Below are 57,671 nucleotides of genomic sequence, written 5' to 3'. Positions count from 1 at the left end.
GGGCCTGGCTTACCTGGCGTACCACTTGCAATCATGAATCCAGATTGTGACTTTGTCTTATTAGACAGTTTAGGTAAGCGAATTCGTTTTATTAAACAGGCTACCCACGAATTAGGCATCAAAAATGTGACGCCTATTCAAAGTCGCGTAGAAGAGTATCAACCTGAAGATAAATTTGATGGTGTACTCAGCCGTGCATTTGCTTCAATGACGGATATGGTGGAATGGTGTCATCACTTACCAAAAGATAATACTGGTGTATTTATGGCGCTAAAAGGTCAATTATCTGAAAACGAAATTGAGCATATTCCAGAATGGTGTACCGTGACAGATGTCAAAGCTTTACAGGTTCCAGAGCTTGAAGGTGAGCGTCATCTGGTAATCTTATCGCGTAAGGGATAACAGCGAGGCAATCGTGGGAAAAATCGTAGCAATAGCTAATCAGAAAGGCGGAGTGGGGAAAACCACAACCTGTGTCAACCTAGCCGCTTCAATGGCAGCCACTAAGCGTAAGATATTAGTGATAGATCTTGATCCTCAAGGCAATGCCACAATGGCGAGTGGGATCGATAAATATCAAGTTGATGCCACTGCTTATGATTTATTGGTCGAAGATACTGCATTTAGTGAAGTGGTACAGCGCAGCACGAATGGCAACTATGACCTCATTGCTGCAAACGGAGATGTAACCGCGGCTGAAATTAAACTAATGGAAGTCTTTGCGCGTGAAGTTCGGTTAAAAAATGCGCTATCTATGGTTCGTGATAACTATGATTTCATCTTTATTGATTGTCCTCCCTCTTTAAATCTTCTTACAATCAACGCAATGGCAGCAGCGGATTCTGTATTAGTGCCAATGCAATGTGAGTATTTTGCGTTAGAAGGTTTAACTGCGTTAATGGATACCATCAGCAAACTGGCTGCAGTCGTGAATGAAAATCTAAAGATAGAAGGTTTATTGCGTACTATGTACGATCCGAGAAACCGACTCTCCAACGAAGTCTCCGACCAGCTTAAGAAGCACTTTGGTAGCAAGGTGTATCGCACAGTGATTCCACGTAACGTTCGCTTAGCTGAAGCTCCAAGTCATGGAAAACCAGCTATGTATTACGACAAGTATTCTGCCGGGGCTAAAGCATACTTAGCTTTGGCTGGTGAAATGCTTCGTCGTGAAGAAGTCCCAGTATAAACTTTAATCCAAGGAATTCACTCAATGTCTAAGCGTGGTTTAGGAAAAGGATTGGATGCTTTACTTGCAACCAGTTCATTAGCTCGTGAGAAACAGCAAGTGGCCTCACATAGTCAATCGCTCTCTTCTGAAGGTGAGTTAAAAGATTTATCGACTAATAGCTTAAGAGCTGGTGTGTATCAACCTCGTAAAGATATGGAACCAGAAGCGTTGCAAGAGCTTGCGGCTTCTATTCAGTCACAAGGCATTATTCAACCGATCATTGTCCGTCAGATTGAGCAAGGTCAGTTTGAAATTATCGCGGGTGAAAGACGTTGGAGAGCAGCTAAGCAAGCAGGGCTAAAACAAGTCCCATGTTTGGTGAAAAATGTAAAAGATCGAGCTGCGATTGCAATGGCGTTGATTGAAAATATACAGCGTGAAGATCTTAACGTTATGGAAGAAGCTCAAGCTTTAGAGCGGTTACAGAATGAGTTTTCTTTAACACATCAACAAGTTGCTGAAGTTATTGGCAAGTCTAGAACGACAGTCAGTAACTTATTACGTCTAAATCAGCTCCATGATGACGTAAAAGGTTTAGTTTTAACTAAACAGCTAGAAATGGGGCATGCTAGAGCGCTTCTTGCTTTAGAAGGTGAACAGCAAGTTGAGGTTGCGCAGAATGTAGCAGCGAAACAATTAACCGTTCGCCAGACAGAGCAATTGGTTAAAAAATGTTTATCTCCAAAGGTTGAAGGTAAAAACCAACCTGAAGATGAAGATGCTAAGCAAATGTCACAGAGCTTAAGTGATATTCTTGGCTCAAAAGTGTCGGTAGTTCGCTCTGTCAACGGTAAGTCAAAAATAACGATTAGTATTGATGAACCTCACAAATTAGAGCAACTTATTGCCAAGCTACATAGCTAAATGAGATAATTGATTTAGGTCAATTATGTAAAAAATGAAATTTCATTCGAAAGTTGTCGGTTTGTAAACAAAAGTGTAACTTTTTGCTGCGTTTTTATTGCAATCAGTTTGACTCACCGTATAATTTTCGGAAAATTCCCTGCACTGAGCAGTATGAGGTGCATAGTGGATATTATTAGAGGTACGAATACATGGTAGCTGCGTTAGCGAGACCAGGACGAGAGCTTGCAAAGCAATTGTTAATGATCGAGTTTGGCGCGGTTATGTTAGTGGCAGCAGGGATGGCTATAGCCGTAAATGCTGATTGGGGCCTTTCAGCGCTTGTTGGTGGTGGTATTTTTGTCATTGCTAACGCGGTTTTCGCGTTGTGTGCTTTCATGTTTAGTGGGGCTCGTGCTGCCAAGCGCATCGCGGCCTCTTTCTATACAGGACAAGCCTTAAAAATCCTAATCACGGTTGTACTATTTTCTGTTGCTTACGTGTATATGCAGGTGGAACTTGTTCCCCTCAAACTAACCTATTTGCTGGCATTAGGGATTAACATCTTTGCGCCAGTGCTATTCATTAACAACAAAAAATAGGATGAGTTATGGCTGCGCCAGGTGAAGCGCTAACACAATCCGGATATATTGCCCACCACTTATCAAACCTATCGCTTGCGAAATTGGGTTTGGTAGCGGATGAAGCAAGCTTCTGGAACGTACATATCGATAGCCTGTTTTTTTCTGTGTTTACAGGACTGATTTTCCTTTGGATTTTCCATTCTGTCGCTAAGAAAGCAACAGTAGGTGTACCAGGTAAGCTACAGTGTGCCGTTGAAATGGTAATAGAGTTCGTTGACCAAAACGTCAAAGATACTTTCCATGGACGCAACCCACTTATAGCTCCGCTGGCACTGACTATCTTTTGTTGGGTATTATTAATGAACATCATGGATTTAGTTCCAATTGATTTCTTACCTTACCCAGCACAACATTGGCTAGGCATCCCTTACTTAAAAGTGGTTCCTTCTGCTGATGTAAATATCACCATGGCTATGGCTCTGGGTGTTTTTGCTCTGATGATCTACTACAGCATCAAAGTGAAAGGCCTGGGTGGCTTCGCAAAAGAATTAGCGTTACATCCATTTAATCACTGGTCTATGATTCCGTTTAACCTTCTAATTGAAGTGGTATCGCTTTTAGCTAAACCTCTTTCTCTTGGTATGCGTTTATTCGGTAACATGTTCGCTGGTGAGGTTGTATTTATTCTTTGTGCAGCAATGCTACCATGGTGGCTACAATGGATGGGTTCACTTCCGTGGGCAATCTTCCATATTTTGGTAATCCTGATTCAGGCATTCGTATTCATGATGTTGACAATTGTTTATCTGTCAATGGCACACGAAGACCACGATCATTAATTTTTTAAGCTTTTATTTAGGCATTAAGCCAACAACTATAAATTGGAGATAGTAATGGAAACTTTACTGAGCTTTTCAGCAATCGCCGTGGGTATCATCGTCGGTCTTGCTTCTCTTGGTACTGCGATTGGTTTCGCACTTCTAGGTGGTAAATTCCTTGAAGGTGCTGCTCGTCAACCAGAAATGGCTCCTATGCTGCAAGTTAAGATGTTCATCATCGCTGGTCTGCTTGATGCGGTTCCAATGATCGGTATCGTAATCGCTCTACTATTCACGTTTGCTAACCCATTTGTTGGTCAACTAGCAGGCTAATTAACGATTTACGTTAATTAAATTTTTGTAGTTGATACTTAACGAGGGGTAGCTGTTGTGAATATAAACGCAACTCTGCTAGGTCAAGCAATTGCTTTTGCAATGTTTGTAGCGTTCTGCATGAAATATGTATGGCCGCCAATCATGCAAGCAATTGAAGAACGTCAGAAAAAAATTGCTGACGGTCTTGTAGCTGCTGAACGCGCTGCAAAAGACTTAGATTTAGCACAAGCCAACGCTTCTGACCAAATGAAAGAAGCGAAACGCACTGCAACTGAAGTAATCGATCAAGCGAATAAGCGTAAAGCTCAAATTGTTGACGAAGCACGCGAGGAAGCTCAGGCAGAACGCCAGAAAATCCTAGCACTAGCTGAAGCAGAACTTGAAGCTGAACGTAACCGCGCTCGTGATGAGCTTCGTAAACAAGTTGCAACTCTGGCTGTAGCTGGTGCTGAGAAAATCCTTGAGCGTACAATCGATAAAGATGCGCACAAAGATATTCTTGACAACATTACTGCAAAACTTTAAAGCGAGGGGCAGGATATGTCTGATTTGACTACAATCGCACGCCCCTATGCTAAAGCAGCGTTTGATTTTGCGGTTGAGAAAGGTGAGCTAGACCAATGGGGTCAAATGCTAGCCTTTGCTGCCGAAGTAGCAAAAAACGATAGTATTGCTGATTTGCTAAGTGGATCTGTATCTGCTGAGCAACTGTCTGAAATATTTATCGCAATTTGCGGCGAACAGTTTGATGAATTTGGTCAAAACCTAATTAAGGTAATGGCTGAAAATGGCCGACTAAAGGCCATGCCTGAAGTTTGTGAAGAGTTCCTCGTGCTTAAACAAGAGCATGAGAAGGAGATCGACGTTGAAGTACTTTCAGCCGTAGAACTTTCTGAAGAACAACGCACAGATATCAGCAGCAAACTTGAGCAGCGTCTTGAACGCAAAGTTCAGCTGAATTGCAGTGTAGATGAGACCCTACTTGGTGGGGTTATTATTCGAGCCGGAGACCTAGTCATCGATAACTCAGCGCGTGGTCGTTTGAACCGCCTGAGCGATGCCTTGCAGTCTTAATGGGGATTGGAGCATGCAACTTAATTCCACTGAAATAAGCGATCTAATCAAACAACGTATTGAATCTTTCAACGTTGTTAGTGAAGCTCGCAATGAAGGTACAATCATATCGGTAAGTGACGGTATCATCCGTATTCACGGCCTAGCGGACGTGATGCAAGGTGAAATGATTGAACTACCAAGTGGGCGCTATGCACTCGCACTTAACCTTGAGCGTGACTCGGTTGGTGCGGTTGTTATGGGTCCATATGCTGACTTACAAGAAGGCATGAAAGTTACAGGTACTGGTCGTATTCTTGAAGTACCAGTTGGTCCTGAAATGCTTGGTCGTGTTGTAAACACACTGGGTGAGCCAATTGATGGTAAAGGTCCAATCGAAGCAAAATTGTCTTCGCCTGTAGAAGTTATCGCACCTGGTGTAATCGACCGTAAATCGGTAGATCAACCAGTACAAACTGGCTACAAGTCAGTTGACTCAATGATTCCAATCGGCCGTGGTCAGCGTGAGCTAATCATCGGTGACCGTCAAACTGGTAAAACAGCGATGGCGATCGATGCAATCATTAACCAGAAAGATTCTGGTATTTTCTCAATCTACGTAGCAATCGGTCAGAAAGCATCGACTATTGCCAACGTAGTTCGCAAATTAGAAGAGCACGGCGCATTGGCGAATACCGTTGTTGTTGTTGCTTCTGCTTCTGAATCTGCTGCGCTGCAATATCTTGCACCGTATTCAGGTTGTGCGATGGGTGAATACTTCCGTGACCGTGGCGAAGATGCATTGATCATTTATGATGATCTATCTAAGCAAGCGGTAGCGTATCGTCAGATCTCTCTACTACTAAAACGTCCACCGGGTCGTGAAGCGTTCCCTGGTGATGTTTTCTATCTTCACTCTCGTCTTCTAGAGCGTGCAGCTCGTGTAAGCGAAGTATACGTAGAAAATTTCACTAACGGTGAAGTGAAAGGTAAGACTGGTTCTTTAACTGCTCTTCCTATCATTGAAACGCAAGCTGGTGACGTATCTGCATTCGTACCGACTAACGTAATCTCGATTACTGATGGTCAGATCTTCCTACAAACTGAGCTATTCAACGCGGGTGTTCGTCCTGCTGTTGACCCAGGTATCTCAGTTTCTCGTGTAGGTGGTTCAGCGCAAACGAAAATCATCAAGAAGCTATCTGGCGGTATCCGTACTGCACTAGCTCAATACCGTGAACTTGCGGCATTCGCACAGTTCTCGTCTGATCTTGATGATGCGACTAAGAAGCAGCTAGACCATGGTCAAAAAGTTACAGAACTAATGAAGCAGAAGCAGTACGCTCCAATGTCTGTATTTGATCAAGCCCTAGTTATCTTCGCGGCGGAACGTGGTTACTTGAACGATGTAGAACTGAATAAAGTTCTAGATTTTGAAGCATCACTACTGTCGTACGCTCATGGTCAATACGCTGATTTCGCAACAGAGATCAACGCTACGGGTGCTTATAATAGCGACATCGAAGCTAAGCTGAAAAAGCTTGCTGATGATTTCAAAGCAACCCAGACCTGGTAATTGGTTGGTGGCCTTCGGGTCACCCACTAACGGAGAGTAACGATGGCCGGCGCAAAAGAGATTCGTAATAAGATCGGGAGTGTTAAAAGCACTCAAAAGATCACGAAAGCAATGGAAATGGTAGCAGCTTCAAAAATGCGTCGCTCGCAAGATGCGATGGAAGCTTCTCGTCCGTATGCTGAAACAATGCGTAAGGTGATCGGTCATTTGGCTAATGCAAGTCTTGAGTACAGACATCCGTACTTAGATGAGCGTGAAGCCAAGCGTGTTGGTTATATCATTATTTCTACTGACCGTGGTTTGTGTGGTGGCTTGAACATTAACTTGTTCAAAAAAGCTATGAATGACATGCAAGCTTGGTCTGAGAAAGGTGCTGAAATTGAACTGGCCGTTGTTGGTTCAAAAGCAACAGCATTTTTCAATAACAGTGGCGCTAAAGTAGCTGCGCAGGTTTCAGGTTTAGGTGATAGCCCAAGCCTTGAAGACCTAATCGGTTCTGTTGGCGTAATGCTGAAGAAATATGATGAAGGCGAATTAGATCGTCTATACCTAGTGTTTAACAAATTTGAAAACACTATGGTTCAAGAACCAACGATCGATCAATTACTACCTTTGCCGAAATCAGACAGCGAAGCAGTTAAGCGCGATCATTCTTGGGATTATATTTATGAGCCCGAGCCAAAACCATTACTTGATACATTGTTGGTTCGCTATGTCGAATCTCAAGTATACCAAGGTGTGGTAGAGAACCTTGCTTCAGAGCAAGCGGCTCGAATGATTGCAATGAAAGCAGCAACTGATAACGCTGGTGACATTATTGATGATTTAGAACTTGTGTATAACAAAGCCCGTCAATCGGCGATTACACAAGAACTATCTGAAATTGTTTCTGGTGCCGCTGCGGTTTAACGCTTATTCGGTTTAAAGCTTAGGTAAAACTAATTAGTTTAGAGGATTAACGATGGCTACAGGTAAGATCGTACAGATCATCGGTGCGGTAGTCGACGTAGAGTTCCCACAGGGCGAAGTACCACGTGTATACGATGCTCTGAATGTTACTGATGCTAAAGAACGTCTAGTTCTTGAAGTTCAGCAACAACTTGGCGGTGGCGTGATTCGCGCAATCGTAATGGGTAGCTCTGATGGTTTACGTCGTGGTTTGACAGTAGTAAATACTGGCGCTCCAATTACAGTTCCAGTGGGCACTAAAACTCTTGGCCGTATCATGAATGTACTTGGTGATGCGATTGATGAGTGTGGCGACATTGGTGCTGAAGAGCATTATGCAATTCACCGTGAAGCTCCAAGCTACGAAGAGCAGTCTAACGAGACAGCGCTTCTAGAGACTGGTGTTAAAGTAATCGACTTGATTTGCCCATTCGCTAAGGGTGGTAAAATCGGTCTATTCGGTGGTGCGGGTGTAGGTAAGACCGTTAACATGATGGAACTTATCAACAACATCGCACTACAACACTCAGGCTTATCCGTATTTGCGGGTGTAGGTGAGCGTACACGTGAAGGTAACGATTTCTACTTTGAGATGCAGGAAGCAGGTGTTGTTAACATCGAAAAACCTGAAGAATCAAAAGTAGCAATGGTTTACGGTCAGATGAACGAGCCACCAGGAAACCGTTTACGTGTTGCCTTGACTGGTCTTACAATGGCAGAACGTTTCCGTGACGAAGGTCGTGACGTACTACTGTTCATTGATAACATCTACCGTTACACACTTGCAGGTACTGAGGTTTCGGCTCTACTAGGTCGTATGCCATCTGCGGTAGGTTACCAGCCAACACTAGCTGAAGAAATGGGTGTTCTTCAGGAACGTATTACATCGACTAGACAGGGTTCTATTACTTCTGTTCAGGCGGTATACGTACCTGCGGATGACTTAACGGATCCATCTCCAGCAACAACGTTTGCTCACTTGGATGCAACGGTTGTACTTAACCGTAACATCGCAGCAATGGGTTTATACCCTGCGATTGACCCGCTAGATTCAACATCTCGTATGCTTGATCCTCTAGTAGTTGGTCAAGAGCACTATGATATCGCTCAAGGTGTTCAAACAACACTTCAGCGCTATAAAGAGCTGAAAGATATCATCGCTATCCTAGGTATGGACGAGCTATCTGAAACAGATAAGCAAGTTGTATCTCGTGCTCGTAAGATTGAGAAGTTCCTTACTCAGCCTTACCACGTAGCGGAAGTATTTACAGGTGACCCAGGTGTTTACGTAGCTCTTAAAGAGACTCTACGTGGCTTTAAAGGTCTACTAGCTGGTGAATACGATGACATTCCAGAGCAAGCGTTCATGTACTGCGGTACTATTGACGAAGCTATTGAGAATGCCAAGAAGCTATAAGGCTAAATAGGAGGCGATATGGCAGCAATAACCTTTCATCTAGATGTAGTAAGCGCAGAGAAAAAACTTTTCTCAGGTCGTGTTGAAACATTTCAGGTGACCGGAAGCGAAGGTGAACTTGGTATTTTCCATGGTCACACCCCGCTGCTGACCGCTATTAAGCCTGGCATGGTGCGTATCGTGAAACAGCACGGCCACGAAGAAATTATTTATGTTTCTGGTGGTATGATTGAAGTTCAACCGGGTACAGCGACTGTACTGGCTGATACGGCAATCCGTGGTGAAGAACTAGACGCAGCTAAGGCGGAAGAAGCCAAGCGCAAAGCTGAGGAACATATCCAGAATCAGCATGGCGACATGGACTTCGCACAAGCGGCAAGCGAACTCGCTAAAGCCATTGCTCAGTTACGAGTTATCGAACTGACGAAGAAACGTCGTTAATTAAGCAATTAAGTAGCAACGTTGAGACAAAGGCGGCCAATTGGTCGCCTTTTTGCTTATTTGATATCAATAATTTGTAATACAGATTTAACAGCTCAGTGAATTCCGGCTAAAATAGCCGCATTAAAAAAACGTCATAGGTTAGAACATGAAATTTAGCTCAGTTATCCTGGCTGCGGGTAAAGGCACCCGTATGTACTCCAATATGCCAAAGGTACTTCACACGTTAGCGGGTAAACCAATGGTTAAGCATGTGATTGATACTTGCAGCGATCTTGGGGCGCATAACATTCACCTTGTATATGGTCACGGTGGTGATCAAATGAAGAGTGTACTAGCAGAAGAACCTGTTAACTGGATCCTTCAAGCGGATCAGTTAGGAACGGGTCATGCGGTTGATCAAGCTTCGCCAAAGTTTGAAGATGATGAAAAGATCTTAGTGCTTTATGGGGATGTTCCATTGATCTCTTCTGAGACCATTGAAAACTTACTGGAAGCACAGCCTACTGGCGGTATCGCACTGCTTACTGTTGTGCTTGATAACCCAATGGGCTATGGCCGTATTGTGCGTAAAAATGGTCCTGTTGTGGCGATCGTTGAGCAGAAAGATGCGACTGACGAACAAAAATTGATTAAAGAGATCAACACTGGTGTCATGGTAGCAACCGGTGGTGATCTGAAGCGTTGGTTATCTGGCTTAAATAACCAAAACGCACAAGGTGAATACTACCTTACTGATGTTATCGCAGCTGCGCATAATGAAGGACGTGCGGTTGAAGCGGTTCACCCTGCTAACCCTATCGAAGTGGAAGGGGTGAATGACCGTGCTCAGTTAGCTCGATTAGAGCGTGCCTATCAGCAAATGCAAGCTCAGTACTTATTAGAGCAAGGCGTTATGCTACGCGATCCTGCTCGTTTTGACCTACGTGGTTCAATTCAATATGGTATGGATGTCGAGATCGATGTGAATGTGATTATCGAAGGTGCTGTTACCCTTGGTGATAATGTCAAAATTGGCGCTGGCTGTGTACTAAAAGACTGCGAGATTGATGATAACACTATCGTTCGTCCATACAGTGTCATTGAAGGTGCAACTGTTGGTGAAGACTGTACTGTGGGTCCATTTACTCGCTTACGCCCTGGTGCCGATATGCGTAATAACTCGCATGTAGGTAACTTTGTGGAAGTGAAAAATACGTGTTTAGGCGAAGGTTCTAAAGCTAATCACCTAACGTACTTGGGTGATGCTGAAATTGGCCAACGTGTGAATGTTGGTGCTGGTGCAATCACTTGTAATTATGATGGTGCTAATAAATTTAAAACCATTATTGGTGATGATGTTTTTGTTGGTTCAGATAGCCAATTAATTGCTCCTATCACTATTGCAGACGGTGCAACGATTGGTGCTGGTTCGACTGTTACCAGAGATGTCGCGGAAAGCGAATTGGTTATTAGCAGAGCGAAAGAGCGTAAAATCGCAAACTGGCAGAGACCTGCGAAAATTAAGAAGTAATTCAAGAGTTAAACGAAAAAGCCGCACTGTTTGCGGCTTTTTTACTTTTTGTGTCTTATGTTCAAATCGTGTGAATCAATTACCCACTTATGACTGATTAGTGGCTCGGTACCGCAATTCGTTTTTCCAACATTCTTACTCCTTGTGAAACCACTAGGATAAGCACTAAATATTCAAGTACCAAGAATGTGTATATCTCTAGAGGTAAGTACTCATTAACCACCAGCTCGTTAGCTCGTCGAGTTAAATCACTTAAGCCGATTACACTCACCAGCGAAGACATTTTGAGAATGTAGACAAATTGATTACCTAGCGGTGGCAGAATTTGTCTTAATGCTTGAGGAAGAATAATAAAGCGCATCTTCTGCCAATAATTCAATCCAAGTGATTCTGCGGCCTCGTGCTGGCCTTTATGAATCGCTTGAATGCCACCACGAAATACTTCGGCCATAAAGGCACTTTCTGCGATGGTTAATGCGATCACCCCAGCCCAAAAGTGGTTGAGTGAGATATCCATCAGTGTCGGCATACCGTAATAAACCCACAATAAAAGCACCAGAACCGGAATAGAGCGGATCGTCTCTACATAAACACGGTTGATTAGATTGAGCCATTTCTTATCTGAAAGAGCGGGTAGTGCGATCATTAGTCCAATCGACATAGCAAAGAGCATACTCAGGAGGGATACTGCTATCGTATCTTCAAAACCACCTAAGAGAAAACCGATGTTTGTCCGACCTTGCTCGGTGGAAGGATCAAGCACATACCATCCCCACTCATAACTAGAGCAACCAGTGATAAGTAAGGGAGTAAAAAGGAAGAAAAAGTGTCGGTAATTCACAATAAGTTACTATCCTAACTAATAAAATTTCGATGTTACTGCTATGTTATCAAGACTATGAGAAAAAAAGTTAATAATATTAAGGAATAGACAATGAAGAGATTCATTATAGCACTAGGAATGTGTTTGCTCGCGGTTGGACAAGTTTCGGCGGATAGCCGTTTAAAAGAGATTTTAGACACTGGCGTAATGCGAGTGGGAACCACGGGAGACTGGAACCCGATGACCATGAAAGATCCAGCAACCAATAGTTATCGCGGTTTTGATATTGATGTCACGACGGAATTGGCGAAAGATCTTGGAGTAAAGGTTGAATATATCGCAACCGATTGGAAAACCTTAGTTAATGGCATTACCGCGAATAAATATGACATTACCGGAAGTGCGTCGCTGAATATGTCGCGTGCTAAGGTGGCGGGTTATAGTCAGCCTTATTTTTATTTAGCTTTTGTTCCAGTTGTACAGAAAAAAGACCTGACTAAATTTTCCAGTTGGGAGGACTTTAATGATTCGAACATCAAAGTTGCGGCAACATTGGGTACTGTGCAAGAGAAGATGGTTAAAGAGTTTTTCCCTGAAGCAAAACACATTGTTATAGAAGCGCCTGCTCGTGATTTTCAGGAATTACTGGCTCGCCGTGCTGATGTATCAGTGACGTCCAATGTTGAAGCCGCGACGCTGGTGGAGAAGTTTAAACAGTTAGCGATTGTACCTGTCGAAGATCCGCGTCGACCAACACCCATTTCGATGTTACTTCCTCAAGATGACCAAGTGTGGATCAATTATGTGAACCACTGGGTTGAGCTGAAAAAGACGCAAGGTTTTTTCAAAGCGACCGCTGAAAAGTGGGGCTTGAAAAGTTTATAGTGATGTCTCATATAAAAAAGCCGCGAATTTCGCGGCTTTTTTGTTTTCTAGCTAACCGAGTTGTCTATTAATCAATTTTTAATTATTCGTCGCTGACCACTCGAGCGTTGTCTGGTGCTCTGAAGTGTTTAGATAGCTCTCTGTTCGACACGATATAACCTACCCATAAACCGCCTAGGCAAATGATTATCGCAATACCAGTCACCATCTGAGCTTGGCTTGCGAAGACCGCTACAAGTGCGCTTGCAAAACCACTGACACAGATTTGCAGGCTATTTTGTAGGCCCGCAGCGGTTGCTGGGCTGTTTTTTGCGCTAGATAGTGCGCGGTTTACGACGATTGGGTATAACGCACCATTTGCTACCGCAATTAAGCAGAAGGGGGCTAAAATTGGCCAAATGGATGATAGCGTCCACTGAGATGCGATGAAAATAAGCAGAGTCGCGACACTGAAAAGACCAATTAATTGCTTCAGAACTTTTTCATCACCAAATTTTTTCACACCAACTTTGCCCATGTAACCACCGACCATAAAAGCGATGGTTTGCGGGATAAAGCTTAAACCGATGTCTTTTGGTTCATAGCCTAGTTGGCTCATGATTTCAGGCATCCCCGTTAAGTAAGCGAAGAATGCAGCGGACGCCATTGCAAACATCATGACATTGCCCACATAGGTTTTAGAGTGCAGTAACGCTTTGATATCTGTTTTGATTGAGCTTTGCTTACTTTCAACCTTCTCTTGAGGTTGGCTCATGGTTGCTAATACCAGCATGACACCCATTAGCGTTAATGTGATAAAAATACTGTGCCAGCCAAAGTTGTCCGCAAGTAACACACCTAACTGAGGTGCTAGGGCTGGTGATAGCGCGACTAAGGGCATAATTGTCGCAAAAATTTGTTGGCTACCACTTGCTGGATAACGTTTTATGACCATCGCCTGCCAAATAACCGCAGGTGCACATACGCCGATCGCTTGAATGAAGCGCAAGCTTAATAGTTGCCAAACTTCAGTGCTAAAGGCTAAACCAAATGAAGCGAGAGTGAACACGCCTAGGCCGACAACCAAGGTGTTTCTATGGCCAAATTTATCAGAAGCTAAGCCCCATAGCAGTTGCCCTATCGCCATACCCGCAAGAAATACGGTGAGAGAAAGAGCGATTTGTTCTGGGCCTGTGGCGAAGTCTGTCTCCATAATTTTAAACGCAGGGAGATACATATCTGTGGCTATAAAACCTAACATCGAAAGCGCAGCTAAGTAGATGAGTTGTAACTTGGAGATTTTCATACGATTTCCATTCAAAATATTTGTTTGTTTATGAACTGTTTAGGTTGGCGCCAGCCCTTGTTTATTTACGCTTTCATTCTATTCCGTCGACCTAGATAAAATAAAACGTTAAAATTAGTGGTTATCAATCAAAAAATTTGAAGGCTTATGTTCTCTAAATCATCATTAGAAATGCTCGATACGGTGGCTCGACTCGGTAGCTTTACCGCCGCTGCTGAGGTGTTGCATAAAGTTCCTTCCGCGATCAGTTATGGAGTTAGACAGGTTGAGCAAGATTTGGATGTCATCTTGTTTCGGCGATTACCAAGAAAGGTCGAGTTAACACCGGCTGGTGAGTTGTTTATTGAAGAAGCTCGCGTGCTACTTAGGCAGATGTCAGAAGTAAAAGCGCAAACCAAACGAGCGGCTCATGGCTGGCAGAAAACGCTAAAGTTAACCCTAGATAACGTGGTTAAGCTCGATAAAATGAAACCCATGATTGAAGATTTTTACCAGACATTTGAGTTTGCTGAACTGCAGATCAATATGGAGGTTTTTAATGGCTCTTGGGAAGCGATCGCACAAGGCAGGGCGGATATTGTTATTGGTGCGACCTCTGCTATTCCAGTGGGCGGCGATTTTGAGGTAAAAGAGATGGGTCTCTTGGATTGGGCTCTAGTGATGTCACCAAGTCATCCATGTGTGAAAGAACAAAACCTGACAGAATCGTTCGTTAGCCAGTTTCCTGCCATATGTTTAGATGATACATCCAGTGTGCTACCCAAGCGTCATACTGGGCATTATCCGCAGCAAAGACGCCTGCTATTGCCTAATTGGTATAGTGCGATTGAGTGTTTGAAGAATGGGGTTGGTGTGGGTTATATGCCGCGCCATATCGCCGCGCCATTGATCGCCGATGGTCAGTTGGTTGAAAAAGTCATGCCTGATGATAAACCATTGAGTCAGTGTTGTTTAGTTTGGCGAAAAGACGATAACCACAAGCTGATTAAATGGATGGTGGACTATTTAGGGTCGAGTGAACAGTTGTATCATGATTGGTTGGATGAGCGTCGATTAGGTGATATCGGGTAATAAAAAACAAGCATCAGCTGCACAAATAAAACAAGCGAGATATGAGTATCTCGCTTGTTTATCTAACGACCGTTTTTAAGAAGAAATGACCTTCTTAACACTCTATTTTATGAAAGAAAAAACTTATACGATGGGTTATCACTTTCATCTTTGCACTGGTAGCCAAGTTCGCGTAAATGCGTCGAAAACTGAGCTAAATCTTGCTCATCAAGCTCAAAACCACAAAGAACTCGCCCATAATCAGCTCCGTGATTTCGGTAATTAAACAGGCTTATATTCCAATGCGTTCCTAGAGTGCTGAGGAACTTAAGTAGCGCCCCCGGATATTCCGGAAATTCGAAGCTGTATAATCGCTCTTTGAGTTGCTTTGAGGGTTTTCCGCCTATCATGTAGCGAACATGGAGTTTTGCCATCTCATCATCAGAAAGATCGGCGACGGGATAGCCACCTTCACGCAAATCATCAATAATGCTGAGAAGCTCATCTTGACCGCCTTGCAAACGGACGCCAACAAAGATATTCGCTAAGCGATCATCGTTATAACGATAGTTAAACTCAGTAACCGCACGACCACCAATAATATTGCAGAACTCTAAGAATGCACCTTGGCGTTCAGGGATAGTCACCGCGAGTAACCCTTCGCGTTTTTCACCGAGTTCACAACGTTCGGAAACATAGCGCAAACCGTGGAAGTTGGTGTTAGCACCCGATAAAACCGTGCCAAGTTGTTTATCTTTGAGTTGATTGGCTTCTGCGTATTTTTTTAATCCAGCCAGTGCCAGCGCACCGGAAGGTTCCGCAATGGCGCGAGTATCTTCAAAAATATCTTTAACGGCAGCACAGATTTCATCGCTGGAAACCGTAATATGGCCATCGATATATTGCTGGCAAAGTCGGAAAGTCTCTTCACCAATACGTTTCACCGCAACACCATCGGCAAACATGCTGACCTGATCAAGAACGACAGGTTCTCCGGCATCTAAGGCGGCTTTTAGGCAGGCAGAATCTTCAGGTTCAACTGCAATGATCTTGATTTCCGGCATCAACTGTTTGATTAATACCGCAACACCTGCTGCTAAACCACCGCCGCCAACAGGAACAAAAATATAATCTAAATGACCATTTTGCTGCAGCATTTCCATGCCAATCGTGCCTTGCCCTGCGATCACTAATGGGTGATCAAACGGAGGAACAAACGTATAGCCATACTCAGCGGATAAACGTTCTGCTTCTGCTTTGGCTTCATCAAAATTGCTGCCGTGTAAAATGACCTTACCACCAAATCCACGTACCGCTTCTACCTTGATATCGGGCGTTGTTTTGGGCATCACAATGGTGGTTTGGATAGCCAATTTAGTTCCTGATAGCGCCATGCCTTGTGCGTGGTTGCCTGCTGATGCTGCAATGACTCCCGCCTGTTTTTGCTCTTCAGACAAACTGGAAACCATGTTATAGGCACCACGAAGTTTGAAGGAGTGCACCGGTTGGCGATCTTCACGTTTGAGCTGAATCTGGTTGCCCATACGCTCAGATAAGCGCGGCATCGCTTGCAATGGGGTGACCGTTGCTACTTCATAGACGGGAGCACGTAAGATCTGACGCAGATAGTCTGCGCCAGTTTGTTGAGTTGTCGTCATAAGAACAGTAATCCTTTTCTCTGTGGCCGAACTAATCGTCCAATTTCGACTTATCACGAACCGCGCCTTTATCGGCACTGGTTGCCATGCTGGCATACGCTTTCAAAGCAAACGAAACTTCACGTTGGCGGTTAACTGGTTTCCAGCCTTGTTGATCTTGAGCGCTGCGACGAGCGGCCAATTCAGTTTCAGCAACGTCTAATGTTATCGAGCGGCTTGGGATATCAATGGTGATGATATCGCCCTGTTGAACCAAACCAATGGTTCCGCCACTTGCCGCTTCAGGGGATACGTGGCCAATTGAGAGGCCGGATGTTCCGCCTGAGAATCGACCGTCGGTTAATAATGCACACGCTTTACCTAGCCCCATCGATTTTAGATAGGTGGTTGGGTAGAGCATTTCTTGCATTCCTGGGCCACCTTTTGGTCCTTCGTAGCGGATCACCACAACATCACCAGCTTTAACTTGGCCACCTAAAATACCGTCAACCGCAGTATCTTGGCTCTCAAATACGACCGCTGGGCCTTGGAATTTAAGGTTTTCTTCATCAACGCCTGCGGTTTTGACAATACAGCCATCAACCGCGATGTTGCCAGATAGTACCGCAAGCCCACCTTCTTGGCTAAAAGCGTTCTCTTTGGTGCGAATACAGCCATTCTCACGATCATCGTCTAATCGATCCCAGCGGCAATCTTGTGAGAAAGCTTTCGTGGTGCGAATGCCTGCTGGGCCCGCGCGGAAAAACTTAAGTACCGCTTCATCTTCAGTCTGCATGATATCGTATTGAGCTAATTGCTCTTTCATGGTTAAACCCAATACGGTATTGGTTTCACCATTTAATAGACCTGCACGATCTAGCTCACCCAGAATCGCCATTACGCCACCAGCACGGTGTACATCTTCCATGTGGTACTTCGGTGTAGAAGGGGCAACTTTACATAAATGTGGAACACGGCGAGACATTGCGTCGATATCTTCCATATCAAAGTCAATATCCCCCTCTTGAGCTGAGGCGATTAGGTGAAGCACAGTATTACTCGATCCGCCCATCGCAATATCAAGTGCCATAGCATTTTCAAACGCAGCTTTATTGGCAATGTTACGTGGCAGAGCGGAGTCATCACCTTGTTCGTAATAGCGCTTAGTTAATTCAACCACGCGTTTACCCGCATTGATAAACAACTGCTCACGGTCTGCATGAGTGGCGAGCATTGAACCATTGCCCGGTTGAGATAACCCTAGCGCTTCGGTTAAACAGTTCATTGAGTTAGCGGTAAACATACCTGAACATGAGCCACAAGTTGGGCACGCAGATCGTTCCACTTGCTCACTCTGTTCATCCGAAATCGTTGGATCGGCACCTTGGATCATGGCATCGACAAGGTCGAGTTTGATGATCTGATCGGAAAGCTTGGTCTTACCCGCTTCCATCGGGCCGCCTGATACAAAGATCACTGGGATATTAAGGCGCATGGCGGCCATCATCATTCCCGGAGTAATTTTGTCACAGTTAGAGATACAAACCATCGCATCGGCGCAGTGTGCGTTGACCATGTACTCGACTGAATCAGCAATCAACTCACGTGATGGTAGTGAGTACAACATACCTCCATGACCCATTGCGATGCCATCGTCGACCGCGATGGTGTTGAACTCTTTGGCTATGCCGCCTGCTTTCTCAATTTCACCCGCCACCAGTTGACCCATGTCTTTAAGATGAACGTGGCCAGGTACAAATTGAGTGAAAGAGTTGACGACGGCAATAATCGGTTTACCGAAATCTTCTTCTTTTACACCAGTTGCGCGCCATAAGGCACGAGCACCAGCCATGTTACGTCCGTGAGTGGTGGTAGCACTGCGATATTTATTCTTAGGAGCCGTTGGCATTTGTATTTCCTTATTCAATATTTTGCTAATTAAGCGTTATTTGGGGTGGCACTTTCTATGGTTAAACGTCTTGTGGGTAAACGTAGTCTAGCCAGCCCCATTTATCTTCTGTTTTGCCGTTGAACAGCCCAAAGTAAGCCGCTTGAACTTGTTGTGTTATCGGGCCTCGCTTGCCTTCTCCGATCGTTATTTTATCGACGGTACGAACCGGTACGATTTCAGCCGCGGTGCCTGTCATGAAAATTTCATCAGCAAGGTATAACGCTTCGCGGGCAATGTTTTCTTCGCGAATTTCGTAACCCATTTCTTTGGCAAGCACCATGATTGAATCACGAGTGATCCCTGGCAAAATGGCACTGGTCGCTGGTGGTGTAGAGAGAATACCATCACGAATCACAAAGATATTTTCGCCAGCCCCTTCAGATAGGTAACCATCGACACTGAGTGCGATACCTTCAGCGTAACCATTGCGGCGAGCTTCCCCACCAACAAGAAGGGATGATAAGTAGTTACCGCCGGCTTTTGCTGCGGTTGGGATGGTATTAGGTGCCGCGCGATTCCAACTTGAGATCATCGCATCAACGCCATTTTCAAGCGCTTCTTCGCCCAAGTACGAACCCCAAGGGAAGGCCGCGATAATTAAATCCATCTCAGTATTTTCTGGTGGACAGACGCCAAGCCCTACATTGCCAACAAAGCCTAGTGGGCGAATGTAAGCGGATTGCAGTTTGTTTTGACGGAGAGTTTCGCGTGTTGCCTCCATGATCTCTTCTTCAGTGTAAGGGATCGGAAAGCGGTAAATCTTGGCTGAATTTTTAAGACGTTTGGCATGTTCAGGGTGACGGAAAATCACTGGGCCTTTTGGCGTGTTATAGCAACGAACGCCTTCAAAAACGGAAGTACCGTAGTGCATCGCATGAGTAAGAACATGAACATTTGCCTCTGCCCAAGGAACCATTTCACCGTTAAACCAAATGTAGTCGGCTGTTTTTGCAGTCATTTTGATGTCCTTATGCATTAATGCTCTGTTGTAAATTATTGTTTGGCAATTCGTTCTTACTAATCGTGATCACATCAACATTTTTGATGTCCCATAGCTTCTCGATTTGATTCACTAAGAAAGAGATAGGGCGGTCACTGTCGACAATAATTTCGATGCTAGCCACTTTGCTTTCATGGTTTTGTGTCGCAGCAACTTGTTTGATGATGAAACCACGGTGGCGGATCACACGTAATACACGCTCAAGCAATACGGGCTTATCATCGGCTTTGATATCTAATAAGTACCTTTCCATTAGGTGTTCTCCAACATGTCACTGTTTGATGCGCCCGGTGGAACCAGCGGCCATACATTTTCTTCTTCAGAAATAAGAACATGCAGCATGTAAGCTGTCTTACTTTCTAGCATCTCTTTTAGCGCGGGCTCGACTTCTTCTTTACGAGTAATGGTTTTTCCTGGGATATCAAAAGCCTTGGCAAGCATAACGAAATCAGGGTTGTCATCTAAGATCGTTTCGCTATGGCGGCCATCAAAAAAGAGTGATTGCCATTGGCGTACCATGCCTAATCGTTGGTTGTTGATCAGTACGATTTTTACGGGGATCTGGCGGCGTTTCAGCGTACCTAACTCCTGCACATTCATCATGAACGAGCCATCACCAGAGATGAGAATGGATTGGTCATCTGGTCGAGCAACACTTGCGCCCATCGCTGCAGGTAGGCCAAAGCCCATGGTGCCAAGACCTGCGGATGTAATGAAATTTTGTGGTTCACGAGGTTGAGTATGTTGCGCTGCCCACATTTGGTGCTGTCCAACATCGGTCGAGATGATTGAATTTTCCGGCATCATATCCGATAGCTGTTTAAGCATTAATGGAGCAAAAATCAGATCGCCAGGATGGTCATAACGCCACTTAAAGCCTGAACGTAAGCTTTCTGAGTGATGTACCCAAGGGCTAATATCTTGTGATAGCTCTAACTGTGGAAGGATCAAGTTGATATCGCCGCGCAATGACGCATTGGCAACACGCAATTTATTGAACTCTGCGGCATCAATATCGATATGGATGACTTTTGCATGTGGCGCAAAAGTATCAAGTTTGCCTGTCACACGGTCATCAAACCTTGCGCCGACGACGATCAGCAGATCAGACTCTTGAACCACTAAGTTTGCCGCTTTGGTTCCATGCATCCCTAGCATGCCTAAAAAGTGCGGGTCATGACGCTCAACCGTACCTAATCCTTTCAGTGTGCTGACCGATGGCATTGGGTTTAAGCGTAAAAACTCGCGCACTGATTCAGTGGCTTTGCCAAGTTGAACACCGCCACCGACATACAGTACAGGGCGCGTGCTGGCGGCTAACAGTGCTTGAGCTTGTTGAAGTGAGGCTTCGCTTGCAACGGGCATTGCTGGTGGCACAAATGGAGGAATGACAGAAACAGGAGCTTCGGCAAGCTGTACATCTTTTGCGATATCGACAATAACAGGGCCAGGGCGGCCTGTTTTTGCGACTTCAAACGCTTCAGAGAGTGTCGGTGCGAGATCGTCAATATGAGTCACAAGGTAGCTATGTTTGGTACAAGCTAAAGACATTCCAATGACGTCCATCTCTTGGAATGCATCGGTGCCAATATGAGAGCTAGCAACTTGTCCGGTAATAGCGACAAGAGGAATTGAATCAAGGAAAGCATCGGCGAGGCCGGTGACGAGGTTCGTTGCACCCGGGCCAGAGGTCGCCATGCATACCGCGACATCTTGTGTGGCACGAGCCATACCGATAGCCGCCATTGCTGCGCCTTGTTCGTGACGACAAAGGATATGCTCCACGCCGCCATCATAGAGTGCATCATAAATGGGCATAATGGCCCCACCGGGGTAACCGAAAATGGTTTTAATGCCCTGTTGTTTTAATGCGGATACGACTAAATCTGCACCTCTCATCGTAATCCTCCTGTGCTACTTTTTGGTTGGTAGCTTAATCCATTTTGACTGCACATCTTGTGCTCCCATTCTTCCTGTCATCGATCTGTCTGAATATCGTATTGAGTGATATTTTCTTGAGTTATAAAGTGTAATTTTAGGTCTATAAATTAGAAAAAACCCCCGGACTTTTCAGTGCGAGGGTTTGTAAAATCTTGTGGTTATTTTCTGCCCACTCGCCCCCGCGCGGTCTTAATAATGACCACGATAATCAGGTTAATCAGTGCGTAAGTGCGGGCGTTAAATTTCATACATCTCTTATTTTTGTTACGTAATGTCTTACGAAATGGTTTGCGTCTCTAGTGTTATCATACAAATCTGCTACGTGACAAGAAAAAACTCATACTTTTTTCACATTTCCTACTAATACAAACACGCTATATAACATCTTATTGAAGTGAGTTTACGCTCTTTATTGAGGATAAATTCTTGTAACTCCGCCACTTAGGAATGCTCATGGGATTAGCGATTATTCATAGTCGGGCCAGCGTTGGGGTGGAAGCACCCGAAGTCACGATAGAAGTACATATTAGTAATGGGATGCCCGGTTTTGCTTTGGTTGGGTTACCTGAAACCACGGTTAAAGAGTCTCGGGATCGGGTACGCAGTGCGATCATTAACTCTAAATTTGAGTTTCCAGCCAAGCGGATCACCGTTAACTTGGCTCCAGCGGACTTGCCTAAAGAGGGAGGGCGATTTGATCTGCCTATTGCGCTTGGGATATTGGCTGCATCTCAGCAAATAGCACTAACGAAATTAGAAGGGTGTGAGTTTATTGGAGAGTTGGCATTATCTGGTGAATTACGCGCGGTAAAAGGTGTTCTACCTGCCGCGTTAGCCGCAAACCGGCAACAACGGTGTTTGGTGGTTCCGCATGAAAATGGCGATCAAGCGGCTTTGGTTGGCAAGGATAACCATAAATCCGCACAGAGTTTACTCGAAGTATGTGCTGACTTATGCGGGCAACAGACTCTTAGTCTATTTCAAACGCCATCGATTCATGTTCACAAGCCTTTAGAGCGGGATTTACAGGATATTATTGGTCAGCAACAGGGGAAAAGAGCGTTAGAGATCGCGGCGGCTGGCAATCATAATTTGCTTTTTCTTGGGCCTCCCGGTACAGGAAAAACTATGCTCGCCTCTCGGTTATGTGATTTGTTACCTGAGATGAGTGAGGCTGAGGCTATGGATACCGCTTCGGTCGCGTCGTTGACTCAGCAGGAGATCAATCAACATAACTGGAAACAGCGGCCTTTTCGTTCACCGCACCATTCGAGTTCGATGGCGGCGCTGGTGGGAGGGGGATCGATACCACGGCCAGGTGAAATATCATTAGCACATAATGGTTTGCTGTTTTTGGATGAAATGCCGGAATTTGAACGTAAGGTGCTGGATTCGTTACGGGAACCGCTTGAATCTGGAGAGATCATCATCTCTCGTGCTGCGGGGAAAACTCGATTTCCAGCCCGTTTTCAATTAGTCGGTGCATTGAACCCGAGTCCAACAGGGTATTACGAAGGTGAGCAATCACGAACGAATCCACAGATTATTTTGCGCTATTTAAATCGGTTATCAGGGCCACTGTTGGATCGTTTTGATATGTCACTTGAAATCCCTTTATTACCGAAAGGAATGCTATCTGAAGGTGGCGATCGAGGTGAAGCCACACAAGTTGTAAAAGAGAGAGTTTTGATTGCAAGAGAACGAATGCAGGCCCGAAATGGAAAGGTTAACTCATTATTAGGCAGTCGTGAAATTGAGCAGTTTTGCCCTTTAATGAAACAAGATTCTGAGTTTTTGGAGAATGCACTGCATCGGTTAGGTTTATCGATTCGTGCTTACCATAAAATCATTAAAGTGGCGCGGACGATTGCGGATCTTGAAGGCGTTGAAAGTATTGAGAAGAAGCATTTAGCGGAAGCGTTAGGTTATCGCTCTATGGATAGGTTATTGAAACAATTGACAGCACAGGCGGTATAACGTTTTTACGGAGTAGGTTTGTAAAAAGGGAGCCGATAACGAGGCTCCCTTTTATCATGAATTACTTTTTCAGTAAGAAGTTCACCAGTTCAAAGTACTCATCAAGGCTCTGAATGCTTTGTGCTTCCACAAGGTAACGGTTATTCACAATGACTGCTGGAACGCCTGTAAGTCCACTGTCTTTAAAGGCTTTGTCTGAACGACGAACCATTGAATCGACAGCAAAGCCGTTGAACGCTGCGTCATATTTTGCTGCATCAATGCCTTCATCAAGGAAAATTTGACGTAATTCAGCGTCGTCTTTCGGTGCTTTACGCATGTTGTGGATTCGATTGAATAAAATCGGAACCATCTTATCTTCGACTTTTAGAGCGATCATGGTTGAGTAAGCTTTACTCATTGATTTACCCATCGGGCCACCCATGAAAGATACGTGATTTTTATTCAGTTTCACGCCTTCTGGAAGTTTGGTTTTCAATTGCTCAATAATAGGTTCAAAGCTATTGCAGTGTGGGCAGTAAAAAGAGAAAAACTCATTTACGACAGGCTTTTTGGAAGCTTCAAGATCCAATACTTTGTAATGTTCGCCTTCACTAAATTGAGCAGCATGAGCGGATAGGCTCAGTAGTAGAGTTGCTGCAAGTGCGAGTAGCTTCTTCATTGTTGTTCTCCATTATAGTAAGTCCCTTTAAGTGAGGGATCGAATGTATTACCACTGCGGCATAAGTGAAAGAGGAGCTTCGTTGAGCGCCGCAATTTGTTCTTTAAATCCTAACACTTGGCTTTCCCAATATTTAGGATCGTTAAACCAAGGGAAGGCGAGTGGGAAAGCAGGATCATGCCATCTTTTTGCTAACCATGCCATGTAGTGCACCATTCGTAGACCACGTAATGGTTCAATAAGTTTCAATTCTGTAGGGTTAAAGTCACAAAACTCTTGATAGCCTTCTAAGATGATATCCAGTTGAACGAGTTTATCTTGGCGCTCGCCATTCATTAACATCCATAAATCTTGTACTGCTGGGCCATTTCTCGCGTCATCTAAATCGACAAACATGGGGCCATCACGCCATAGAATGTTGCCGGGATGACAGTCGCCATGCAGGCGAATGATTTGTGAATCGTCGCTCCAATGTTGTTCGAGTAAATTAATCAGCAGATCAAGATCATTAAAAAAAGCCGACTCTAGATGAGAGGGGATAAAGGTCGATTGCTGTAGAAGTTTTCTTGGCTGGTATAAGTACTCTTCAAGGCTAATGGTTGGTCGGTGTTGAAATAGTTTTTGTGAACTTACTTTATGAATGCGACCCAAAAATCGGCCCACACCTTCAAGTTGATCTAAGTTATCGACCTCATACTGACGCCCGCCAACACTAGAAAACAGTGCGAATGTGTAGCCTTTATAAAAATGTAGCGTCTGTCCATTGATACGTAATGGCGCAGCGACAGGGATCTCTTGTTCAACCAATTCTAGGGTGAAGTCATGCTCTTCTTGAATTTGTAGTGAACTCCAACGCTCAGGTCGATAAAACTTTACGACGTAGCGTTTTTTGTCTTCATCAACAAATTGGTAGACTCTATTTTCATAGCTATTTAAAGCCAGCAAGCCTGATTCTGCGCGGACGCCGATACTCTCTAGTGCGTACCACATGAAGTCAGGCGTTAGGGCATTGAAGTTAAAATTTTGCTCAGTCATAAATAAAAAAGGCTCATTACTGAGCCTTTTTCCATTAAAAATTAAGGGTTACAGTTTTTTTATAAAGCGGCTTTCCACTTCAACTGTAAACTGGTCACTGTCTGTGAGTATAAACTGAATCTTTGAAACTGGAGAGCTGATTTTTTCAGGATCAATCCCTAAGCTCATCGGTAAGTTCAGTACTTCCCCTGGCTCAACGGTGACAGTTTGGTTGCCATACCAAATAGCACCTGGCAATCCTGTTACCTCTAAATCATAGCTTTGGGTCTGCTGAGTTTTATTAATGACTTTTAAGGTATAAGTGTTTTCAAAGAAACCTTGGCTATTGACTCTGACTAACTGGTTTCTATCTTTCAGTACACTTAAGCCAACCGGTGCAACACTGGCGACTTGAACAAAGAAGAGGCCAATCATTAATACTAAAATGCCGCCATAACCTAATAGTTTCGGTCGCATGACCTTAGTATGATTACCAGATAAGCGGTGTTCAGTGGTGTAATTAATCAGACCTTGTTGGTAACCCATTCGATCCATGGTTTTATTACATGCATCAATACAAGCACCACAGTTGATGCATTCATATTGCAGACCATCACGAATATCAATACCTGTCGGACATACCTGAACACATAAATCACAATCAATACAGTCGCCCAATCCTAATGCTTTCGGATCGGCTTTGCGTGAGCGAGGGCCACGGTTTTCACCACGTTTAGTGTCGTAACCGACGATAAACGTATCTTTATCAAACATAGCTGATTGGAAACGAGCGTATGGACACATGTGAAGGCAAACAATGGATCGCATCCAACCTGCGTTGCCATAAGTACATGCCGCAAAAAAGATGACCCAGAATGCAGGCCAAAAGCTGGCGTTAAAGGTAAAGAAATCAATCACCAAATCTTTGACTGGTACAAAATAGCCGACAAAGGTTAAGCCTGTTAGTAACGCGATACCTATCCAAGCTAAGTGCTTAACGGCTTTTCGCATAATGAGGTTTGAAGTGGGTTTATTGGAATCTTGTTTGCGCCGTTTATTCGCCGAACCTTCCAATTTTTCTTCAAACCAAATGTACATGAATGTCCAAACAGTTTGAGGACATAAATAGCCACACCATACTCGGCCTAAAAAGGTGGTTAAAAAGAATAGGCCAAACGCTGCTATCATAAATAGCAGAGCTAACAGAGTAAGATCTTGCGGATAAAGAGTGGTGCCAAAGAAATTAAATTGCTGGTTACCTATATCGAGTAAAATTGCTTGGCGTTCACCAAACGGGATCCATGGTGTTAGTGCAAAAAGCAGCAATAGAAACCAGCCACCATAGCGGCGTAGTTGTTGGAAGAAACCTTTACTTTCTCGAACATAGATGCGATTACTTGGGTTAAACCTATCGCCATTCCCTTTATGGGTTTTTGGGTTGAAGGTTTTGGGAGTCACATCTTTGATATCGATCTTATCCTGACTCATTGGAGCTATCCTTATTGGGCTTTAGGTGTGATTTATTTAATTCACACTCTTAGACATTGCATTTTATTATGTGGCGTTTCATTGAGCTTTTTCGTTGGCGATTATAGCGCCAATGTTGGTGACTTTTTTTTAAGGCTATCAACCTTTAACAATCTTTGTTACTACAGATCAGTAGAAAAAGAGTAGAACAGAAAAAAAGCGACCATCTGGCCGCTTTGAATAAAGTCATTAATTACTGTTAGATGATTTATTTGATGATACCGCGAGCTTTGAGGATTGCGGTTTTAAAGTCATCTTCTTGGTCTTTTTTGAGACCTGGGATCATTTCGTCTTTTTCACTGTTACGCATTTTAAGATGGTAGATCAGTACGTCATCGGTTAGATCTTCGATTTTGTCTTCGTATCCTGCCTCTTGAGCTAATTTTACAATGAACTGTAGTAGGTTCATTTCTGAATCTTTTTGCCATTCAGGTTCGATTAATTCAATCAGCTCTTCTATACGATGGCACTTCATTGGGCTTTCTCCATAATAGTTATAATGATTTTGAGTAAAGGTATCAAAATGCACCGCATAAGATAAGGAAAAAGCGCAGTATTAAACTGCGCTTTTTATTAAGCAGCTTGAATGACTTTTACTGAAGTAGAAGCATGAAGTGCCGTCTTTTCCACTAAAGTCATTGTTGGTGCTACTTTTTTTGCCGAAGGCACAGCGACAAAGCTGCAACGACGACGAGACGCACCACGATTTGAGTGCGAAAACCTGACAGGAGTTGGGCGCATTAATATACCTAACAGCCAGGCATTTCCATTGCCAATTTAATGGCCCGATTATCTATGAGTCGCTCCCCTTTGCTTGTTAGTCATAAGTGCAAGGCACCATTCGTAATCATGTTCAAAAAAGAGTGACTCTTCTGGCGTAAGCCTATCCTATAAATAATCAGGAATAATGATATGTATGCATATCATTATTCAGAATATCACCTTACTCGTTCTGGATCGACAGCTGAGTAAAAAACAGCCACCTTGAACCCTCATCATCAAGTAAAATGAATTGAGTTGCAGTCAGTTTCATGAGTACTATTAAGGTAAGCGAAAGGAGAGTGCTGATGTCATTTTTGAAGAAAACCTTAGCAAGTTTTGGTATTGGATCTGCAAAAGTGGATTCTGTTCTACAGCAAGAAGTCTTGTTCCCTGGGCAAAAAGTGAATGTCGTGATCCATGTTTATGGTGGTTCGACACCTCAGGAGATAGATAACATTGACCTGAAACTTTGTTGTCAATATATCGATGAAGTCGAAGTGGGTGGTGGCGACAATCGCGAGCAACGCACCAAGCGAGTGAAGCAGAGTTATGCGCTTGCGAGTTGGGCGTTACCTTACTCTTTTACTATTGGTGCAGGTGAGCAACGAGATTTTGAGATTGAACTTGATATCCCATGGAATACGCCTGTGACCATTGGTGATGCGAAAGTTTGGTTAGAGACAGGGTTAGATATCGCGCTGGCGATTGATCCTACGGATAAAGATATTTTGACAGTGAGACCCGATCCTATCATGGATGGTATTTTCACTGAGTTGGAAGAGCAAGGGTTACGAATTCGACAAGTTGAGTGTGAAGCTGCTAAAGGTTTCGCCATGCCTTTTGTCCAAGAGTTTGAATTTGTACCAACAACGGGCCCTTACCACGGTCGTTGGCGTGAATTAGAGATTGTGGCTTATCGAGACGCTGAGCAATTGCAACTTTGGTTCGAGATAGACAGAAACCGAAAAGGATTTGGTGGCATGTTATCTAGCTTGCTGGGTTTAGGTGAACTTAAACGTAAACTCGTGATCCCAGCAGACACACCCGTTAGCGAGGCTGGAAAGATCGTTTTAGAGTATCTAGAACAGGTCAGTTAGTCAGATATTATTCAATTTAGACGTTTTCTGGCAAACAGTCTTTTGACTGGTAAAATATTGAGCTTACACGTGTAAGCTTAATATGGCATACTGGTAGAATCAAATAATGGTCCTACCATGGAAAACTTATGAATCAACCAACGAATACGGCCTACAGTACAACTGAAGAGTTAGCCAATGCGATCACCCATGGTATTGGTTGCCTTTTTGGTATTGTGGGTTCAGTTTTACTGCTCAATAACGCCATCGAGCATGGCGCTGACATCATGACTTTAACCAGCATGGCAGTTTACGGTAGTAGCATCATTTTACTCTTCCTTGCCTCTACACTGTATCACTCCATTTCAAACCCTAATACGAAACGCCTTTTCAAAACGTTAGATCACTGCGCGATATATCTACTGATCGCAGGCAGTTATACCCCATTCCTGTTAGTGGGATTAAGAACACCGCTAGCGATAGGATTAATGGGCGTGATTTGGGCGATTGCGCTGATTGGCGTTGTTATGAAAATCGCATTTGTTTACCGATTTAAACGCGCATCGTTGATCACCTACTTGATCATGGGTTGGCTTTCTATGATTGTTATCTACCAGTTGGCGCTAAATATTGCTGTGGGAGGTTTAGTTTTACTGGCGGCAGGCGGCGTGATTTACTCTTTGGGTGTGATTTTCTATGTAACAAAACGCATCCCTTACAACCATGCCATCTGGCATTTGTTTGTGCTAGGTGGATGCGTATGTCACTTCTTTGCTATCTATCTTTATGTGCCAATTGTTTAAGCCTTGATGTGTTTATCGAGACTCGACATTCAGCACGTTAACATTGATTTGATAGTCGGTATGTTGAGGTACTTCGAATACTAAATTACGACCAGACTCAGATGATTGTGGTCTTAGATAAGTGTCAGCAATACGCTTGATTGATTTCCAGATAGCCACTTCCGTTTTAAGCAGAGAAACACCTTGTGAGTCTAATATTTCAACTTCTAGATCAATCAATACAATCGATTGAGAGCTTTGATTGGTGATAGAGGTTGGAATAATCAGCGTGCCGGACTCATAACTGGCAGACTGAAGTAAAATATCTATACCAGAATCAGAAAGTTGAAGAATGTGCTTATTTGCTCCAACCTTGAATTGAGTACCTGCTTTTTTCGAAGCCAGTGGGATCGCGACAACATCCGTGGTTTCCTCACTTTTTGCAGATAAGTACTCCCAAGTAAAATCATCATTCAGCTGAATTTGTTGTCCGTTTTCCAGTGTGACGATTTGATTGGCTAGCACATTACCGCTCAGAAATATGCTTAATAACATTATCCATTTGTTCATTGTAAACCTCTTTAACGGCGCCAAAAGGCAGGAAAAAATAGTACTAAAATAGTCAGTATTTCAAGTCTTCCCATCAGCATACCAAAGCTGAGTATCCACTTTGCAGCATCAGGGAGAGGAGAAAAGTTACCCGTTGGACCAATAACCGACCCCATTCCTGGGCCAACATTCGCGACCGCAGTAATTGAGCCTGAAATACTGGTGATAGGATCGAGCCCCATAGAGCTTAGAGCTGCAGCAATAAAAATAATGGTAATGAAGAACATTAAACCGAAAGCGACCACGGAACGAACAATATCGTCATTTACTGGCCTTTGGTTATAACGTTGAACAAAGACACCAGATGGGTGAATCAGTTTCATTATCTGCTTATTCAGGAGTGTCATCGCAATTTGGAAGCGGAATATTTTAATGCCCCCAGATGTCGAACCTGAACAAGCCCCTGCCATCATTAAGAACGCAAATAACACGCTAGGCAGAGCGCCCCATGCGGTGAAATCCTCTAAACCAAAACCTGTAGTGGTCACGACCGATACAATGTTAAACATGGATACTCTTAGCGCGTCTAAAACCGCATAGCCATCTCGAATGATTAACCAAGCGGCGACAATGAAGCTTGAGCCTAAGAACAGATAAGTGAAGCCTCGTACTTGTGCATCTTTATACAGAGCTTGTGGCTTTCTTTTGCTGAGCACAGTCACAAAGAGCAAGAAAGGAAGTCCACCCAGATACATAAATAGAGTCGCAACCCAATGAGCTCCGTTTGAGAAGTGATTCATTGAGCCATCAGATGTTGAATAACCACCGGTTGAAAGGGTAGTAAAAGAGTGATTGATCGCATCAAACAAGTTCATGCCTGTTGCTAAGTAACCCAGTAGGCACAACACTGTCAATACGAGGTAGACCAGAACTATATTTTTGGCGACAGTTTTCGCGCGAGGGCTACTTTTATCGGACCAATCTGATGATTCCGTTTGGAATAGCTTCATCCCCCCAACGTTCAGCATTGGCAGAACGGCAACCGCCATTACGATAAACCCTATACCTCCCAACCATTGTAGGATTGAGCGCCACAATAAAATGCTGGGAGCCATACTGTCTAAGCCACTTAAAACGGTGGAACCCGTGGTGGTAATGCCTGACATAGTTTCAAAGTAAGCGTCAGTAAAACTGATGTGGTTGATGAACACGAAGGGCAGAGCAGCAAAGGCACTGGCGATAGTCCAAACCAAAGAGGTGATTAGAAACATATCTCGAACACTTAATTTAAAGTGTGCGGTGCGACCAATGGTTAAACAGATAAACGCCATTAAATGGGTGATCAGAACCGATTGACCAAACTCTAAAAAGCCACCCGTACCGGTAAAAAACGCGACAAGTGTTGGGATATACATAAATAGGGCTAGCTTGGATAACACTAACCCTATAACAAAAATAATCGGACGCAGATTGACCATTTTTAGTGACCTAAAGGAAGAACGGACTCGGCTGGAACAGTGACTCTACATCTGCAACATACTTTTTATCGACTAAGAACATAACGACGTGATCATCTTGTTCGATCATCGTTCTGTCATGAGCGATGAGCACTTCTTCGCCACGAACAATGGCACCAATGGTTGTACCTGGAGGAAGTTTAATATCACCGACGGCGCGGCCGACAACTTTAGAGGTGGTTTCATCACCGTGGGCAATCGCTTCAATCGCTTCTGCGGCTCCGCGACGCAGTGATGATACATTCACAATATCGGCTCGACGCACGTGGGTAAGTAGTGCGGAAATCGTCGCTTGCTGGGGTGAGATCGCAACATCGATAACGCCACCTTGAACCAAGTCTACGTACGCTCCACGTTGAATCAGCACCATTACTTTTTTCGCCCCCATGCGCTTAGCGAGCATGGCAGACATAATGTTGGTCTCATCTTCGTTGGTTAAGGCAATGAAAACGTCAACTTGGTCGATGTTTTCTTCCGTAAGTAACTCTTGGTCTGCCGCATCACCACAGAACACAATCGTATTCTCTAGCTCTTCAGAAAGCTTTTCAGCCCGTTTATGGTTGCGCTCAATCAACTTAACGCTGTAGCTGTGTTCAAGACGCTTAGCGAGACTGGCACCGATATTACCACCACCGACAATCATGATTCTGCGGTAAGGCTTTTCTAAACGTTGAAGTTCACTCATAACGGAACGAATATGGTTACTTGCTGCAACGAAGAAAACTTCATCATCGGCTTCAATAACGGTGGTTCCTTGAGGTCGAATCGCACGTCCTTGACGGAAAATCGCGGCAACACGAGTATCAATATGAGGCATGTGACCACGTAAAGCAGACAGAGCGTTCCCCACCAAAGGGCCACCATAATAAGCTTTTACCGCAACCAAGCTGACTTTCTGTTCAGCAAAACTCACCACTTGAAGGGCGCCAGGGTATTGGATGAGACGCTCAATATAACTGGTTACGAGTTCTTCTGGAGCTATAAGGTGATCGACCGGGATTGCGCCTGATTTAAACAGCGCTTCTTTTTCTGCCAAGTATTCCGGAGAGCGAATACGGGCAATACGGTTCGGTGTGTTAAACAGAGAGAAGGCAACCTGACACGCAGCCATGTTGGTTTCATCCATATTGGTTACAGCCACCAACATGTCAGCATCTTGTGCTCCGGCTTCCCGCAAAGTTGTTGGGTGGCTGGCGTAACCATTCACCACTCGTAAATCATATTTATCTTGCAGTTCACGAAGGCGATCACCATTGCGGTCGACAATGGTGATGTCATTGTTTTCGCCAACGAGATTTTCTGCCAGTGTGCCACCGACTTGGCCAGCACCAAGAATGATGATTTTCATACTTTGCTTCTCTTGTTTTACTCAGTTATGCGCCGGTCTTTTCTATTATCAGAAAGCTGCGCAATTAAGGTGCTCATTCATAATGAATACGAGCAGTGCTTCAAGTTATAAGCGCTGCTCGAATCAATGTTATACGCTTAAGCGAGCGATTTAACCAATACGGCGTAGTAGAAACCATCCATATCGTCTTCACCAGGAAGAATTTGGCGTCCTGGGTTTTCAACTTCAGAACCCACCAGTTGTGCGTTGTCGGTTCTCGCTAAGAAGTCTTTTACTTGTTGGCTGTTCTCTTGTGGAGTGATTGAACACGTCGCGTACACCATAGTGCCGCCCGGTTTAAGTTCACGCCACATCGCATCCATGATTTCACTTTGAAGCAGTGCGAGAGCCTCAATATCAGACGCTCTGCGTAGCCACTTAATATCAGGGTGGCGACGGATCACGCCAGTCGCTGAACAAGGTGCATCTAACAAAATACGGTCGAATTGATCACCTTGCCACCACTCTTCAGGGTAGCGAGCATCTCCGCAGATAACATCAGCACGCAGTTGTAAACGCTGTAGGTTGTCATACACGCGATCCAAACGGCGGTCATCGCAGTCAATGGCAACCACTTCAGTGTTCTTTGTGCGCTCTAAAATATGCGCAGTTTTGCCGCCAGGTGCAGCGCAGCAATCTAAAATTAACTCACCGTCTTGTGGTGCTAAGTAATCGACAGATAATTGAGCCGCAGCATCTTGAACCGATACCCAACCTTTAGTGAAACCTGGTAGTAAAGTGACATCACAAGGAGACGTTAATTTTAATGCATCTTCCGCTTGAGGGTGCGGTGTGCATTCAATGTTTTCGCTATTTAACAGTGCTAAGTATTCATCACGAGTGTGGTGCTGACGATTCACTCGTAGCCACATTGGTGCTTTACTGTTATTCGCTTCAACGATGGATTCCCATTGTTCTGGGTAACTCTCTTGAAGCATTTTTAAAATCCAGCTTGGGTGGCAATATTTGCCTGCGTTATGACTAACGGCCAGTTCGTCCAAGCGGTCTTGTTCGCGTAAATAGCTACGAAGTACGGCATTAATTAAGCCACGTAAGCTCGGACCTCGTAGGGTTACTGTTCCTTCTACGGTTTCACCAACGGCAGCGTGAGCAGGAATGCGCATAAAACTTAATTGGTAGATACCCACTAAAATTAAGTGGTGGAATACTCGCTTTTTACCTTTAAGCGAATTATCCATCAGCTCGTTCGCAATGGTTTCTAAACGTGGTAAATAACGTAATGCTCCGTAACAGATCTCTTGAAGAAGAGCGTGGTCACGAGGTTTAATCGTTTTCTGAGCTGCTGGTAAAGCATGTGAAAGTGAATGGCCTTTATCGACCACTTGAAACAGGACATTTGCAGCTGCAGCGCGAACATTCATGATGGATACCCGATTGTTGAATCAAAAAAATAAAGGCCAGTAACGACTGGCCGAACTTGCTTGCCGAATTAGTTGAGTTGGCTTCCCACTTCAAACCAAGCAGCACGCGAGTTTAAGATGTCTTGTACCGACATGGCTTTTTTCCCCGGTACTTGTAGCTGCTCTAAAACAAGCACACCACTGCCAGTTGCCACATAAATACCCGTTTTATCGGCTTTAAGTATGGTTCCCGCCGGTTTATCAGTTGTTTGAGGTTCCACACGGCTTTGCCATACTTTGATGCTATTTTCTGCAACAGAGAAGTGACTCATCGGCCAAGGATTAAAGGCTCGAACGCAACGTTCAATGGCTTGAGCATCCATCGTCCAATCAATCTTAGCTTCTTCTTTGCTAAGTTTTTTCGCGTAGTTGGCAAGCTCATCATCTTGTTTGACAGGTTTAGCATTACCGGAAGCGATGTCCGCTAAGCAATGAACAAGTGCATCTGGACCTAAATCCGCGAGCTTGTCATACATAGAGGCACTGGTGTCTGTCGTTTCAATCGGTAGAGTGGCAATGCTGAGCATGTCACCAGTATCTAAACCAATATCCATTTGCATGATGGTCACACCGGTTTCTTTATCACCCGCCCAGATTGAGCGTTGAATCGGTGCGGCACCACGCCAGCGAGGTAAAATTGAGCCATGCACGTTGATACAACCTAGACGCGGGGTATCAAGCACAACTTGTGGCAATAGTAGACCGTAAGCCACGACAACCATGAGATCGGCGTTGAGCTCCGCAAGCTGCTGTTTTGCTTCATCGGCTTTGAAGTTTTCTGGTTGGTATACCGGAATATTATGTTCAAGGGCGATATTTTTTACTGGGCTTGCGGTCAGCTTTTTGCCACGACCTGCTGGGCGGTCAGGTTGGGTATATACCGCAAGAACTTCATGCTCCGAAGACAACAACGCCGCCAAATGACGGGCGGCGAAGTCCGGAGTACCTGCAAACACAATACGTAATGACTGGCTCAAGGTAACCTCACTTAATTTATTTTTGTTTTTCGTTAAAGCGTTTAATTTTCTCTAACTTTTCTTTGATGCGCTTGCGTTTAAGAGGCGAAAGGTAATCAACAAACAGTTTGCCTTTTAAATGGTCCAATTCGTGTTGTACACAAATCGCCAGTAAGTCATCAGCGTCGAAGGTGAACTCTTCGCCATCACGATTGAGAGCTTTTACGCTCACTTCAGCCGCACGAGGAACTAAACCTCTTGCGCCCGGAACCGAAAGGCAACCTTCTTCGATGCCATCTTCTCCGCGTTTTTCGGTGATTTCAGGGTTGATCAGAACCATTGGTTCATCACGAGTTTCTGAAATATCAATCACAACAATACGTTGGTGGAAATCAACTTGCGTCGCCGCTAAGCCGATACCTTCTTCGTCGTACATGGTTTCAATCATGTCATCGACGAGCTTTTGGATCTCAGGGGTAACTTTCTCTACCGGTTTCGCCACGGTACGTAGGCGGTCATCCGGGAATGTTAATACTTGTAATACAGACATATACACTCTAAATGTTGAACTGTGCCGAAACAGCATAAACCTTGTTGGCTCAATTCTAGACATTTTAGAGGGCAAATGACAGCATCCTAAGACCAATTATTCGATTCTCTATTACTCATTACTCTAAAGGAGCGGGAGTTATGCCTTCATTTCTTCGCTGTATTACAGGCGCATTACTGTCAATGTCGTTCTCTATTTCTAATATTGCGAGTGCAAGTGAATCAATACCAGCACCTTTGACGATTCGAGATAATGCACCACAAACTTATATCGTTGTGAAAGGTGACACGCTGTGGGATATATCAGCTTTATATTTAGATAATCCATGGTTATGGCCTCGCTTGTGGCAGATAAACCCTGACATTGAAAATCCACATCTAATTTATCCAGGAGATAGGTTAACGTTAACGTGGAGAGATGGTCAGCCAGTGTTAAGTCTTAAACCTATGGTCACTCTGAGCCCTAAGGTTCGCTTGATTGAAAAGAAAGCGGTACCGACTATTGCGGAAGAGTTGGTGCTTCCTTACCTTCAATCGGATCGGTTGGTAGAAAAAGATCTCATTGATAATGCTCATAGGGTGCTAGGAACAAGTGATGGTCGTAAGTTTTTAACCGCTAATGATCGTTTATTTATTGATGGTCAGCACAGTCATACTGAGTGGGGGATTTACCGTCAGGTTGAAGAGTATAAGCGTGAAAGCCCAGAGGTAAGTATCACATCTTTACGTTTAGTGGCAGCGGCTACTTTGGTGGACAGTGATGAAGAGTTTAGTAGTTTACAGGTGACCTCTCAACGACAAGAAATATTGATTAATGATGTGGTGTTACCTGAAGTTGGCATTGAAACCATGACGTTATCCACCACCTTTCACCCTCAACCTGCTCCTCAAGGTGCATTCGCCAATATTTTAGGAGCGATAGCGGGAAGCCAGTATGCTGCAAACAACCAAGTGATCATTCTGGATCAAGGTACGGAAGATAATTTACGTCAAGGAAGTATGTTTGAGTTAATTAAACCCGGAGCGATGGTACATAGCAAAGAAGGTAAGTTTAGTTATGAGGGCGAAAAGAGTGATGCTATTCAATTGCCTGATATCACCGTTGGTCGCTTGATTGTTATTCGTCCTTATCAATATTTTAGTTTAGGGCTGATAACAGATAGCTCTACGCCTATTGGTCGAGAAATTTCTGCTATTTCACCAATCAAGCCAGTGACTATTGCGATCAGTAGTGAAGATGCAGGATCGTGACGGAGCAAGAACTCGAAGCGTGGTTGATGTTGAGCTTCACTCCCTATTTGGGAGAAAAGAGATTATCCAGATTAAGAAGTATCGATTCACTGGTTAACATTGTTCAATATAAGCCTCAAAACCTTCAGGCAATAGGGTTCAAAACAAAACAGATAGAGTACTTAAAACACAAAGCTCTTTCAGATGTTGAGCCTTGCTTAAAATGGGCTCAGCAAAAAAATCATCATATTATTACTCCTCTCGATATACATTACCCACCGCTTTTAAAAGAGATCCCCTCCCATCCGCCGGTATTATTTGTAAAAGGTAACTCTAGTTGCTTGGGGGATCCTCAAATCGCAATGGTTGGCAGTCGAAATGCAAGCTTGGAAGGGCGACAAACCGCGAAGTCGTTTGCGAAAGAGTTTTCTAATCAAGGCTTAATCGTAACTAGCGGGCTTGCATTGGGGATCGATGGTTACGCTCATGATGGAGCGTTAGAAGGAAGTGGTGAAACGGTGGCTGTACTTGGCTCTGGTCTTGATAATATTTATCCAGCTCGCCATAGGAAGTTGGCTGAAAGAATTATCGATAAAGGGGCGTTAGTTTCAGAATTTCGTCCTAGTGCCAAGCCGAGGCCTGAAAACTTCCCACGGCGTAATCGAATTATTAGTGGCTTGTCTGTTGGGGTCTTAGTCGTTGAGGCGGCAGAGAAAAGTGGTTCTCTTATTACGGCTCGTTACGCAAACGAGCAAGGGCGTGATGTTTTTGCTATGCCGGGCTCTATCCATAACCCCAATAGTCGTGGCGGAAATAGCTTAATTAAAGCGGGAGCGTGTTTAGTCCAAAGTGCGCAAGATGTTCTCTCTGAAATAGAAACTCTGGTAAACTGGTCTATAGATCATCAGCCAAATTTATTCGACATGGTGGAAGAAGAGGAAGAATTGCTATTTCCTCTTCTGTTAGCTAACGTAGGAATAGAGGTGACTCCTGTTGATATTTTGGCACAGCGGACCCATATACCTGTGCATGAGGTCATGATGCAGCTTTTGGAGCTTGAGCTCTCAGGGCATGTTGTTGCAGTAACCGGTGGCTATATTCGAAAGAGGAGGGGCTAGCTATGATGATGGACATACTAATGTATCTGTTCGAAACCTATATCCATAGCGAGGCAGAGTTGCAAGTGGATCAAGATGAACTTGAAGATGAGCTGACTCGTGCAGGTTTCCACCAAAAAGATATTTATAAAGCATTACATTGGCTAGAAGAACTAGCGGCGCTTCAAGAGAGCGATAATCATTCGGCAATATCCACAGGTTCAGCAACGTCAATACGTATCTATACTAAATCGGAAGTAGCGCGAATTGATATGGAGTGTCGTGGTTTTCTACTGTTTTTAGAACAGGTAGGTGTACTCACAACCGAAATTCGAGAAATGGTCATTGATCGAGTTATGGGGTTAGAAACGGATGATTTTGAACTTGATGATCTGAAATGGATTATTTTAATGGTGCTGTTTAATGTACCGGGTAATGAAAATGCATATACCCAAATGGAAGAGCTCTTATACAGTAAAGAGCAAGGTATTCTTCACTAGTACTAACCAACAAGAGATGCCATGAGCAGTAAAATCGATCAGCAGTTATTTTCCGCTCACGAACACGCGTTGGAGCATGAACCATGTCCAGAATGCGGCAGTGAACTGCAACTCCGTCACGGAAAACATGGCCCGTTTTTAGGTTGCTCGCAGTATCCGAGCTGTAGCTATGTTCGCCCATTACATCAAAATGATGGTCATATCGTAAAAGAACTTGGAGTAGCTTGCCCTAAGTGTGCCAATGAGTTGGTATTAAGGCAGGGCCGTTATGGGATGTTTATCGGATGCAGCAGTTATCCTGAGTGTCACCATATTGAGTCCCTCGATAAACCGGAGCAACCAACAAAAGATAAGCCACTACATGGTTGTCCAGAGTGTGGCAGAGGACACCTTGTCGAGCGTAAATCTCGTTTTGGGAAAACGTTCTTTGCTTGCGACAATTACCCTAAATGCAAATTTGCAGTGAACCACCCTCCAGTCAAAGGTCGCTGTGAAGAGTGTGGTTTTACATTGTTGGTTGAGAAAAAATTGGCGAGTGGAACTAAGTATCAATGCTCTAGCCGAAAATGTCAGCATACTCAATCTAACGAGTAAATATGTTGAAGGGTTATTAGAGGCTGCATATCAAAGACAAAATGGCGCATATAGCGCCATTTTGTGATCTTATCGGTTGTATATATTACTGTATTTTTAACGCAGCGCTTTTCAACGAAGGATAAGCCTTTTCGTTAAGCTCATTCGCAAGTTCAAGCAGTGCTTGTTGGAGATCTTTCCGCGAATTTGCACATACATTGATGTGCCCCATTTTTCTTCCTGCGCGTTTTTCTTTACCGTACCAATGAACATGACAACCTGGCATTGCTAACACGCTTTGTGGGAGTGAGTCTTCACCTAAAATGTTGACCATTGCTGTTGGGCGAATGCATTCGGTTCCACCTAGTGGCAGGCCGCAAACTGCTCGTAGATGATTTTCAAATTGGCAAACCTCAGCACCTTGTTGCGTCCAGTGGCCTGAGTTATGCACACGTGGTGCGATCTCATTAACAAGCAGCGAACCTTGAACATCAAAGAACTCAAGTGCCAGCACGCCAACGTAATCTAAACGCTCAGCAACAGCTGTGAACATTACTCTCGCTTGCTCTTGCAATTCAATGTCATCAATCGCTGTCGATAAACTCAACACGCCGTCGGTGTGAACATTTTCAGCCAGTGGGTACACTTGAATCTCGCCATTAGCGCCACGAGCACCAACAAGCGATACTTCACGGTCGAACGGAACAAACTCTTCAGCAACAATTGCTTGGTTGTTGGTCGCGGCAATGCACTCAGCCATTTCTGCCCAGATCGCGTCAACATTGTCTAATGTCTTTAAGCGCCACTGGCCTTTGCCGTCGTAGCCGCCAAGTGTGCTTTTCAATACCATCGGTAAGCCAACGTGGGTAATTGCAGTGTCAAAGTCTTCGCGAGAGTTAATCACATAGTACTTAGCATTTTTCACGTTTGCTTCGTCTAACAGTGCTTTTTCAAGAAGGCGGTCACCACCTGCTTTGATTGCTTCTGTTGATGGTAAAAACTTACCACTGCGTTCACAGACCTCAAGTATTTGATGGGGGATATGTTCGAACTCGGCAGTGATCACGTCTGCTTGCTCAATCGCGTTTTCTAACCCATTACCAATCACCGCTTGAGTGAGTGGATGAACGATATTACTGCTTCCGACATCAAAAGCTGATATTTGAATGTTGAGTGGTGCGCCCGCGAGCGACATCATTCGAGCTAATTGGCCTGCGCCTAGCACAAGAACATGCATGTCATTAGTCCTCAGCTGGGTTTGGGTTATCTAAAATAGTTTCTGTTTGTTGTTGACGGAACGCTTCCACTTTTTCCATTACACTCTCATCACTGGTGCCTAGAATTTGTGCGGCAAGTAATCCTGCATTTGCCGCGCCAGCTTCGCCAATCGCGAGAGTGCCGACTGCAATACCTTTTGGCATTTGAACAATAGAAAGTAGTGAGTCCATGCCTTTAAGAGCACGAGATTGAACAGGAACGCCTAATACAGGAAGGCTAGTAAAAGCGGCTGCCATACCAGGAAGGTGCGCTGCGCCGCCAGCTCCAGCGATGATCACTTTTATACCGCGATCTTTGGCACTTGAAGCATATTCAGCGAGAAGCTGAGGAGTTCGGTGAGCTGAAACCACTTTTGTCTCGTATGCGATGCCAAATTGATCAAGCATTTCTGCGGCCAGTTTCATGGTTGGCCAATCTGATTTAGAACCCATAATAATCCCGACTTTCATCTCAAACTCCTTCAGTGCTATAAAATTAGGTGTGCGGATATTTTTCGCGCATTATACGGGTAAAATCGCCCAAGGAAAACGTTTGCGTCAGTGTGATTTAAACTTAGATACATTTTGCTATTAAATAGCTTTAGGTATGAACAGAGATAATTTGTACACTTACTTAATTAAATCGAAGAATAAAAAGAAAGTTAAAGGGATGGTCATGGATAATTTTGAGCAGGCGCTACTGGCATTAAAGCAAGGTGAAGTTATTGCTTACCCAACTGAAGGGGTATTTGGCGTTGGGTGCGATCCTGACAATAATGAAGCGATAGATAAATTGTTAGCGTTAAAGCAACGCCCGGTTGAAAAAGGGTTGATCTTGATTGCTGCGAATTATAGCCAGCTTTTACCTTATATTGATGAAAGCCAGTTAACGGCAGCACAACTTAAGGAAGTGAAATCGACATGGCCTGGACCTGTCACTTGGATAATGCCGACCAGCGATAAAGTATCTTCATCACTCTGTGGGCAGTTTGATTCTATTGCTGTACGTGTGACCGACCATCCTTTGGTTCAAAAAATGTGTCATGCCTTTGGTAAGCCGCTTACCTCAACAAGTGCAAATTTAACGGGTCACCCTCCATGTATGACGACTCAAGAAGTAGAAGAGCAATTAGGTGATAAGTTAGTTGCGGTGTTGCATGGAGAAACGGGTGGACGAGAGAAGCCTAGTGAAATTCGAGACGCGAAAACGTCACGTATATTAAGACAAGGATAATCAGCTTAATGTCAGCGATAGATAAACAAGCCGTAAAACAGTTTCTGTTGGCCCTTCAAGATAGTATTTGTCAACAATTAGAGCAGGCTGATGGCAAAGCATTATTCGTAGAAGATGCATGGCAACGAACGCCAGATGAGAAGCTTGGTGGAGGTGGTCGTAGTCGTGTTATGAAAGATGGTGCGGTTTTCGAACAAGGTGGCGTAAACTTTTCTCATGTTTTTGGTCACGAAATGCCAGGATCTGCGACAGCGCACCGTCCTGAATTGGCAGGGCGAAAATTTGAGGCGATGGGAGTATCCCTTGTGATGCATCCTAAGAACCCTTATGTACCCACCTCTCATGCCAATGTTCGATTTTTTATTGCAGAAAAAGAGGGCGAAGCGCCTATTTGGTGGTTCGGTGGCGGTTTTGACCTAACGCCTTTTTATCCTTTCGAAGAAGATTGCCAACACTGGCACAATACCGCGAAAGAGATCTGTGCGCCTTTTGGAGCGGATGTTTATCAGCTGCATAAAGAGTGGTGTGATAAATACTTTTTCTTACCACATAGAGATGAAACGCGTGGGGTTGGTGGCCTTTTCTTTGATGATTTGAATGAGTGGGGTTTTGAATCTTCTTTTGCTTATATGCGAGCGGTTGGTGAAAATTATACCCATGCGTATTTACCAATCGTAAAACGTCGACAAAATACGGAATACAGTGAGCGAGAGCGTCATTTCCAACTTTATCGTCGTGGACGTTATGTGGAATTTAATCTTGTTTATGATAGAGGCACCTTATTTGGGTTACAAAGCGGTGGTAGAACAGAATCCATACTCATGTCTATGCCACCATTAGCTCGTTGGGAATATAGCTATAACCCAGAAGATGGCTCTCCAGAAGCCGATCTTTACCTGAACTATTTGAAACCGAGAGAATGGTAACAGTGATACTTGGCTAGCATAGTGTGAAGTGGTAGGGTCATCTTAGATGGCTCTTTTTTTAACTATATAAGCAGGCAAGGATATGGCCCAACAAACCGATCAGTACGTTGTGTTTGGTAACCCTATTGGACATAGCAAATCACCTTTCATTCATACTCTTTTTGCAAGGCAAACCAATCAGAACTTAACTTATAGCACCTGCTTAGCACCTGCTGATGGTTTTAAAGATGCAGCGATGGCATTTTTTGAGCATGGAGGTAAAGGTTGCAATATTACCGTGCCGTTTAAAGAAGATGCGTACCAGTTTGCCGATCGCTTAACGGAGCGCGCTAAACTTGCAGGTGCGGTGAACACTTTAAAAAAGCTCGACGATGGTGATGTTATTGGTGATAACACCGATGGTGAAGGCCTGGTTCAAGATCTCCTTCAAAATCAAGTTAGGTTGGAAGGCGCTCGAATCTTATTGATTGGGGCTGGTGGTGCGGCACGCGGTGTGATTAAGCCATTGCTGGATCATAACCCGGCTCATATTACAGTAACCAACCGAACTTTTTCTAAAGCTCAAGAGCTGGCGGGTATATTTGAAGCTTACGGTTCTATTCGTGCTAAAAGTATGGAATCGATAAATGCTCCATTTGATATCATCATCAACTCAACCTCGGCAAGCCTTGATGGTCAATTGCCTGCAATTAGCGAATCCATATTATCATCGAATTCTGTTTGCTATGACATGATGTATGGCAAAGGGAATACCTGTTTTAATCAATGGGCAATTCAAAATAGCGTGAGCCAAACTTATGATGGTTTAGGGATGCTCGTTGGCCAAGCAGCAGAAAGTTTTATGTTGTGGCGAGGTCTTCGTCCTGGAGCGCGACAGGTATTACGTGAATTGCGTAAAAATTTAGAAGGTATGTAATGAATCAATCAATTCTCTTTGCTGATATACAAACATGGGATCAGCATAAATCCGTTGTTACTTTTCCTGCTCAACAAGCGGGAGCTCTGATTGAATGTTCGATTTCTCTTGAGATGATTGAAAGATTGTCGGGAATATCAGTCGATGGGGAACGGCAAGCCCTTCAAGCTTTCTCTAGTATACGTTTCGATGTTGAAGAGCTTGCGGAAGAGTTAATTGATAATGAAGAATTCAACGAAAAGGGAGAGATCGAACTTAAATAGTTTCGATGACCTGAACCTGAGTTAAATAGTCATTTTTGTTCTGTACGTAGTTATCCGATGATTTTTGTAAGAAAGCTCGTTCTTTATCTGATAAAGGACGGGCTTTTTTGACTGGGCTGCCCACATATAGGTGACCACTCTCTAGTGTTTTATTTGGGGGAACTAAACTACCAGCCCCAATCATTACCTCTTTCTCTATTATCACGCCATCTAATACTATCGCCCCCATTCCCACCAACACTCGATCATGAATGGTGCAACCGTGTAGCATCACTTTATGCCCAATCGTTACATCATTCCCAATAAGAAGAGGGAAACCATCTGGGTTTTCATCATTTTTATGAGTGACGTGTAATACACTGCCATCCTGAATATTGGTTCGTTGACCTATGTGGATATGATTAACATCCCCTCGAGCTGCAACAAGTGGCCAGATACTCGAATCATCGCCAATAACAATATCTCCCACTAGTACTGAACTTGTATCTATATAGACGCGTTCTCCGATTACAGGTCTTTTATCTTTATAACAGCGAATATGGCTCATAATTTGTCCTTAAAATTTGTCGTCAATTTTAATATAGATGACTTTTCTTATAAAAATGAGGCTTTTCGAATAAAAAACACTCAAACGATAGATAAATAACAAAAAACCTAATAAACCGCTTGCCAACGTGATCGTTATCTCTATAATGCGACCTCACTGACACGGCAGAGCCCACAAGGGTTCAAGCGCAATGTCAGTTAGGCTTCTAGCTTAAAAAGATAATTTGAAAAAGTGTTTGACACTCTCGTTTATCTCGCTAGAATAGCCCACCTCTTCAAAGGAAGCTTAGCGACTTAGAAGAGAAGCTCTTTAACAATTTAGACCTATCAATCTGTGTGGGCACTCGTTGATGATAATCACTAGTTTCGTACTGTTTGTTTTCGCTTTTTAAAGCGAAAGTAAATTAAGTCGAAACAAAAGATATCAATGAACTGAGTGACCAATACAAGTTCTTAGAACTTGGCACAGTCAATTCATTACCATTCTGTTGGAATGGTAATAGCTTTAGAATTACATGTTTCTGTTCTTTTTCGAAAGAGCGGTAAATATTAGTTTTGAAGTCAGTATTCATTGAGCCGCATCTTAGGATGCAAAAAACTTTAATTGAAGAGTTTGATCATGGCTCAGATTGAACGCTGGCGGCAGGCCTAACACATGCAAGTCGAGCGGAAACGAGAAGTAGCTTGCTACTTCGGCGTCGAGCGGCGGACGGGTGAGTAATGCCTAGGAAATTGCCCTGATGTGGGGGATAACCATTGGAAACGATGGCTAATACCGCATAATGCCTTCGGGCCAAAGAGGGGGACCTTCGGGCCTCTCGCGTCAGGATATGCCTAGGTGGGATTAGCTAGTTGGTGAGGTAATGGCTCACCAAGGCGACGATCCCTAGCTGGTCTGAGAGGATGATCAGCCACACTGGAACTGAGACACGGTCCAGACTCCTACGGGAGGCAGCAGTGGGGAATATTGCACAATGGGCGCAAGCCTGATGCAGCCATGCCGCGTGTATGAAGAAGGCCTTCGGGTTGTAAAGTACTTTCAGTCGTGAGGAAGGTGGTGTTGTTAATAGCAGCATCATTTGACGTTAGCGACAGAAGAAGCACCGGCTAACTCCGTGCCAGCAGCCGCGGTAATACGGAGGGTGCGAGCGTTAATCGGAATTACTGGGCGTAAAGCGCATGCAGGTGGTTCGTTAAGTCAGATGTGAAAGCCCGGGGCTCAACCTCGGAACTGCATTTGAAACTGGCGGACTAGAGTACTGTAGAGGGGGGTAGAATTTCAGGTGTAGCGGTGAAATGCGTAGAGATCTGAAGGAATACCAGTGGCGAAGGCGGCCCCCTGGACAGATACTGACACTCAGATGCGAAAGCGTGGGGAGCAAACAGGATTAGATACCCTGGTAGTCCACGCCGTAAACGATGTCTACTTGGAGGTTGTGGCCTTGAGCCGTGGCTTTCGGAGCTAACGCGTTAAGTAGACCGCCTGGGGAGTACGGTCGCAAGATTAAAACTCAAATGAATTGACGGGGGCCCGCACAAGCGGTGGAGCATGTGGTTTAATTCGATGCAACGCGAAGAACCTTACCTACTCTTGACATCCAGAGAAGCCAGCGGAGACGCAGGTGTGCCTTCGGGAACTCTGAGACAGGTGCTGCATGGCTGTCGTCAGCTCGTGTTGTGAAATGTTGGGTTAAGTCCCGCAACGAGCGCAACCCTTATCCTTGTTTGCCAGCGAGTAATGTCGGGAACTCCAGGGAGACTGCCGGTGATAAACCGGAGGAAGGTGGGGACGACGTCAAGTCATCATGGCCCTTACGAGTAGGGCTACACACGTGCTACAATGGCGCATACAGAGGGCAGCAAGCTAGCGATAGTGAGCGAATCCCAAAAAGTGCGTCGTAGTCCGGATTGGAGTCTGCAACTCGACTCCATGAAGTCGGAATCGCTAGTAATCGTAGATCAGAATGCTACGGTGAATACGTTCCCGGGCCTTGTACACACCGCCCGTCACACCATGGGAGTGGGCTGCAAAAGAAGTGGGTAGTTTAACCTTTCGGGGAGGACGCTCACCACTTTGTGGTTCATGACTGGGGTGAAGTCGTAACAAGGTAGCCCTAGGGGAACCTGGGGCTGGATCACCTCCTTATATACGAAGATTTTCACGATGAGTACCCACACAGATTGATTAGGTTTAGATAAGTTAAAGCAGAGCTTTAATGAATGACTTCGGTTATTGATTAAAGCTTTTGTGCTTTATGCTCTTTAACAATTTGGAAAGCTGACTGATTTGATTACTTACGAGTAACTCAAATCAAATTTAAAAGTTCTCAATGTTTATCTTCATTGATAAACACACAAACACATTCAAGTGTCTTGTATTCGGAACAATGTTTACATTGTTCCATTATTGAGTCCGGCAAACAGTCATTGAGAATTAACCCTTCTTAATGACAACCAAAAACCTTGGTTAGTTGCCATACACAAGACCCTTTCGGGTTGTATGGTTAAGTGACTAAGCGTACACGGTGGATGCCTTGGCAGTCAGAGGCGATGAAGGACGTATTAACTTGCGATAAGCCCAGATTAGACAGTAAAAGTCTTTTGAGTCTGGGATTTCCGAATGGGGAAACCCACTAGCATAAGCTAGTATCGTTACGTGAATACATAGCGTAACGAGGCGAACTCGGGGAACTGAAACATCTAAGTACCCGAAGGAAGAGAAATCAACCGAGATTCCGAAAGTAGCGGCGAGCGAAATTGGATTAGCCCTTAAGCTTTTAATGATGCAGGTGAAGACTCTGGAAAGTGTCGCAGCAAAGGGTGATAGCCCCGTAACCGACGCATCATAATCAGTGAAATCGAGTAGGGCGGGACACGTGATATCCTGTCTGAATATGGGGGGACCATCCTCCAAGGCTAAATACTACTGACTGACCGATAGTGAACCAGTACCGTGAGGGAAAGGCGAAAAGAACCCCTGTGAGGGGAGTGAAATAGAACCTGAAACCGTGTACGTACAAGCAGTAGGAGCACCTTCGTGGTGTGACTGCGTACCTTTTGTATAATGGGTCAGCGACTTATATTCAGTGGCAAGGTTAACCGTTTAGGGGAGCCGTAGGGAAACCGAGTCTTAACTGGGCGACACAGTCTCTGGATATAGACCCGAAACCGAGTGATCTAGCCATGGGCAGGTTGAAGGTTGAGTAACATCAACTGGAGGACCGAACCGACTAATGTTGAAAAATTAGCGGATGACTTGTGGCTAGGGGTGAAAGGCCAATCAAACTCGGAGATAGCTGGTTCTCCCCGAAATCTATTTAGGTAGAGCCTCGGACGAATACTACTGGGGGTAGAGCACTGTTAAGGCTAGGGGGTCATCCCGACTTACCAACCCTTTGCAAACTCCGAATACCAGTAAGTACTATCCGGGAGACACACGGCGGGTGCTAACGTCCGTCGTGAAGAGGGAAACAACCCAGACCGCCAGCTAAGGTCCCAAATTATTACTAAGTGGGAAACGATGTGGGAAGGCTCAGACAGCCAGGATGTTGGCTTAGAAGCAGCCATCATTTAAAGAAAGCGTAATAGCTCACTGGTCGAGTCGGCCTGCGCGGAAGATGTAACGGGGCTAAGTAATAAACCGAAGCTGCGGCTGCACACTTAGGTGTGTGGGGTAGGGGAGCGTTCTGTAAGCGGTTGAAGGTGGTTCGTAAGGGCTGCTGGACGTATCAGAAGTGCGAATGCTGACATGAGTAACGATAATGGGAGTGAAAAACTCCCACGCCGGAAGACCAAGGGTTCCTGTCCAACGTTAATCGGGGCAGGGTAAGTCGACCCCTAAGGCGAGGCTGAAAAGCGTAGTCGATGGGAAACGGGTTAATATTCCCGTACTTCTTATAATTGCGATGGGGGGACGGAGAAGGCTAGGTGGGCCTGGCGACGGTTGTCCAGGTTCAAGTGCGTAGGCTAAGAGTTTAGGTAAATCCGGACTCTTGTTAGGCTGAGACACGATGTCGAGCACCTACGGGTGTGAAGTCATTGATGCCATACTTCCAGGAAAAGCCTCTAAGCTTCAGATTATAAGAAATCGTACCCCAAACCGACACAGGTGGTCGGGTAGAGAATACCAAGGCGCTTGAGAGAACTCGGGTGAAGGAACTAGGCAAAATGGTACCGTAACTTCGGGAGAAGGTACGCTCTTGGCGGTGAAGTCCCTTGCGGATGGAGCTACTAGGAGTCGCAGATACCAGGTGGCTGCAACTGTTTATTAAAAACACAGCACTGTGCAAAATCGTAAGATGACGTATACGGTGTGACGCCTGCCCGGTGCCGGAAGGTTAATTGATGGGGTTAGACTTCGGTCGAAGCTCTTGATCGAAGCCCCGGTAAACGGCGGCCGTAACTATAACGGTCCTAAGGTAGCGAAATTCCTTGTCGGGTAAGTTCCGACCTGCACGAATGGCGTAATGATGGCCACGCTGTCTCCACCCGAGACTCAGTGAAATTGAAATCGCTGTGAAGATGCAGTGTACCCGCGGCTAGACGGAAAGACCCCGTGAACCTTTACTACAGCTTGGCACTGAACATTGACCCTACATGTGTAGGATAGGTGGGAGACTTTGAAACCGCGTCGCCAGATGCGGTGGAGTCAACCTTGAAATACCACCCTTGTATGCTTGATGTTCTAACGTAGGTCCCTTATCGGGATTGCGGACAGTGCCTGGTGGGTAGTTTGACTGGGGCGGTCTCCTCCCAAAGAGTAACGGAGGAGCACGAAGGTGGGCTAAACACGGTTGGACATCGTGTGGTTAGTGCAATGGCATAAGCCCGCTTGACTGCGAGAATGACAATTCGAGCAGGTACGAAAGTAGGTCATAGTGATCCGGTGGTTCTGAATGGAAGGGCCATCGCTCAACGGATAAAAGGTACTCCGGGGATAACAGGCTGATACCGCCCAAGAGTTCATATCGACGGCGGTGTTTGGCACCTCGATGTCGGCTCATCACATCCTGGGGCTGAAGTCGGTCCCAAGGGTATGGCTGTTCGCCATTTAAAGTGGTACGCGAGCTGGGTTTAGAACGTCGTGAGACAGTTCGGTCCCTATCTGCCGTGGGCGTTGGAAGATTGAAGGGGGCTGCTCCTAGTACGAGAGGACCGGAGTGGACGAACCTCTGGTGTTCGGGTTGTCACGCCAGTGGCATTGCCCGGTAGCTAAGTTCGGAATCGATAAGCGCTGAAAGCATCTAAGCGCGAAGCGAGCCCTGAGATGAGTCTTCCCTGGCACTTTAAGTGCCCTAAAGGGTTGTTCAAGACTAGAACGTTGATAGGCAGGGTGTGTAAGTGCTGCGAGGCATTGAGCTAACCTGTACTAATTGCCCGTGAGGCTTAACCATACAACACCCAAGGGGTTTTGATGGACTCGATATATACAGACAAACTTGAATGAGTTTAGAGAACGAAAACAGCTTTCCGAATTATTTTACCTTTAGCTTTTTTAAAAGCTGAAAGTAGAAAAAGAATTTGCTTGGCGACCATAGCGTTGCGGACCCACCTGATTCCATGCCGAACTCAGAAGTGAAACGCAGTAGCGCCGATGGTAGTGTGGGGCTTCCCCATGTGAGAGTAGGACATCGCCAGGCTTTAATTTCGACTTATCTTGTAAGAGATGAGTCAACATAGTTTTTTAAGTGATTACTTAGAATATTATGTTGACTTTCAAAGTAGAAAGCGTATTATACGCCTCCTGCTTAGGTGCTAAGGCACTGAAAGCAAAGCTCTTTAACAATTTAGACCTATCAATCTGTGTGGGCACTCGTTGATGATAATCATTAGTTTCGCTTTGTCGAAACAAAAGATATCAATGAACTGAGTGACCAATACAAGTTCTTAGAACTTGGCACAGTCAATTCATTATCATTCTGTTGGAATGATAATAGCTTTAGAATTACATGTTTACTTCGGTAAATATTAGTTTTGAAGTCAGTATTCATTGAGCCGCATCTTAGGATGCAAAAAACTTTAATTGAAGAGTTTGATCATGGCTCAGATTGAACGCTGGCGGCAGGCCTAACACATGCAAGTCGAGCGGAAACGAGAAGTAGCTTGCTACTTCGGCGTCGAGCGGCGGACGGGTGAGTAATGCCTAGGAAATTGCCCTGATGTGGGGGATAACCATTGGAAACGATGGCTAATACCGCATAATGCCTTCGGGCCAAAGAGGGGGACCTTCGGGCCTCTCGCGTCAGGATATGCCTAGGTGGGATTAGCTAGTTGGTGAGGTAATGGCTCACCAAGGCGACGATCCCTAGCTGGTCTGAGAGGATGATCAGCCACACTGGAACTGAGACACGGTCCAGACTCCTACGGGAGGCAGCAGTGGGGAATATTGCACAATGGGCGCAAGCCTGATGCAGCCATGCCGCGTGTATGAAGAAGGCCTTCGGGTTGTAAAGTACTTTCAGTCGTGAGGAAGGTGGTGTTGTTAATAGCAGCATCATTTGACGTTAGCGACAGAAGAAGCACCGGCTAACTCCGTGCCAGCAGCCGCGGTAATACGGAGGGTGCGAGCGTTAATCGGAATTACTGGGCGTAAAGCGCATGCAGGTGGTTCGTTAAGTCAGATGTGAAAGCCCGGGGCTCAACCTCGGAACTGCATTTGAAACTGGCGGACTAGAGTACTGTAGAGGGGGGTAGAATTTCAGGTGTAGCGGTGAAATGCGTAGAGATCTGAAGGAATACCAGTGGCGAAGGCGGCCCCCTGGACAGATACTGACACTCAGATGCGAAAGCGTGGGGAGCAAACAGGATTAGATACCCTGGTAGTCCACGCCGTAAACGATGTCTACTTGGAGGTTGTGGCCTTGAGCCGTGGCTTTCGGAGCTAACGCGTTAAGTAGACCGCCTGGGGAGTACGGTCGCAAGATTAAAACTCAAATGAATTGACGGGGGCCCGCACAAGCGGTGGAGCATGTGGTTTAATTCGATGCAACGCGAAGAACCTTACCTACTCTTGACATCCAGAGAAGCCAGCGGAGACGCAGGTGTGCCTTCGGGAACTCTGAGACAGGTGCTGCATGGCTGTCGTCAGCTCGTGTTGTGAAATGTTGGGTTAAGTCCCGCAACGAGCGCAACCCTTATCCTTGTTTGCCAGCGAGTAATGTCGGGAACTCCAGGGAGACTGCCGGTGATAAACCGGAGGAAGGTGGGGACGACGTCAAGTCATCATGGCCCTTACGAGTAGGGCTACACACGTGCTACAATGGCGCATACAGAGGGCAGCAAGCTAGCGATAGTGAGCGAATCCCAAAAAGTGCGTCGTAGTCCGGATTGGAGTCTGCAACTCGACTCCATGAAGTCGGAATCGCTAGTAATCGTAGATCAGAATGCTACGGTGAATACGTTCCCGGGCCTTGTACACACCGCCCGTCACACCATGGGAGTGGGCTGCAAAAGAAGTGGGTAGTTTAACCTTTCGGGGAGGACGCTCACCACTTTGTGGTTCATGACTGGGGTGAAGTCGTAACAAGGTAGCCCTAGGGGAACCTGGGGCTGGATCACCTCCTTATATACGAAGATTTTCACGATGAGTACCCACACAGATTGATTAGGTTTAGATAAGTTAAAGCAGAGCTTTAATGAATGACTTCGGTTATTGATTAAAGCTTTTGTGCTTTATGCTCTTTAACAATTTGGAAAGCTGACTGATTTGATTACTTACGAGTAACTCAAATCAAATTTAAAAGTTCTCAATGTTTATCTTTATTGATAAACACACAAACACATTCAAGTGTCTTGTATTCGGAACAATGTTTACATTGTTCCATTATTGAGTCCGGCAAACAGTCATTGAGAATTAACCCTTCTTAATGACAACCAAAAACCTTGGTTAGTTGCCATACACAAGACCCTTTCGGGTTGTATGGTTAAGTGACTAAGCGTACACGGTGGATGCCTTGGCAGTCAGAGGCGATGAAGGACGTATTAACTTGCGATAAGCCCAGATTAGACAGTAAAAGTCTTTTGAGTCTGGGATTTCCGAATGGGGAAACCCACTAGCATAAGCTAGTATCGTTACGTGAATACATAGCGTAACGAGGCGAACTCGGGGAACTGAAACATCTAAGTACCCGAAGGAAGAGAAATCAACCGAGATTCCGAAAGTAGCGGCGAGCGAAATTGGATTAGCCCTTAAGCTTTTAATGATGCAGGTGAAGACTCTGGAAAGTGTCGCAGCAAAGGGTGATAGCCCCGTAACCGACGCATCATAATCAGTGAAATCGAGTAGGGCGGGACACGTGATATCCTGTCTGAATATGGGGGGACCATCCTCCAAGGCTAAATACTACTGACTGACCGATAGTGAACCAGTACCGTGAGGGAAAGGCGAAAAGAACCCCTGTGAGGGGAGTGAAATAGAACCTGAAACCGTGTACGTACAAGCAGTAGGAGCACCTTCGTGGTGTGACTGCGTACCTTTTGTATAATGGGTCAGCGACTTATATTCAGTGGCAAGGTTAACCGTTTAGGGGAGCCGTAGGGAAACCGAGTCTTAACTGGGCGACACAGTCTCTGGATATAGACCCGAAACCGAGTGATCTAGCCATGGGCAGGTTGAAGGTTGAGTAACATCAACTGGAGGACCGAACCGACTAATGTTGAAAAATTAGCGGATGACTTGTGGCTAGGGGTGAAAGGCCAATCAAACTCGGAGATAGCTGGTTCTCCCCGAAATCTATTTAGGTAGAGCCTCGGACGAATACTACTGGGGGTAGAGCACTGTTAAGGCTAGGGGGTCATCCCGACTTACCAACCCTTTGCAAACTCCGAATACCAGTAAGTACTATCCGGGAGACACACGGCGGGTGCTAACGTCCGTCGTGAAGAGGGAAACAACCCAGACCGCCAGCTAAGGTCCCAAATTATTACTAAGTGGGAAACGATGTGGGAAGGCTCAGACAGCCAGGATGTTGGCTTAGAAGCAGCCATCATTTAAAGAAAGCGTAATAGCTCACTGGTCGAGTCGGCCTGCGCGGAAGATGTAACGGGGCTAAGTAATAAACCGAAGCTGCGGCTGCACACTTAGGTGTGTGGGGTAGGGGAGCGTTCTGTAAGCGGTTGAAGGTGGTTCGTAAGGGCTGCTGGACGTATCAGAAGTGCGAATGCTGACATGAGTAACGATAATGGGAGTGAAAAACTCCCACGCCGGAAGACCAAGGGTTCCTGTCCAACGTTAATCGGGGCAGGGTAAGTCGACCCCTAAGGCGAGGCTGAAAAGCGTAGTCGATGGGAAACGGGTTAATATTCCCGTACTTCTTATAATTGCGATGGGGGGACGGAGAAGGCTAGGTGGGCCTGGCGACGGTTGTCCAGGTTCAAGTGCGTAGGCTAAGAGTTTAGGTAAATCCGGACTCTTGTTAGGCTGAGACACGATGTCGAGCACCTACGGGTGTGAAGTCATTGATGCCATACTTCCAGGAAAAGCCTCTAAGCTTCAGATTATAAGAAATCGTACCCCAAACCGACACAGGTGGTCGGGTAGAGAATACCAAGGCGCTTGAGAGAACTCGGGTGAAGGAACTAGGCAAAATGGTACCGTAACTTCGGGAGAAGGTACGCTCTTGGCGGTGAAGTCCCTTGCGGATGGAGCTACTAGGAGTCGCAGATACCAGGTGGCTGCAACTGTTTATTAAAAACACAGCACTGTGCAAAATCGTAAGATGACGTATACGGTGTGACGCCTGCCCGGTGCCGGAAGGTTAATTGATGGGGTTAGACTTCGGTCGAAGCTCTTGATCGAAGCCCCGGTAAACGGCGGCCGTAACTATAACGGTCCTAAGGTAGCGAAATTCCTTGTCGGGTAAGTTCCGACCTGCACGAATGGCGTAATGATGGCCACGCTGTCTCCACCCGAGACTCAGTGAAATTGAAATCGCTGTGAAGATGCAGTGTACCCGCGGCTAGACGGAAAGACCCCGTGAACCTTTACTACAGCTTGGCACTGAACATTGACCCTACATGTGTAGGATAGGTGGGAGACTTTGAAACCGCGTCGCCAGATGCGGTGGAGTCAACCTTGAAATACCACCCTTGTATGCTTGATGTTCTAACGTAGGTCCCTTATCGGGATTGCGGACAGTGCCTGGTGGGTAGTTTGACTGGGGCGGTCTCCTCCCAAAGAGTAACGGAGGAGCACGAAGGTGGGCTAAACACGGTTGGACATCGTGTGGTTAGTGCAATGGCATAAGCCCGCTTGACTGCGAGAATGACAATTCGAGCAGGTACGAAAGTAGGTCATAGTGATCCGGTGGTTCTGAATGGAAGGGCCATCGCTCAACGGATAAAAGGTACTCCGGGGATAACAGGCTGATACCGCCCAAGAGTTCATATCGACGGCGGTGTTTGGCACCTCGATGTCGGCTCATCACATCCTGGGGCTGAAGTCGGTCCCAAGGGTATGGCTGTTCGCCATTTAAAGTGGTACGCGAGCTGGGTTTAGAACGTCGTGAGACAGTTCGGTCCCTATCTGCCGTGGGCGTTGGAAGATTGAAGGGGGCTGCTCCTAGTACGAGAGGACCGGAGTGGACGAACCTCTGGTGTTCGGGTTGTCACGCCAGTGGCATTGCCCGGTAGCTAAGTTCGGAATCGATAAGCGCTGAAAGCATCTAAGCGCGAAGCGAGCCCTGAGATGAGTCTTCCCTGGCACTTTAAGTGCCCTAAAGGGTTGTTCAAGACTAGAACGTTGATAGGCAGGGTGTGTAAGTGCTGCGAGGCATTGAGCTAACCTGTACTAATTGCCCGTGAGGCTTAACCATACAACACCCAAGGGGTTTTGATGGACTCGATATATACAGACAAACTTGAATGAGTTTAGAGATAACTTTTAAATATAGCTTTCCAGATTACTTTTCTGAAAGAAAATCAGAGAAGAAAGAATTTGCTTGGCGACCATAGCGTTGCGGACCCACCTGATTCCATGCCGAACTCAGAAGTGAAACGCAGTAGCGCCGATGGTAGTGTGGGGTTTCCCCATGTGAGAGTAGGACATCGCCAGGCTTTAATTAAGTTTTTAGATTTACCTTTGTATTAAAGGATATCTAAAAGCAAAAACTAGATAATAAGCATCTTAGATAAGACTTATATTTAGTAACAATTTGTGGAGGGATGGCTGAGTGGTCGAAAGCACCGGTCTTGAAAACCGGCAACCGTTAATAGCGGTTCTAGGGTTCAAATCCCTATCCCTCCACCACTTATTTAAAAAGCCCTAATCGAAAGATTAGGGCTTTTTTACATCTGTACATTCAAGACACTAGCAAGCTAGTGCCTTAGTTTCTCTAGTGAAACCGCTAAAACTTACCACTTGTGACAACTGTAACTTTTAAAATCTCACCATAATTCGAGTGAATATATTGGAGGGAATATCTATTTAATCAGTTTCTTCCCACCCCAAAAAGTAACGTTATTTCTATTTATTCAAGTATGAGTTGTCTTGATTCTTTTCATATGTAGGAGTAACATTTCAATGAGCTGAGATTCTAATCTAGCTCAGGTGATGGATTTCCACCTTTAACCGCTCAATTAATGAGATAATGATTCCTACTATAACGTATACCCCAATTAGATGACTCTGATTGACACGGGAAAGATCCGTCTATAGTAGGTCGATTGTTATTTCACTCTCCCTCTAAGATTGACTATCCTTTTGATTCACTATTATTAAAAGATAAATAATATGTCACACCCACTTAGTCGAAATCCTCAAAATTTATATCAAGTATTACGCTGGTCACTCCTCGTTCTTCCTGTTGCTTTGCTTGTCGGTTCATTCAATGCCTTTTTTTTATGGTTGTTAAGTGAGGCGACGCTCGCACGAATTGATAACCCCTGGTTGATTTATTTACTGCCTATTTCAGGCTTAGCTATCGTTTATAGCTACCGAAACTGGGGAAAGAACTCCGCTGGAGGTAATAACCTTATCATGGATGAGATTCATCAAGCAGGTGAAGGCGTACCGGTTAGAATGGGACCACTTGTCCTATTTACTACTGTTATTACGCATCTCTTTGGTGGCTCTGCAGGCCGTGAAGGGACGGCTGTTCAAATCGGTGGAGCAACGACTGATTGGTTATCTAAAGTATTTAAGCTGTCTGAACAAGATAGAAAAATGATGCTTACAGCGGGTGTCGCTGCTGGTTTTGCATCAATTTTTGGAACTCCGTTTACAGGAGCGATTTTTGCTCTAGAAGTTCTATTTATTGGGCGAATTAAATTCAATGCGATAATACCAGCGTTACTAGCGGCAATATTAGCGAATGTTGTGGCATCCGCTTGGGGAGCTCACCATACTCATTACTTGATTAGCTTTGATCAAGTGAGCACACTCTTTGGTCATAATATCGATATTGATATCGTGCTTATGGGCAAAGTTATCATTGCATCTGTTGGGTTTGGATTGGCAGGATACTTATTTGGAGAGTTGACTCACGGGTTGAAAGATTTGTTCAATGCGGTGTTAAAGAACCCTTACCTTATCGTTGTTGTCGGTGGGGTCATTGTCATTATTCTAGCGCAGTTGTTGGGGAACTATGACTATATTGGTATTGGTGTCTATCCTAGTCGCGAAGGTGGTGTCAGTATTACCTCTGCTTTCTCAGCAGGAGGGGCTGAGTGGTATAGCTGGATAGTTAAATTATTACTTACAGCAATCACACTCGCTGCGGGTTATAAAGGTGGGGAAGTTACTCCGCTGTTCTTTGTTGGAGCTACATTAGGTAACTTTCTTGCGTGGGTCATGGGAGCGCCTGTGGACCTGTTCGCTGCTTTGGGCTTCTTAGCTGTTTTTGCGGCTGCGACGAATACTCCTTTAGCCTGCACAATTATGGGTGTTGAGCTGTTTGGTGGTGAGTATCTGCCTTATTTTGCCCTTGCATGCTATACAGCATATTATTTTAGTGGCCATACTGGTATCTATTCATCACAGCGTGTCGCCGTTTCAAAGACATTAAAACACGGTAGAGATCATGATGGGTCGAATAAAATTGGTTCATATCGTGAGCATAAATCGTCTCACTTAAAACGTCTGAGTAAGACGTTAGCGAATCGAAAAAAATAGTTTCACGTGGAACACATCACATTTTCTAGTGACACTAGCTGTTGTGGTGTGTTCTTCATTTCAATTAGCCCATGGATTCCCTATACTCCGACTGCTCAATATTTAATTAAAGATATTGAATGGAACTTGTCGGAGTGCTTAGTACTTACACATAAAGTACGAGCTGAGACCGCAATGCGGGATCCGTGGAACCTGATTAGGTTAATACCTACGAAGGGAACAAGAGAAAACCTAACCTTAGGTTGAGAGTTGTATTGCATACTTCTTATATTTCTAAATATATTGATAATCTGCAATATGAGCCTTGAAACTATGGCCTCTTGCTACACAATCCGACAAGCAATTATCCCAGTTATTACGAGGAATTTGCTATGTCGTCAAGTCGAAAAACATCGCGTCTTAATGCGAAATCAAACATTGCTTCACTATCTGTTCAGCCATATCCCAACTCAAAAAAAACATACATCAACGGATCGCGTCCAGACATCCGTGTACCTATGCGAGAAATATCT

At 44.9% G+C, this 57,671-nt stretch carries 49 protein-coding genes, 1 tRNA gene, 6 rRNA genes and 2 riboswitches (2 of these 58 only partly in view); of the genes, 35 read left to right on the top strand and 21 right to left on the bottom strand.

What is annotated here, in order from left to right; all coding sequences use genetic code 11:
* The 13 genes from rsmG to glmU all read left to right on the top strand — a co-directional run.
* Positions 1-402, top strand: the 3' portion of a protein-coding gene (gene rsmG / locus OCV39_RS14465) for a 16S rRNA (guanine(527)-N(7))-methyltransferase RsmG (RefSeq protein WP_261888673.1). It extends 231 nt beyond the left edge of the window; 402 of the gene's 633 nt are visible here — the last part of the coding sequence; its start codon lies off the left edge, out of view; its stop codon occupies positions 400-402.
* A 13-nt stretch (positions 403-415) separates the two neighbouring features.
* Complete coding sequence (locus OCV39_RS14460; RefSeq protein WP_017054320.1) at positions 416-1,189, top strand: ParA family protein; 774 nt, start codon at positions 416-418, stop codon at positions 1,187-1,189.
* A gap of 24 nt (positions 1,190-1,213) precedes the next feature.
* The gene (locus OCV39_RS14455) at positions 1,214-2,095 is read left to right on the top strand and encodes a ParB/RepB/Spo0J family partition protein (protein WP_017054321.1); all 882 of its coding nucleotides are present in this window, start codon (positions 1,214-1,216) and stop codon (positions 2,093-2,095) included.
* Between the two features lie 191 nt (positions 2,096-2,286).
* Positions 2,287-2,676, top strand: a complete 390-nt coding sequence (locus OCV39_RS14450; protein ID WP_017054322.1) for a F0F1 ATP synthase subunit I — start codon at positions 2,287-2,289, stop codon at positions 2,674-2,676.
* Between the two features lie 8 nt (positions 2,677-2,684).
* The gene (gene atpB / locus OCV39_RS14445) at positions 2,685-3,497 is read left to right on the top strand and encodes a F0F1 ATP synthase subunit A (RefSeq protein WP_017054323.1); all 813 of its coding nucleotides are present in this window, start codon (positions 2,685-2,687) and stop codon (positions 3,495-3,497) included.
* A 54-nt stretch (positions 3,498-3,551) separates the two neighbouring features.
* On the top strand, positions 3,552-3,809 hold the full coding sequence (gene atpE, locus OCV39_RS14440) for a F0F1 ATP synthase subunit C (RefSeq protein ID WP_005372317.1): 258 nt from the start codon (positions 3,552-3,554) through the stop codon (positions 3,807-3,809).
* Positions 3,810-3,866: 57 nt separating this feature from the next.
* A complete protein-coding gene (gene atpF, locus OCV39_RS14435; protein ID WP_113798202.1) occupies positions 3,867-4,337 on the top strand; it encodes a F0F1 ATP synthase subunit B in 471 nt (156 codons plus the stop codon).
* A 15-nt stretch (positions 4,338-4,352) separates the two neighbouring features.
* Entirely contained in the window at positions 4,353-4,886 is a 534-nt protein-coding gene (gene atpH, locus OCV39_RS14430) for a F0F1 ATP synthase subunit delta (protein WP_113798200.1), read from the top strand.
* Between the two features lie 13 nt (positions 4,887-4,899).
* Positions 4,900-6,441 carry a F0F1 ATP synthase subunit alpha gene (atpA, locus tag OCV39_RS14425; protein WP_113798198.1) on the top strand — a complete coding sequence of 514 codons (1,542 nt, stop codon included), beginning with the start codon at positions 4,900-4,902 and terminating at the stop codon, positions 6,439-6,441.
* Positions 6,442-6,483: 42 nt separating this feature from the next.
* Positions 6,484-7,350, top strand: coding sequence for a F0F1 ATP synthase subunit gamma (gene atpG / locus OCV39_RS14420; protein ID WP_113798196.1), 867 nt, complete (start codon positions 6,484-6,486; stop codon positions 7,348-7,350).
* Between the two features lie 52 nt (positions 7,351-7,402).
* Positions 7,403-8,806, top strand: a complete 1,404-nt coding sequence (gene atpD, locus OCV39_RS14415; protein WP_113798194.1) for a F0F1 ATP synthase subunit beta — start codon at positions 7,403-7,405, stop codon at positions 8,804-8,806.
* Between the two features lie 18 nt (positions 8,807-8,824).
* Entirely contained in the window at positions 8,825-9,247 is a 423-nt protein-coding gene (locus tag OCV39_RS14410; RefSeq protein ID WP_017054329.1) for a F0F1 ATP synthase subunit epsilon, read from the top strand.
* A gap of 148 nt (positions 9,248-9,395) precedes the next feature.
* The gene (glmU, locus tag OCV39_RS14405) at positions 9,396-10,760 is read left to right on the top strand and encodes a bifunctional UDP-N-acetylglucosamine diphosphorylase/glucosamine-1-phosphate N-acetyltransferase GlmU (protein ID WP_171757121.1); all 1,365 of its coding nucleotides are present in this window, start codon (positions 9,396-9,398) and stop codon (positions 10,758-10,760) included.
* 97 nt (positions 10,761-10,857) lie between these two features.
* Here glmU and OCV39_RS14400 read toward each other — a convergent pair whose 3' ends face one another.
* On the bottom strand, positions 10,858-11,601 hold the full coding sequence (locus tag OCV39_RS14400; RefSeq protein WP_029203545.1) for an amino acid ABC transporter permease: 744 nt from the start codon (positions 11,599-11,601) through the stop codon (positions 10,858-10,860).
* Between the two features lie 93 nt (positions 11,602-11,694).
* On the opposite strand from OCV39_RS14400, the gene OCV39_RS14395 reads away from it, so the two are divergent.
* Positions 11,695-12,468, top strand: a complete 774-nt coding sequence (locus OCV39_RS14395) for a transporter substrate-binding domain-containing protein (RefSeq protein ID WP_017054332.1) — start codon at positions 11,695-11,697, stop codon at positions 12,466-12,468.
* A gap of 82 nt (positions 12,469-12,550) precedes the next feature.
* Here OCV39_RS14395 and punC read toward each other — a convergent pair whose 3' ends face one another.
* Positions 12,551-13,753, bottom strand: coding sequence for a purine nucleoside transporter PunC (gene punC / locus OCV39_RS14390; protein ID WP_017054333.1), 1,203 nt, complete (start codon positions 13,751-13,753; stop codon positions 12,551-12,553).
* A 147-nt stretch (positions 13,754-13,900) separates the two neighbouring features.
* Between punC and punR the strand changes: the two genes are divergently transcribed.
* Positions 13,901-14,824 (top strand): DNA-binding transcriptional activator PunR, encoded by a 924-nt coding sequence (gene punR / locus OCV39_RS14385; RefSeq protein WP_017054334.1) that lies wholly within the window; start codon positions 13,901-13,903, stop codon positions 14,822-14,824.
* Positions 14,825-14,931: 107 nt separating this feature from the next.
* On the opposite strand, the gene ilvA is transcribed toward punR, so the two are convergent.
* The 5 genes from ilvA to ilvG all read right to left on the bottom strand — a co-directional run bounded on the left by ilvA (position 14,932) and on the right by ilvG (position 21,290).
* Complete coding sequence (gene ilvA / locus OCV39_RS14380; protein ID WP_261888672.1) at positions 14,932-16,461, bottom strand: threonine ammonia-lyase, biosynthetic; 1,530 nt, start codon at positions 16,459-16,461, stop codon at positions 14,932-14,934.
* 31 nt (positions 16,462-16,492) lie between these two features.
* Complete coding sequence (gene ilvD, locus OCV39_RS14375) at positions 16,493-18,349, bottom strand: dihydroxy-acid dehydratase (protein ID WP_261888671.1); 1,857 nt, start codon at positions 18,347-18,349, stop codon at positions 16,493-16,495.
* Positions 18,350-18,410: 61 nt separating this feature from the next.
* Entirely contained in the window at positions 18,411-19,349 is a 939-nt protein-coding gene (locus tag OCV39_RS14370) for a branched-chain amino acid transaminase (protein ID WP_029203289.1), read from the bottom strand.
* A gap of 10 nt (positions 19,350-19,359) precedes the next feature.
* Entirely contained in the window at positions 19,360-19,644 is a 285-nt protein-coding gene (ilvM, locus tag OCV39_RS14365; protein ID WP_261888670.1) for an acetolactate synthase 2 small subunit, read from the bottom strand.
* Entirely contained in the window at positions 19,644-21,290 is a 1,647-nt protein-coding gene (gene ilvG, locus OCV39_RS14360) for an acetolactate synthase 2 catalytic subunit (protein ID WP_017051916.1), read from the bottom strand. Before ilvG ends, ilvM begins: the two co-directional genes overlap by 1 nt.
* Before the next feature lie 495 nt (positions 21,291-21,785).
* Here ilvG and OCV39_RS14355 point away from each other — a divergent pair, with 495 nt between their 5' ends.
* On the top strand, positions 21,786-23,309 hold the full coding sequence (locus OCV39_RS14355) for a YifB family Mg chelatase-like AAA ATPase (protein ID WP_113798182.1): 1,524 nt from the start codon (positions 21,786-21,788) through the stop codon (positions 23,307-23,309).
* Positions 23,310-23,370: 61 nt separating this feature from the next.
* Here the strand turns inward: OCV39_RS14355 and OCV39_RS14350 are convergent, their stop codons facing one another.
* The 5 genes from OCV39_RS14350 to OCV39_RS14330 all read right to left on the bottom strand — a co-directional run bounded on the left by OCV39_RS14350 (position 23,371) and on the right by OCV39_RS14330 (position 27,252).
* The gene (locus OCV39_RS14350; protein ID WP_136995910.1) at positions 23,371-23,970 is read right to left on the bottom strand and encodes a thiol:disulfide interchange protein DsbA/DsbL; all 600 of its coding nucleotides are present in this window, start codon (positions 23,968-23,970) and stop codon (positions 23,371-23,373) included.
* A gap of 48 nt (positions 23,971-24,018) precedes the next feature.
* A complete protein-coding gene (locus OCV39_RS14345) occupies positions 24,019-25,005 on the bottom strand; it encodes a serine/threonine protein kinase (protein ID WP_017051913.1) in 987 nt (328 codons plus the stop codon).
* Between the two features lie 48 nt (positions 25,006-25,053).
* Complete coding sequence (gene ccoG / locus OCV39_RS14340) at positions 25,054-26,472, bottom strand: cytochrome c oxidase accessory protein CcoG (RefSeq protein WP_261888669.1); 1,419 nt, start codon at positions 26,470-26,472, stop codon at positions 25,054-25,056.
* A gap of 247 nt (positions 26,473-26,719) precedes the next feature.
* Positions 26,720-26,986, bottom strand: coding sequence for a YihD family protein (locus OCV39_RS14335; RefSeq protein ID WP_017051911.1), 267 nt, complete (start codon positions 26,984-26,986; stop codon positions 26,720-26,722).
* A gap of 98 nt (positions 26,987-27,084) precedes the next feature.
* The gene (locus OCV39_RS14330) at positions 27,085-27,252 is read right to left on the bottom strand and encodes a hypothetical protein (RefSeq protein WP_017051910.1); all 168 of its coding nucleotides are present in this window, start codon (positions 27,250-27,252) and stop codon (positions 27,085-27,087) included.
* 326 nt (positions 27,253-27,578) lie between these two features.
* On the opposite strand from OCV39_RS14330, the gene OCV39_RS14325 reads away from it, so the two are divergent.
* Together OCV39_RS14325 and trhA are read left to right on the top strand one after the other, a co-directional pair.
* Positions 27,579-28,370: a sporulation protein gene (locus OCV39_RS14325; RefSeq protein WP_261888668.1), complete on the top strand. Its 792-nt coding sequence runs from the start codon at positions 27,579-27,581 to the stop codon at positions 28,368-28,370.
* 128 nt (positions 28,371-28,498) lie between these two features.
* Positions 28,499-29,152, top strand: a complete 654-nt coding sequence (gene trhA, locus OCV39_RS14320; RefSeq protein ID WP_261888667.1) for a PAQR family membrane homeostasis protein TrhA — start codon at positions 28,499-28,501, stop codon at positions 29,150-29,152.
* Positions 29,153-29,164: 12 nt separating this feature from the next.
* On the opposite strand, the gene OCV39_RS14315 is transcribed toward trhA, so the two are convergent.
* The 6 genes from OCV39_RS14315 to def form a co-directional block, all read right to left on the bottom strand.
* Entirely contained in the window at positions 29,165-29,701 is a 537-nt protein-coding gene (locus OCV39_RS14315) for a DUF3157 family protein (protein ID WP_113798172.1), read from the bottom strand.
* 11 nt (positions 29,702-29,712) lie between these two features.
* Entirely contained in the window at positions 29,713-31,158 is a 1,446-nt protein-coding gene (locus OCV39_RS14310) for a TrkH family potassium uptake protein (protein ID WP_113798170.1), read from the bottom strand.
* 10 nt (positions 31,159-31,168) lie between these two features.
* On the bottom strand, positions 31,169-32,545 hold the full coding sequence (gene trkA, locus OCV39_RS14305; protein ID WP_113798169.1) for a Trk system potassium transporter TrkA: 1,377 nt from the start codon (positions 32,543-32,545) through the stop codon (positions 31,169-31,171).
* Between the two features lie 137 nt (positions 32,546-32,682).
* Positions 32,683-33,966, bottom strand: a complete 1,284-nt coding sequence (rsmB, locus tag OCV39_RS14300) for a 16S rRNA (cytosine(967)-C(5))-methyltransferase RsmB (RefSeq protein ID WP_261888666.1) — start codon at positions 33,964-33,966, stop codon at positions 32,683-32,685.
* Positions 33,967-34,034: 68 nt separating this feature from the next.
* The gene (gene fmt, locus OCV39_RS14295) at positions 34,035-34,982 is read right to left on the bottom strand and encodes a methionyl-tRNA formyltransferase (RefSeq protein ID WP_261888665.1); all 948 of its coding nucleotides are present in this window, start codon (positions 34,980-34,982) and stop codon (positions 34,035-34,037) included.
* Positions 34,983-34,998: 16 nt separating this feature from the next.
* Entirely contained in the window at positions 34,999-35,511 is a 513-nt protein-coding gene (gene def, locus OCV39_RS14290; protein WP_017052851.1) for a peptide deformylase, read from the bottom strand.
* A gap of 140 nt (positions 35,512-35,651) precedes the next feature.
* Here def and OCV39_RS14285 point away from each other — a divergent pair, with 140 nt between their 5' ends.
* Genes OCV39_RS14285 through OCV39_RS14270 form a run of 4 tightly spaced genes read left to right on the top strand, consistent with a single transcriptional unit; the run spans position 35,652 to position 38,931 of the window.
* Positions 35,652-36,761, top strand: coding sequence for a LysM peptidoglycan-binding domain-containing protein (locus tag OCV39_RS14285; protein WP_113798163.1), 1,110 nt, complete (start codon positions 35,652-35,654; stop codon positions 36,759-36,761).
* On the top strand, positions 36,758-37,858 hold the full coding sequence (gene dprA / locus OCV39_RS14280) for a DNA-processing protein DprA (protein ID WP_261888664.1): 1,101 nt from the start codon (positions 36,758-36,760) through the stop codon (positions 37,856-37,858). Before OCV39_RS14285 ends, dprA begins: the two co-directional genes overlap by 4 nt.
* A 2-nt stretch (positions 37,859-37,860) precedes the next feature.
* Positions 37,861-38,337, top strand: a complete 477-nt coding sequence (locus OCV39_RS14275) for a DUF494 family protein (protein ID WP_290270012.1) — start codon at positions 37,861-37,863, stop codon at positions 38,335-38,337.
* Positions 38,338-38,358: 21 nt separating this feature from the next.
* Positions 38,359-38,931, top strand: a complete 573-nt coding sequence (locus OCV39_RS14270) for a DNA topoisomerase family protein (protein ID WP_017052847.1) — start codon at positions 38,359-38,361, stop codon at positions 38,929-38,931.
* An 85-nt stretch (positions 38,932-39,016) separates the two neighbouring features.
* Here OCV39_RS14270 and OCV39_RS14265 read toward each other — a convergent pair whose 3' ends face one another.
* Together OCV39_RS14265 and purE are read right to left on the bottom strand one after the other, a co-directional pair.
* Positions 39,017-40,147 (bottom strand): 5-(carboxyamino)imidazole ribonucleotide synthase, encoded by a 1,131-nt coding sequence (locus tag OCV39_RS14265; RefSeq protein ID WP_261888663.1) that lies wholly within the window; start codon positions 40,145-40,147, stop codon positions 39,017-39,019.
* Positions 40,148-40,151: 4 nt separating this feature from the next.
* On the bottom strand, positions 40,152-40,637 hold the full coding sequence (gene purE / locus OCV39_RS14260) for a 5-(carboxyamino)imidazole ribonucleotide mutase (protein WP_017052845.1): 486 nt from the start codon (positions 40,635-40,637) through the stop codon (positions 40,152-40,154).
* Positions 40,638-40,842: 205 nt separating this feature from the next.
* Here purE and OCV39_RS14255 point away from each other — a divergent pair, with 205 nt between their 5' ends.
* From OCV39_RS14255 to OCV39_RS14240, 4 genes are all read left to right on the top strand, one after another.
* Entirely contained in the window at positions 40,843-41,400 is a 558-nt protein-coding gene (locus OCV39_RS14255) for an L-threonylcarbamoyladenylate synthase (protein ID WP_029203399.1), read from the top strand.
* Positions 41,401-41,408: 8 nt separating this feature from the next.
* Complete coding sequence (gene hemF / locus OCV39_RS14250; protein WP_017052843.1) at positions 41,409-42,326, top strand: oxygen-dependent coproporphyrinogen oxidase; 918 nt, start codon at positions 41,409-41,411, stop codon at positions 42,324-42,326.
* Positions 42,327-42,408: 82 nt separating this feature from the next.
* Positions 42,409-43,242 (top strand): shikimate dehydrogenase, encoded by an 834-nt coding sequence (aroE, locus tag OCV39_RS14245; RefSeq protein WP_261888662.1) that lies wholly within the window; start codon positions 42,409-42,411, stop codon positions 43,240-43,242.
* Complete coding sequence (locus OCV39_RS14240; RefSeq protein WP_113798148.1) at positions 43,242-43,505, top strand: DUF1488 family protein; 264 nt, start codon at positions 43,242-43,244, stop codon at positions 43,503-43,505. Before aroE ends, OCV39_RS14240 begins: the two co-directional genes overlap by 1 nt.
* On the opposite strand, the gene OCV39_RS14235 is transcribed toward OCV39_RS14240, so the two are convergent.
* Positions 43,498-44,052, bottom strand: coding sequence for a gamma carbonic anhydrase family protein (locus OCV39_RS14235; protein ID WP_113798146.1), 555 nt, complete (start codon positions 44,050-44,052; stop codon positions 43,498-43,500). The genes OCV39_RS14240 and OCV39_RS14235 overlap by 8 nt on opposite strands.
* Positions 44,053-44,652: 600 nt before the next feature.
* On the opposite strand from OCV39_RS14235, the gene OCV39_RS14230 reads away from it, so the two are divergent.
* The 9 genes from OCV39_RS14230 to thiC form a co-directional block, all read left to right on the top strand.
* Positions 44,653-46,197, top strand: a 16S ribosomal RNA gene (locus tag OCV39_RS14230).
* Between the two features lie 356 nt (positions 46,198-46,553).
* Positions 46,554-49,444: ribosomal RNA gene (locus OCV39_RS14225) — 23S ribosomal RNA — on the top strand.
* Positions 49,445-49,574: 130 nt separating this feature from the next.
* A 5S ribosomal RNA gene (gene rrf / locus OCV39_RS14220) occupies positions 49,575-49,690 on the top strand.
* A gap of 380 nt (positions 49,691-50,070) precedes the next feature.
* A 16S ribosomal RNA gene (locus OCV39_RS14215) occupies positions 50,071-51,615 on the top strand.
* A gap of 356 nt (positions 51,616-51,971) precedes the next feature.
* A 23S ribosomal RNA gene (locus OCV39_RS14210) occupies positions 51,972-54,862 on the top strand.
* A 125-nt stretch (positions 54,863-54,987) separates the two neighbouring features.
* Positions 54,988-55,103, top strand: a 5S ribosomal RNA gene (gene rrf, locus OCV39_RS14205).
* Together the 16S, 23S and 5S rRNA genes with 1 tRNA gene alongside form the textbook arrangement of a ribosomal RNA operon.
* A 102-nt stretch (positions 55,104-55,205) precedes the next feature.
* A tRNA-Ser gene (locus OCV39_RS14200) sits at positions 55,206-55,296 on the top strand.
* A gap of 290 nt (positions 55,297-55,586) precedes the next feature.
* Positions 55,587-55,653: riboswitch (Fluoride riboswitch) on the top strand.
* Positions 55,654-55,779: 126 nt separating this feature from the next.
* Positions 55,780-57,159 (top strand): voltage-gated chloride channel family protein, encoded by a 1,380-nt coding sequence (locus tag OCV39_RS14195; RefSeq protein ID WP_113797025.1) that lies wholly within the window; start codon positions 55,780-55,782, stop codon positions 57,157-57,159.
* A gap of 120 nt (positions 57,160-57,279) precedes the next feature.
* A riboswitch (TPP riboswitch) is annotated at positions 57,280-57,395 on the top strand.
* A 135-nt stretch (positions 57,396-57,530) separates the two neighbouring features.
* Positions 57,531-57,671: the 5' portion of a phosphomethylpyrimidine synthase ThiC gene (gene thiC / locus OCV39_RS14190; RefSeq protein WP_261888661.1), read on the top strand. 1,830 nt of this gene lie beyond the right edge of the window; the window shows 141 of its 1,971 coding nt (coding positions 1-141); it begins with the start codon at positions 57,531-57,533; the stop codon falls past the right edge of the window.

The organism is Vibrio cortegadensis (genome assembly GCF_024347395.1).
In the GTDB taxonomy this organism is placed as follows: Bacteria; Pseudomonadota; Gammaproteobacteria; order Enterobacterales; family Vibrionaceae; genus Vibrio; species Vibrio cortegadensis.
Note: the sequence above shows the minus strand (reverse complement) of the source record. Positions and strands in the feature narration are given on the sequence as shown.

What these genes read in the sequence shown, in the direction of transcription:
- OCV39_RS14455 (WP_017054321.1), top strand. Translation starts at nt 1,214, where the DNA reads ATGTCTAAGCGTGGTTTAGGAAAAGGATTGGATGCTTTACTTGCAACC.
- OCV39_RS14450 (WP_017054322.1), top strand. Translation starts at nt 2,287, where the DNA reads ATGGTAGCTGCGTTAGCGAGACCAGGACGAGAGCTTGCAAAGCAATTG.
- atpB (WP_017054323.1), top strand. Translation starts at nt 2,685, where the DNA reads ATGGCTGCGCCAGGTGAAGCGCTAACACAATCCGGATATATTGCCCAC.
- atpE (WP_005372317.1), top strand. Translation starts at nt 3,552, where the DNA reads ATGGAAACTTTACTGAGCTTTTCAGCAATCGCCGTGGGTATCATCGTC.
- atpH (WP_113798200.1), top strand. Translation starts at nt 4,353, where the DNA reads ATGTCTGATTTGACTACAATCGCACGCCCCTATGCTAAAGCAGCGTTT.
- atpA (WP_113798198.1), top strand. Translation starts at nt 4,900, where the DNA reads ATGCAACTTAATTCCACTGAAATAAGCGATCTAATCAAACAACGTATT.
- atpG (WP_113798196.1), top strand. Translation starts at nt 6,484, where the DNA reads ATGGCCGGCGCAAAAGAGATTCGTAATAAGATCGGGAGTGTTAAAAGC.
- atpD (WP_113798194.1), top strand. Translation starts at nt 7,403, where the DNA reads ATGGCTACAGGTAAGATCGTACAGATCATCGGTGCGGTAGTCGACGTA.
- OCV39_RS14410 (WP_017054329.1), top strand. Translation starts at nt 8,825, where the DNA reads ATGGCAGCAATAACCTTTCATCTAGATGTAGTAAGCGCAGAGAAAAAA.
- glmU (WP_171757121.1), top strand. Translation starts at nt 9,396, where the DNA reads ATGAAATTTAGCTCAGTTATCCTGGCTGCGGGTAAAGGCACCCGTATG.
- OCV39_RS14395 (WP_017054332.1), top strand. Translation starts at nt 11,695, where the DNA reads ATGAAGAGATTCATTATAGCACTAGGAATGTGTTTGCTCGCGGTTGGA.
- punC (WP_017054333.1), bottom strand. Translation starts at nt 13,753, where the DNA reads ATGAAAATCTCCAAGTTACAACTCATCTACTTAGCTGCGCTTTCGATG.
- punR (WP_017054334.1), top strand. Translation starts at nt 13,901, where the DNA reads ATGTTCTCTAAATCATCATTAGAAATGCTCGATACGGTGGCTCGACTC.
- ilvA (WP_261888672.1), bottom strand. Translation starts at nt 16,461, where the DNA reads ATGACGACAACTCAACAAACTGGCGCAGACTATCTGCGTCAGATCTTA.
- ilvD (WP_261888671.1), bottom strand. Translation starts at nt 18,349, where the DNA reads ATGCCAACGGCTCCTAAGAATAAATATCGCAGTGCTACCACCACTCAC.
- OCV39_RS14370 (WP_029203289.1), bottom strand. Translation starts at nt 19,349, where the DNA reads ATGACTGCAAAAACAGCCGACTACATTTGGTTTAACGGTGAAATGGTT.
- ilvM (WP_261888670.1), bottom strand. Translation starts at nt 19,644, where the DNA reads ATGGAAAGGTACTTATTAGATATCAAAGCCGATGATAAGCCCGTATTG.
- ilvG (WP_017051916.1), bottom strand. Translation starts at nt 21,290, where the DNA reads ATGAGAGGTGCAGATTTAGTCGTATCCGCATTAAAACAACAGGGCATT.
- OCV39_RS14355 (WP_113798182.1), top strand. Translation starts at nt 21,786, where the DNA reads ATGGGATTAGCGATTATTCATAGTCGGGCCAGCGTTGGGGTGGAAGCA.
- OCV39_RS14350 (WP_136995910.1), bottom strand. Translation starts at nt 23,970, where the DNA reads ATGAAGAAGCTACTCGCACTTGCAGCAACTCTACTACTGAGCCTATCC.
- OCV39_RS14345 (WP_017051913.1), bottom strand. Translation starts at nt 25,005, where the DNA reads ATGACTGAGCAAAATTTTAACTTCAATGCCCTAACGCCTGACTTCATG.
- ccoG (WP_261888669.1), bottom strand. Translation starts at nt 26,472, where the DNA reads ATGAGTCAGGATAAGATCGATATCAAAGATGTGACTCCCAAAACCTTC.
- OCV39_RS14335 (WP_017051911.1), bottom strand. Translation starts at nt 26,986, where the DNA reads ATGAAGTGCCATCGTATAGAAGAGCTGATTGAATTAATCGAACCTGAA.
- OCV39_RS14330 (WP_017051910.1), bottom strand. Translation starts at nt 27,252, where the DNA reads ATGCGCCCAACTCCTGTCAGGTTTTCGCACTCAAATCGTGGTGCGTCT.
- OCV39_RS14325 (WP_261888668.1), top strand. Translation starts at nt 27,579, where the DNA reads ATGTCATTTTTGAAGAAAACCTTAGCAAGTTTTGGTATTGGATCTGCA.
- trhA (WP_261888667.1), top strand. Translation starts at nt 28,499, where the DNA reads ATGAATCAACCAACGAATACGGCCTACAGTACAACTGAAGAGTTAGCC.
- OCV39_RS14315 (WP_113798172.1), bottom strand. Translation starts at nt 29,701, where the DNA reads ATGAACAAATGGATAATGTTATTAAGCATATTTCTGAGCGGTAATGTG.
- OCV39_RS14310 (WP_113798170.1), bottom strand. Translation starts at nt 31,158, where the DNA reads ATGGTCAATCTGCGTCCGATTATTTTTGTTATAGGGTTAGTGTTATCC.
- trkA (WP_113798169.1), bottom strand. Translation starts at nt 32,545, where the DNA reads ATGAAAATCATCATTCTTGGTGCTGGCCAAGTCGGTGGCACACTGGCA.
- rsmB (WP_261888666.1), bottom strand. Translation starts at nt 33,966, where the DNA reads ATGAATGTTCGCGCTGCAGCTGCAAATGTCCTGTTTCAAGTGGTCGAT.
- def (WP_017052851.1), bottom strand. Translation starts at nt 35,511, where the DNA reads ATGTCTGTATTACAAGTATTAACATTCCCGGATGACCGCCTACGTACC.
- OCV39_RS14285 (WP_113798163.1), top strand. Translation starts at nt 35,652, where the DNA reads ATGCCTTCATTTCTTCGCTGTATTACAGGCGCATTACTGTCAATGTCG.
- OCV39_RS14275 (WP_290270012.1), top strand. Translation starts at nt 37,861, where the DNA reads ATGATGATGGACATACTAATGTATCTGTTCGAAACCTATATCCATAGC.
- OCV39_RS14270 (WP_017052847.1), top strand. Translation starts at nt 38,359, where the DNA reads ATGAGCAGTAAAATCGATCAGCAGTTATTTTCCGCTCACGAACACGCG.
- OCV39_RS14265 (WP_261888663.1), bottom strand. Translation starts at nt 40,147, where the DNA reads ATGCATGTTCTTGTGCTAGGCGCAGGCCAATTAGCTCGAATGATGTCG.
- purE (WP_017052845.1), bottom strand. Translation starts at nt 40,637, where the DNA reads ATGAAAGTCGGGATTATTATGGGTTCTAAATCAGATTGGCCAACCATG.
- OCV39_RS14255 (WP_029203399.1), top strand. Translation starts at nt 40,843, where the DNA reads ATGGATAATTTTGAGCAGGCGCTACTGGCATTAAAGCAAGGTGAAGTT.
- hemF (WP_017052843.1), top strand. Translation starts at nt 41,409, where the DNA reads ATGTCAGCGATAGATAAACAAGCCGTAAAACAGTTTCTGTTGGCCCTT.
- aroE (WP_261888662.1), top strand. Translation starts at nt 42,409, where the DNA reads ATGGCCCAACAAACCGATCAGTACGTTGTGTTTGGTAACCCTATTGGA.
- OCV39_RS14240 (WP_113798148.1), top strand. Translation starts at nt 43,242, where the DNA reads ATGAATCAATCAATTCTCTTTGCTGATATACAAACATGGGATCAGCAT.
- OCV39_RS14235 (WP_113798146.1), bottom strand. Translation starts at nt 44,052, where the DNA reads ATGAGCCATATTCGCTGTTATAAAGATAAAAGACCTGTAATCGGAGAA.
- OCV39_RS14195 (WP_113797025.1), top strand. Translation starts at nt 55,780, where the DNA reads ATGTCACACCCACTTAGTCGAAATCCTCAAAATTTATATCAAGTATTA.